The following is a 56813-nucleotide window of genomic DNA, read 5'->3' on the forward strand; positions in this document are numbered from 1 at the left end:
CTCTGGGGGCGTCGCCGCGGGGGGGCGGGCCCCCCCCGCCGCCGGGGGGGGGGGGGGGCGGGGGGCCCCCCCCCCCCGGGCGCCCGCCCCCCGCCCGGGCCACGCCCGCGGAGTCGGCCCGGTCGTCAATGGTCCGCGCGAGCCGGAAGACCATGGCGGTGACCGGCCAGCCGATGAAGCCGGCCGTGAGAAGGGCCAGGGTGATCCAGAGGGCGTTCACCGGTCTCCTTCTGTGCTGTCGTCGGCAAAGGACAGCAGCATTGCGGCCGCCGGCCTCGCCGCCCATTCTTCCTGCCAGCCGGAGCGCAGGACGGCACGGCTCACCGATTGCTCCGTGATTCCGAGTTTCTGCGCTGCGATTTTTTGGGTGCCGTGCGTGCCGGAACTGCGGGACTGTCCGTCCCGCACCGAACGCAGCACATCCACCACCTTCCACTGCGCCACGGTCCGGTCCTGGACCAGGCGTCCGATCAGCCGGAGCACCGCCTCCGCATTGGCGCAGGCACCAGGCCGCCGGCCGCTGCCGGCGACCACGGCGAGCGGCACGTGGGCTGCCGCGGCCTTGGCCCGGTCAACTGCGGCCCGGGCTGCCACGAAGGCAGGGCCGGAGCCTTCCCGCGGACTGGCGGGCAGCGGCTGGTCCACCTCCCCCACCCCGATCCCGACGTACCAGCGACCGCTGCGCAGGGCGTGCAGGGCAATCTCCACCACCTCGTCGGGCTGTTCCACGACGCCCTGGACCTCATCGCCCACCGAGCGCTCAAAGCGCCCCGCGGTGGAGAGCACGCCTAATTCCTTCAGGAGGTCGGGGACCCGGTCGACGTCGCCCGTACTGCCGCGCTGGTCGATTGTCATGACGTACATGGCCCCAGCCTAGAGAGGTGATTCTCAATAATCAATCATTTTCAACTGATTACTAAAAATCAGCCGAAATAAGCTACTGAAGGAAAATCAGCGTAATTGGGCTCGACTGGCGAGGCCGGGCGGACAGGCCTGGACTGACCGCGCACCATCCGGGGGCACTTCGACACGAAACGCCGGGCGCCCTCGTCCATTTCGCCGCCGGACCGCGGCAAAGTGCCCCCGGACCGCAGGGCTCAGCACGCGGACAAAGCCAGTGAACCTCGCGGGACATCTCCGCAGCCACGAGGGCCGCCGCGTCACCCGAAGAGGTTGACCGGTTTGACGATGTCCGCGTAAATCAGCAGCGCTCCCATGCCCATCAACAGGACGGCCACCACGTAGGTCACCGGGAGCATCTTGGCGATATCGAAGGCGCCGGGGTCCGGACGGCCGAACAGCTTGGCGACCTGGCGGCGGCCTCCCTCGTACAGCGCGCCGGCCACGTGGCCGCCGTCCAGCGGCAGCAGGGGAATGAGGTTGAAGACGGCCAGGGCGAAGTTGAGTCCGGCCAGCAGACCTACCAGGGCGGCGAAGCGGGACTGCAGCGGAACATCCTCCATGGCTGCGACCTCGCCGGCCACGCGGCCCACGCCCACCACGCTGATGGGCCCGTTGGGGTCCCGGGGTTCCTCGCTGAAGGCCGCCTTGGCCACGCCGGCCACGCGGTCCGGCAGGTTCACGATCACCCCGGCAACCTGCTTGATGTTTTCCCCCGCCATCGGCAGCACGGCAGACGCCGGCTGCTGGACGAGTGCGGTCTGGGCGCCGATGCCGAGGAAACCGACGTCCTGGTACTGGAGCTTCCCGCCAGCGTCCTTGGCCTGCCGGCCGTCGGCGCCGATCACCGGACGGGAGGAGAGCACAGGCGTGACTGTGGCAGTGACCGTGGCGCCGCCGCGCTGCACGGTAATGCTGACCTGTTTGCCCGCCGAGGCGCGGATCCAGCCGGTGAGTTCATCCCAACTGGTGACGGCCTTGCCGTCGAAGGAGGTAATGGTGTCGTTCGGCTTGAGCCCGGCCGCCGCCGCGGGGGTGAGCTTGCAGGCGGCGGAATTCGGGTCCACGGTCTCGCCCGCCTTGACCTGGCATTTGGAGACGTCGGCGATGGTGGTGGTCTGGCTGGCGACGCCGAATCCCATCAGCAGCACCCCGGTCAGCACGACGCCGATCAGCAGGTTCATTGCAGGGCCGCCGAGCATGATGATGATCTTCTTCCAGACCGGCAGCCGGTAGAAAACCCGGTTTTCGTCGCCCGGGCCGATTTCCTCATGGGCCAGGGAGCGGGCGTCCGAGGCCAGGGACTGGAACATGCCGGTGCTCGACGTGCGGACCGTGCCGTCTTCCTTGTTCGGCGGGTACATCCCGATCATGGACACGTAGCCGCCCAGCGGGATGGCCTTGAGGCCGTACTCGGTTTCGCCGCGCTTCCTGGACCAGACGGTGGGTCCGAAACCGATCATGTACTTGGTCACGCGTACCTTGAACAGCTTGGCCGGCAGCAGGTGCCCGACTTCGTGCAGGGCGATGGACACGGCGATGCCGATCGCCACGAAGACGACACCGAGGATAAAGAGGAGGACGGGGCTCATGTGCGTGATCTGCTGCTTCCTAGACGCTTCTGACGGCTAAACGTTCGTGGGTGCGGGCGCGTGCCCATCTTTCAGCATCCAGTACCGACTCCACCGTCAGCCCGGAGGATCCTGTGTGTTCGCTGAGGACGGCTTCGATGGTATCGACGATGTCGGTGAACCGGATCCGCCCGGCATGGAAGGCCATCACGGCTTCCTCGTTGGAGGCATTGAACACGGCGGGGAAGGTGCTGCCCTGCCGTGCGGCGTCTTTGGCGAGGCCGACGGCGGGGAACGCCACGGCGTCCAGCGGCTCGAAGGTCCAGCTGGTGGCCTGGGTCCAGTCGCAGGCCCGGGCAGAGCCGGGGACGCGGTCCGGCCAGCCGAGACCGAGGGCAATGGGCAGGCGCATGTCCGGCGGCGAGGCCTGGGCGATCGTGGAGCCGTCGACGAACTGGACCATGGAGTGCACCACAGACTGCGGGTGGACCACGACATCGATCCGCTCCAGCGGGATGTCGAAAAGCAGGTGCGCCTCGATCACTTCCAGGCCCTTGTTGACAAGGCTCGCCGAGTTGGTGGTGACCATGAGGCCCATGTCCCACGTGGGGTGGGCCAGGGCGTCCTGCGGCGACACATCGTGGAGCTGGTCCCGGGTCCTGCCGCGGAACGGCCCGCCCGAGGCCGTGAGGATGAGCCGGTCCACTTCCGCTGCGGAGCCTGAGCGCAGGCACTGGGCAATCGCCGAATGCTCCGAATCCACCGGGACGATCTGGCCCTCGCGGGCAGCGGCCTTGACCAGCGAACCGCCGACAATCAGGGACTCCTTGTTGGCCAGGGCCAGAGTGGCACCGGATCTGAGGGCGGCCAGGGTGGGGGCGAGCCCGATGGAGCCGGTGATGCCGTTCAGGACGACGTCAGCGGTGATTTCCGCGATCCGGGTGGAGGCGTCGGGTCCGGTGATGAGTTCGGGGCTGTACCCGAGGAGGCCTGCCGCGCGGGCGGCGTCGTTGATCATGTCCCGGAGCGCGGAGGCGTCCCCGGAGGCAACGCCGATGGCCTGGGCGCGGGTGTGGACGGCCTGCCGGGCCAGGAGTTCGAGGTTGCCGCCGCCGGCGCTGAGGGCGACGACCTCGAAAAGGTGCGGGGCGCCGTCGACGACGTCAATCGCCTGTGTGCCGATGGAACCGGTGGACCCGAGGATGACGATCTTGCGCGGCTGCATGATTCAAGTATCCCGTACCGCGCTCGTGCTCAAGTTGCGCCGCGGCCAGTATCGGGTGGGCATGTCACGGCAGTCCCGGCGCGCAACACTGCCGCGAAGTGCGCAGCCGGCGCCCGCATGGTTCTGCCTGCGACAGGGCGTTGACGCCGGGAACCGCAGGCGTAACGTGGGGATCGTGGAGTGGACGGCCTGGCTGGACGCGCCGGAGTACGAGTTCGCCCGGCAGGTATTGCAGCGCGGCGTCGCCACTCTGTACTTCGTGGCGTTCCTTTCCTCACTCAACCAGTTCCCGGCCCTCCTCGGCGAGCGCGGGCTGTTGCCGGTCCCGGATTTCCTGGCCGGTTCCAGCCGGCTGCGCAGGCCTACCTTGTTTAGCTGGCGTTACTCGGACCGGTTGCTGCGCGCGGTGTGCTGGGGCGGGATGGCGATTGCCGCCACGCTTGTCTTCGGGTTGCCGCAGCTTGGGCCGCCCTGGGTTCCCCTGCTGGCGTTCCTGGCGCTGTGGCTGCTGTACATGTCGATAGTCAACGTGGGGCAAACGTTCTATGGCTTCGGCTGGGAGATGCTGCTGCTCGAGGCCGGGTTTACCGTGGCGTTCCTCGGCTCCGACCAGACTCCCCCGCCCAGGACCATCCTGATCCTGCTGGCCTGGCTGGTGTTCCGTCTTGAGTTCGGTGCCGGCATGATCAAGATCCGGGGCGGGCGGGAGTGGCGGGATCTGACTGCCCTGTACTACCACCACGAGACCCAGCCGATGCCCGGCCCGCTCAGCCGGCAGGCGCACCTGCTGCCCAAGGCGTGGCACCGGATGGAAGTCCTGGGCAACCATTTCGCCCAGCTGGTGGTGCCGTTCTTCCTCTTTGCCCCGCAGCCGCTGGCCAGCGTGGCCGCGGGCATCATTGTCTTCACCCAGCTCTGGCTGGTGGCGAGCGGGAACTTCGCCTGGCTCAACTGGATGGCGATCCTGCTCGCCTTCGCCGCGGTCAGTGATCCGGTGGCGCATGCCGTGATCCCGGCGATTCCGCTCGACTGGCACTCGGAGGCCTGGGGAGCCGGCGCTCCCGCCGGCGTCGGCAGCCAGGCGCCGGTCGCGTGGCTGGTGGTGGTGCTCTTTGGCACCGTCCTGCTGCTCGTGCTCAGCTACCGCCCGATCGAGAACCTGCTCTCCCATTACCAGCTGATGAACGCCGCCTTCAACCGCTGGCAGCTCGTGAACGCCTACGGCGCCTTCGGCACGGTCACGAAGCAGCGGATTGAAATCGCGGTGGAAGGAACCCTCGCCGCGGAGCCCGACGACACGGCGGAGTGGCGGGAGTACGGCTTCCGCGGCAAGCCCGGGGATGTCCGACGGGTCCCGCGCCAGTGGGCGCCCTATCACCTTCGCCTCGACTGGCTGATGTGGTTCCTGCCGCTGCGAACCGTGCACGAGAGGTGGTTCTACGCGTTCCTGGCCAAGCTGCTGGAGGCCGACCGCCCCACCCTGCGCCTGCTGCGGATGGATCCGTTCGACGGCGAGCGGCCCCGCTGGGTGCGGGTCCGCAGCTACCTGTACCGTTTCTCCACCCGGGCCGAGTTCCGGGAGACGGGCCAGCGCTGGATCCGGATCCCGTTGCACGAATCGATTCCGCCGCTGTCCCTGCCGCCGGAACGCTGAAAGTCCGGCCAGTCGTGGCGGTTCGAAGGACCCTCTTGCCTAAACCGTGTGCCCCGCCCGGCGGAGGGTGGACTCGGCGTGCTTGAGGATGGGGCCGTCGATCATCCTGCCCTTGAACTGGAACACTCCCGTGCCTGCGGCGGCGGCAGCGTCGAGCAGCTCGGCGGCAGCCGCGACCTCGGCCTCGGTTGGGGCGTAGGCTTCACGGACGACGGCCACCTGGTCAGGGTGGATGCAGGCCTTGGAGGAGAATCCCGAGGCCACGGCGTCGCGGGCCTCGAGCGCGAGCCCGGCGAGGTCCGGGATGTTGACGTAGACGGCGTCGATCGCGTCCTTGCCGAAAGCGCCGGCGGCCAGGAGCACGGTGGAGCGGGCGTGCAGCGCGACGGCCCGGTAATCACCGTTCTCCGTCCTGCTGGAGGTCCCGCCGAGCGACGCCAGCAGGTCCTCCGCACCCCACATGAGCGCCACCACGTTGGGTTCGGCGGCGATGGCGGCGGCGTTGAGGACGCCGACGGCCGTCTCGCAGAGGGCGATGACGCTGTAGCCCTCCAGTTCCTTCAGCTGTGCGGCGTTCTCGGCCTTGGCCAGCATGATGTGCCGGTAGGGCGTGTGCTTGAGGCAGTGCATGTCTTTTTCGAACTCGTCCGTGCCGGCCGGGTTGACCCGGATGATCGTGCGGCTCGGATCCAGTTCCGGAACGTCGCCGGCGGCGCCGAGCTGGGCGAGGATGGCGCCGCGGGCCCGCTGTTTGTCGGCGGGGGCGACGGCGTCTTCGAGGTCCACGATCACGGTGTCGGCGCGCTCGGCGGCTTTTTGGTACCGCTCGGGGCGGTCGGCGGGGCAGAACAGCAGGGCGGGACCCATCAGGAAACTCATGTCTCTATTGTCCCCTTTCGCGCCGCTTCCAGCTCGGCAGCGGCGTGGGCCTCGCGTGTCCACATCAGGCAGCTGCGGGCGGCGAGGGCCACCACGTCGCCGTGCTGGTTGCGCCCGGTGTGCTGCATGGTCACGATGCCCTGGCCGGGGCGGGACGCGGACAGCCTTTTCGCGGTGACCACCGTCTCCGTGTACAGGGTGTCCCCGTGGTAGAGAGGGCGGGGAAAGGACACGTCCGTCAGGCCGAGCTGGGCGATGATGGTGCCCTGGGTCAGCTGGGGCACGGACTGGCCCACGACGGTGGCCAGGGTGAACATCGAATTCATGAGCCGCTGGCCGAACGGCTGCCCGGCGCTCCAGGCCGCGTCGAGGTGCAGGGCCTGGGTGTTCATCGTCATGGTGGTGAAGAGGACGTTATCCGTCTCGGTGACGGTCCGGCCGGGCCGGTGTGCGTAGACCACGCCCTCTTCCAGCTCGTCGAAATAGAGGCCGCGCTGTTCAATCACCCGGGGGCTGCCGGTGCCCGTGCTTGTGCCAGTGCCTGGCGATGTCGTGCCGGTGTCACTCATACGGTCAGTTCCTGGTCTTCCTCGAAGAGTTCGGCTCCGGTGGCCGCCACGACGTCCTCCACGGACACGTTCGGCGCCAGTTCGCGCAGCACCAGCCGGGACTGCCCGCCATCGGTCACGACGTCGATCACGGCGAGGTCGGTGATGATCCGGTCCACGCAGCCTTTGCCGGTCAGCGGCAGCGTGCAGGCCTCCACAATTTTCGGCTTGCCGTTGCGGTCCACGTGATCCATCATCACGATCACCTTTTTGGCACCGAAGACGAGGTCCATGGCGCCGCCCATGCCTTTGACCATTTTCCCGGGGATCATCCAGTTGGCGAGGTCGCCGTTCGCGGCGACTTCCATGGCACCGAGCACGGCGACGTCGACGTGGCCACCCCGGATCATGCCGAAGGAAGCGGCGGAATCGAAGAACGCGGCGCCCTTGTTGACCGTGACGGTTTCCTTGCCGGCGTTGATCAGGTCCGGATCGACCTGCTCGTCCGCCGGGTACGGCCCGACACCGAGGATGCCGTTCTCGGAGTGCAGCACCACCTCGACCCCGGCCGGGATGTAGTTCGGGATCAGGGTCGGCATCCCGATGCCGAGGTTGACGTACTGTCCGTTGTGCAGTTCCTGCGCCACCCGGGCGGCCAGTTCATTGCGGGTCCAGCCCTTGCTCTCAACACCGGCAGGATGTTCGACGGCTGCGGGACGGTATTCGTGGCGGACGGCTTCGGGACGGGGCGGGGCGCCCTGGGCGTTGTTCGTTTCCACGACTATGCTCCTGCCTGCTCTGGTAACTGTTTTGTTGCGCCGGAGGCGCCGGCGGCCACTGCCACCGTCCGCTTTTCAATGCGCTTTTCGCCGTGCGGGGCCAGCACCACGCGCTGGACGAAGATTCCCGGGACGTGGACGTGCTCCGGGTCCAGCTCCCCTGGTTCCACGAGTTCCTCGACCTCGGCGATCGTTATCCTCCCGGCCATCGCGCACAGCGGGTTGAAGTTCATGGCGGTCGCGTGGAAGACGAGGTTGCCGTGCCGATCACCCTTCCAGGCGTGCACGAGTCCGAAGTCGGGGGTCAGTGATTCCTCCAGCACGTAGTCCGTGCCGTTGAAGCTGCGGACTTCCTTCGGAGCTGAGGCGATCGCGACGTTGCCCCCGGCGTCGTACTTCTGCGGCAGCCCGCCGTCGGACACCTGCGTTCCGACGCCGGCCGGTGTGTAGAAGGCGGGAATGCCGGCGCCGCCGGCGCGCAGTTTTTCGGCCAGGGTTCCCTGCGGGGTGAGGACCACCTCCAGTTCGCCGGCGAGGTATTGCCGGGCGAACTCCTTGTTCTCCCCCACGTAGGAACTGATCGTGCGCCGGATCCGGCCGTCTTTGAGCAGGATCCCAAGGCCCCAGTCGTCCACCCCGCAGTTGTTGCTGACGGTCTCCAGGTTCGTGGCGCCGCCCCGGTGCAGGGCCTCGATCAGGGCGACCGGAATGCCGCACAGCCCGAAACCGCCGACGGCGAGCGAGGCGCCGTCGTGGATGTCCGCGACGGCCTCGGCAGCGCTGGCAACAACTTTGTTGATCATCAGTGATCCTTCCCTCGACGGTTGCGGCCAGCGGGCGGGTCAGAGACCCAGTTCGCGGGCGATCAGCATCAGCTGGACCTCCGTAGTGCCTTCGCCGACTTCGAGGATCTTGGAGTCGCGGTAGTGGCGTGCCACGGTGAATTCGTTGATGAAGCCATAGCCGCCGAACACCTGGGTGGCGTCCCGCGCGTTGTCCATGGCTGCCTCGCCTGCGACCATCTTAGCGATGGCCGCCTGCGTCTTGAACGGCTTGCCGGCGAGCATTCTGGCGGCCGCGTCGTAGTAGGCCAGGCGGGCGGTGTGGGCCCGTGCTTCCATCCGGGCGATCTTGAACGCGATGGCCTGGTACTTGCCGATGTTCTGCCCGAATGCGCTGCGTTCCTTGGCGTATTTCACGGACTGGTCCACGCAGCCCTGGGCCGCGCCGACGGCCAGTGCCGCGATCGCGATCCGGCCCTCGTCGAGGATGGACAGGAAGTTCGCGTAGCCGCGGCCCCGGGTGCCGAGCAGGTTTTCCTCAGGGACGTGGACGTTGTCGAGCGTCAGCGGGTGGGTGTCTGAGGCGTTCCAGCCGACCTTGTTGTAGGCCTTCTCCGCCTTGAAACCCGGTGTGTTGGTGGGCACCAGGATGGTGGAGATTTCCTTCTTGATGCTGCCGTCCGGGCGCTCATCCTGGCCGGTCACCGCCGTGACGGTGACGAGCCTGGTGATGTCGGTGCCGGAGTTGGTGATGAATTCCTTGTTGCCGTTGATGACCCACTCCCCTCCGCCCAGCTTCGCGGTGGTCTTCGTGCCGCCGGCGTCGGAGCCGGCTTCGGGCTCGGTCAGGCCGAAGCCGGCGAGGGCCTTTCCGGAGGCCAGCAGCGGCAGCCACTCCTCCTTTTGGGCGGCGTTGCCGAAGCGGTGGATCGGCATGGCGCCGAGGGACACCCCGGCCTCGAGGGTGATGGCGACGGACTGGTCCACCCGTCCGAGCTGTTCCAGGGCCAGGGCCAGGGCGAAGTAGTCCCCGCCCATGCCGCCGAACTCCTCGGGGAACGGCAGGCCGAACAGGCCCATGTCGGCCATCTGGGAGACGATTTCGTAGGGGAAGCTGTGTTCTTCGTCGTGCTTGGCGGAGACCGGGGCTACCACTTCGTCGGCGAATTCGCGGACGGTGTCGCTGAGGACCTGGTAGTCCTCGCTGAGCTCAAAATCTGGCATGGGGTGACTCCTTTGTCTGTGTTGCTGTCGAAAAACTGTGGCCTGGTGTTGAAGGTGTGGCGGCTATTCCGCCGCGCCCATCGCGATGACGGCTTCCTCGATGGTGTCCTCGGCCCGGGAGGATTCTGGCGGGTGGATGGTGGCGAGCACCTGGTCTGCCTTCACGAGGTCGCCGGACCCGACGCTGATGTGGACGGTGCCGTCCAAGGGTGCCACGAGCTGGTGTTCCATCTTCATGGCCTCCACAGCGAGCAGCACCTGGCCTGCCTCCACGGTGTCGCCGTTACTGACGGACACCGACACCACGGTCCCGGGCATCGGTGAGCGCACTGCGGGGTCCGCGGCGCCTTCCTCGCGCTCGATCGCGGCCAGCACGCGGGCCAGCCGCGCTTCGCGGGTGAGTACTTCGAGGCGGCAGGACCAGCCCTCGTTGCCGAGGAAGATCTCCGCGGGCGTCGCATTGTCCCGAACGTGTCCGGTAGACACCGGCACAAGCGAGTAGACCAGGGCTTCGCCGCCGAGAACCAACTCTGCGTGGTCCCGGGCGGGAAAACGGAGTGATGCCGTGCGCTGCGCCCCGCCGTCGATGCTCACCCTCGCCGTGCCCTGCCCCACCACGCCAAACACCTCTACCGTGGCGACACCGCCGTCGGGTGTTCCCAGGCTGATCCGCCGTGGGGCGCGAGCGCCAAGCCTCCACCCGTCGCGGAGGTCCCACGGGCCTTTCCCCTCGGTTTGGGCATCATGCTCCTGCAGAGAAGCGACGTAAATGGCAGCGGCGGCCACCTCGAAGTCGCCCGCATGGCGGAAGCTGAACTCCGGTATCCTGCGTTCGATCAGGCCGGTGTCCAGACGGCCGGCGCGGACGTCGGCGTCGTTGATCAGCAGGCGCAGGTATTCGACGTTGGTGTCGATCCCCAGCGCGGTGTACCCGGAGAGCGCGCTGTCGAGGGTGTCGAGGGCAGCGGCCCGGTTCTCTCCCCACGCGATGACTTTGGAGATCATGGGGTCGTAGCTGGAGGAGATTTCCAGGCCTTCGATCAGCGCCGAATCCACCCGGACGCGGCCTGCTGAACCTGCTGAGTCAGCGGGCAGTTCGTCCAGGAACACGACCCGCCCGCCGGAGGGCAGGAAGTTCTTTTCCGGGATTTCCGCATAGACGCGTGCTTCGACCGAGTGGCCGGTGAGGACGACCTGGTCCTGGGTCACGGTGAGTTCCTCGCCGGCGGCGATGCGGACCTGCCATTCGACGAGGTCGATGTCGGTGACCATCTCGGTGACGGGGTGTTCGACCTGCAGCCGCGTGTTCATTTCCATGAAGAAGAACTCGTCAGGGGCGTTGTCCGAGACCAGGAATTCGACAGTGCCGGCGCCGGAGTAGTTGACGCTGCGCGCGGCATTGCAAGCGGCTTCGCCGAGACGGGCACGGATGGCCGCGCCGTCGGGCAGGGATTCCAACAGCGGGGACGGGGCTTCCTCGATGACCTTCTGGTGGCGGCGCTGCAGCGAGCACTCGCGCTCCCCGAGGTGGATGACGTTGCCGTGGTTGTCGGCGAGGACCTGGACCTCGATGTGCCGCGGGGTGATCACGAGCCGTTCCAGGAACAGGGTGTCATCGCCAAAGGCACTGGCCGCGACGCGCCGGGCGGTGGCCAGGGTGGCTTCGAGGTCCTCGGGCCGTTCCACGATGTGCATGCCCTTGCCGCCGCCGCCGGCGGAGGGCTTGATCAGCAGCGGGAAGCCGACGCCGGCCGCGGCCTCGATGAGCTGCGCGTCGCTCATGCCCGGTTCGGCGATGCCCGGGACCACCGGGACGCCGTAGCCGGTGACGTGGTTCTTGGAGCGGATCTTGTCGCCCATGACGTTCAGGGACTCGACGCCGGGGCCGATGAACGTGATCCCGGCCGCTTCCAGGGCGCGGGCGAAGTCAACGTTCTCACTGAGGAACCCGTAGCCCGGGTGCACGGCCTCGGCCCCGGTGTCCCGGCAGGCCTGGATGATGGCGCCGATCTTCAGGTAACTCTCGGTCGCCGCGGCCGGTCCGATCCTGACCGCGACGTCGGCCTCCCGCACGTGCCGGGCACCGGCATCGGCATCGGAATAGACCGCCACCGAACGGATGCCCAGGGCGCGCAGGGTCCGGATGACGCGGCAGGCGATCTCGCCGCGGTTGGCGACGAGCACGGTGCCGAACAGGGGGTTGAGGGCCCGGGGCTTGGGCGATGTTGAAGTACTGGTCATTGCTGGCTCACATCCGGAACAGGCCGAAGGAGGTCTCCGGCAGCGGGGTGCGGGAGACGACGTCGAGCGCCAGTCCCAGGACGGTGCGGGTGTCCGCGGGGTCGATCACGCCGTCGTCCCAGAGGCGGGCGGTGGAGTAATACGGGCTGCCCTGGTCCTCGTACTGCTGTTTGATCGGGGCCTTGAACGCTTCCTCGTCCGCGGCGGACCATTCCTCGCCGCGGGCCTCGTACTGGTCCCGCTTGACCGTGGCGAGCACGCTGGAGGCCTGGTTGCCGCCCATCACGGAGATCCGCGACGCCGGCCACATCCACAGGAACCGCGGCGAGTACGCCCGGCCGCACATCGAATAGTTCCCGGCGCCGAAGGACCCGCCGATCACCACGGTCAGCTTCGGGACCCGGGCGGTCGCGACGGCGGTGACCATCTTCGCGCCGTTCTTCGCGATGCCGCCCTGCTCGTAGTCCTTGCCGACCATGAAGCCGGAGAGGTTCTGCAGGAAGAGCAGCGGGATGCCGCGCTGGTCACAGAGCTCGATGAAGTGGGCGCCCTTGAGCGAGGACTCGCTGAACAGCACGCCGTTGTTCGCCACGATCCCCACCGGGTGGCCGTGCAGCTTCGCGAAGCCCGTGACCAAGGTGGTGCCGTAATTCTTCTTGAACTCGTGGAAGCGGCTGCCATCCACTAGCCGGGCGATGACCTCGCGGACGTCGTACTGTGCGTTGACGTCCGTGGGGACGGCGCCGTAGAGCTCCCCCGGGTCCGCCAGGGGTTCGACGACGGTGTCGACGTCCCAGACCGGGCCGGCCGGCCGGGGCAGGGTGGAGACAATGTCGCGGACGATCTGGAGGGCATGCTCATCGTTCTCGGCCAGGTGGTCCGTCACCCCGGAAATCTTCGAGTGCACGTCGCCGCCGCCGAGCTCCTCCGCGGTGACGATCTCGCCGATGGCGGCCTTCACCAGCGGCGGGCCGCCCAGGAAGATGGTGCCCTGGTTGCGGACGATCACCGTCTCGTCACTCATCGCGGGCACATAGGCGCCGCCGGCGGTGCAGGAGCCCATAACGGAGGCGATCTGCGGGATCTTCGCCGCGGACATCCTCGCCTGGTTGAAGAAGATCCGGCCGAAGTGTTCCTTGTCCGGGAAGACCTCGTCCTGTTTGGGCAGGAACGCGCCCCCGGAATCCACGAGGTAGATGCACGGCAGGCGGTTCTCGAGCGCGATTTCCTGCGCCCGGAGGTGCTTTTTCACCGTCATCGGGTAATAGGTGCCGCCCTTGACCGTGGCGTCGTTCGAAATGACCAGGACCTGCAGGCCGTGGACCAGGCCGATCCCGGCAATCACGCCGGCGCCCGGGGAGTCGTCGTTGTACATGCCGTTGGCCGCGAGCGGGGCGATTTCCAGGAACGGGCTGCCGTCGTCGAGCAGCCGGTCGATGCGCTCCCGCGGCAGGAGCTTGCCGCGGGCCACGTGGCGTTCCCGGGACTTCACCGGACCGCCCAGCGCGGCCGTGGCGAGGCGTTCCTTAAGCTCGCGGGCCAGCCCCAGCTGGGCCTCGCGGTTCGCGGCGAAGGCGGCGCTCGTGGCATCCACCTGGCTGGCGATTGTCTCCATTGACTGCTTCCGTTCCCTGACCTGCGTGCCGGACCGGCTTCAGAAGCCGTCCGACTATTTCGGTTAGTGCCGCATAACTGAAATTTAGGTTAGTCTCTATTAACTGTGATGTCCAACACAGGAACCATCTGCAACGAGGGGATGCGCCGGTGACCGAGCCCAGCCAGACTACCCAAACGCCGCCGGCTCACGCCCCCTCCGCCCCAACCCCTTCAACGCCTGCCCCTTCAACACAGCGGAGCCAGGCCAAGGCGAACCGACGCCAGGCCCTCTTGTCCGCCGCCGCCACGCTGTTCGCCATTGAAGGCTTTAACCGCGTCTCCCTGGAGGACCTGGGCGCCGCGGCCGGGGTCAGCGGTCCTGCGGTCTACCGTCATTTCGCCGGCAAGCAGGCGGTCCTCGGCGCGCTGCTGCTCAGCGTCAGCCAGGACCTGCTCGACGGCGGCCGCCGCGTGGTTACCGACTCCGACGGCGCCCTGGCGGCGCTGGGCGGCCTCGTGGCGTTCCATGTGGACTTTGCCCTGAGTAATCCCGACGTCATCCGGGTCCAGGACCAGGACTTTAGCAACCTTGCCGGCGAGGACCAGGACGAGGTCCGCACGCTCCAGCGCAACTACGTCGAACTCTGGGTGGACGTTCTGGCCGGGCTGCACGAGGGCACGGAGGCCGCCGAGCTGCGGATGCGGGCGCATGCCACCTTCGGCCTGATCAACTCCACCCCGCACTCGGTGCGGAGTTCGGGACGGCGGATGGGGGTCCGGCGCGCCAGGCCGCTACTGGAAAGCATGGCGCTGGCGGCGCTTCTGGCACCGGCCGCGCCGCCCGAACCGTTAGACTGACCGCTCGCCTGCCCGGCACTCCGGGGGCACTTTGGCGCGGACACGCCGTGAATCAGGGACCCGCCGTCGAAAACTGTCCTCAATGTGCCCCCGGACGGCGGTAACCCAGCACCCAATAGAGCTGCCGGCGCCCCTCCTTGGCGGGAAGGGCAGCCGGCAGCTGTGATCGGGGTGCTTAGACCATCGCGAGGACCATGCCCGGATCGGCCAGCATGGTGCCGAGGTCCTGGAGGAAGCGCGAGCCCTGTTCGCCGTCGACCAGGCGGTGGTCGAAGGAGAGGCTGAGCGTCATGACCTGGCGCAGGGCGACCTCGTCCTGGTACTCCCACGGCATCTTCCGGACCGCGCCCAGGGCCAGGATGGCGGCCTCGCCCGGGTTGAGGATCGGCGTGCCGGCGTCGATGCCGAAGACGCCGATGTTCGTGATGGAGATCGTCCCGCCGGAGAGGGCCTCGGGGCTGGTCTTGCCGGCCCGGGCCGTGTCGGTCAGCTCGGTCAGTGCCGTGGAAAGCTCCAGGAGGGACATCCGGTCCGCGTCCTTGATGTTCGGGACGGTCAGCCCCCGCGGGGTCGCGGCCGCGATGCCGAGGTTCACGTAGTTGAACTGGACGATTTCCTGGTTGGCCTCGTCCCACCGGGCGTTGAGCGTCGGGTGGTTGCGCAGCGCGATCAGCACGGCCTTGGACACCAGTGTCAGCGGGGTGAGCTTGTACCCGGCGAAGGCGCGGCTGGCCTTCAAGCGTGCCAGCAGCTCCATCGTGGGGGTGACGTCAACGGTCAGGAACTCCGTGACGTGCGGTGCGGTGAAGGCGCTGGCCACCATGGCGGCGGCCGTGAACTTCCGCACGCCCTTGATCGGCGTGCGGGTTTCCCGCTCGCCCGGGGCCTGGGCGAGCCCGGCGGCCTGAACCTGCGCGCCGGCCAGTTCCTGAGCGGCTGCGGGCAGGTCCCCGCCGCCGACGAAGGTCCGGACATCCTCGCGGGTGATGAGCCCGTGCTCTCCCGTGCCGGTGACGGCTTCGAGGTCGACGCCGAGATCCTTGGCCAGCTTGCGCACCGGCGGCGTGGACCGCGGACGCTCGGCCGGCCTGGTTTCGACAGGCTTGGATTCAACCGGCTCAGCAACCCGGACAGGCGCGACTGGCTCGGCTGCCCGGACGGGCGCGACTGGCTCGGCTGCCCGGACGGGCGTCACCGTCTCGGCGGAGGCAACCTCGACTACCGGGACAGCCGCCGGGGCGGCGAAGGTGCGGGCGCGGCGGGCGGGCCGGCCGGAAGCTTCGAGCACGGCGCCGTAGCCCACGAGATTCGGCTCGCGCTTGGCGGCCCCCGTGTCGGAACCGGAGCCACCGTCGTCGCCCTCTATTTCGAAGGAGACGATCGGTTTGCCGACCTCGACGACGCTGCCGGGCTGTTCGTGCAGGGCCGCGACCACCCCGGCGAACGGGGAGGGCAGTTCGACGACGGCCTTGGCCGTCTCCACTTCGGCGATGATCTGGTTGAGCGTGACCGTGTCCCCCACCGCAACCTTCCAGGCGACGATTTCGGATTCCGTCAGTCCTTCGCCGAGGTCCGGGAGCCTGAATTCCTTAATCATGGTGGCGCTCATCCTTCCAGCCCGCTGAGGGAGTTGGGGCGGCCCAGGGCACGGTCGACGCCGTCGAGAATCCTGTCCAGGCCCGGCAGATGGTGCATTTCCAGCTTCGAGTACGGGTAGGGGACGTCGAAGCCGGTGACCCGGACGGGGGCGGCCTCAAGGTGGTAGAAGCAGCGTTCGGTGATGCTCGCGGCAACTTCGGCGCCAAGCCCGCCGGACTGGGCGGCCTCGTGCGTGATGACAAGCCGGCCGGTCTTGCGGACCGAGGCCTCCAGGGTCGCGAAGTCCAGCGGGGCAAGCGAGCGGAGGTCGATGACCTCGACCGAGATGCCTTCGTCGGCGGCCGCCAGGGCGGCATCGCGGGCGGTCTTGACCAGCGGACCGTACGCCACGAGGGTCACATCCTTGCCCTCCGTGACCACGCGGGCCTTTTCCATGGACAGCGCAGTGTTCAGGTCGATCGACTCGTCCACCTCGCCCTTGTCGTGGTAGCGCCGCTTGGGCTCGAAGTACAGCACCGGGTCATCCGAGGCGATGGCCTGCTGGATCATCGTGTAGGCGTCCTGGGGGTTGGAGACGCTGATGACGCGCAGCCCCGAGGTGTGGGTGAAGTAGGCCTCGGGCGATTCGGAGTGGTGCTCCGGGGAGCCGATGCCGCCGCCGAACGGGACACGGATGGTGATGGGCATCTTGACCGCACCCTGGGTGCGGTAGTGCATCTTGGCGACCTGGCTGACGATCTGGTCGAACGCCGGGTAGATGAACCCGTCGAACTGGATCTCCACCACCGGCCGGTAGCCGCGGTAGGCCAGGCCGACGGCGGTGCCCATAATGCCGGACTCCGCGAGCGGCGTGTCCACGACGCGGTGCTTGCCGAAGTCTTTCTGCAGGCCGTCGGTGACGCGGAAGACACCGCCGAGTGCACCGATGTCCTCCCCCATCAGGATCACTTTGGGGTCGTTTTCGAGGGACTTGCGCAGGCCCGAATTGATGGCTCGGGCAAAGGTCATCTGCGGCATCAGCGTGCACCTTCTTCAGAAGCGGCTTCTGCGGGATCGCCGAAGGAAGCCAGGTAGCGGGAGTAGTGTTCCTGCTGGCGGTCCAGCCAGGAGTTGGGCGTGCTGTAGACGTGCTTGAAGATATCCAGCGGCGCCGGCTCGGGCATGTTGATGGTGCCGTAACGGAGTTCCGCGGCCACGGCGTCGGCCTTGGCGGCGACGGCGGCCTCGAGGTCCGCGGTCAGCAGTCCCTTGCGGTCCAGCAGGGATTTCAGCCGGCTGATCGGGTCCTTCGCGGCCCAGTCCTCGAGCTCGTTGGCGTCCCGGTAGCGGGTGGGATCATCCGCCGTCGTGTGCGGGCCCATTCGGTAGGTGACGGCCTCAATGAAGGTGGGGCCGCCGCCGTGCCGCGCACGGTCCAGGGCAATGCGGGTGGCCGCCATGACGGCGAGGACATCGTTTCCGTCCACCCGCATGCTGGGGATGCCGAAGCCGGAAGCCCTGTCCGCAAGCTGGATGTGGGACTGTACCCGGACCGGTTCCGAGATGGCCCAGTGGTTGTTCTGGCAGAAGAAGACGACCGGCGCCTGGAAGCTCGCGGCGAAGACCATCGCCTCATTGACGTCGCCCTCGCTCGTGGCGCCGTCGCCGAAGTAGGCCACCGCGACGCAGTCGGCGCCGTCGTTCTGGATGCCCATGGCATAGCCGGTGGCGTGCAGGCTCTGCGCGCCGATGATGATCTGCTGCGTGGCCACGTTGACCGTGAACGGGTCCCAGCCGGCGGAGGCGTTGCCCCGCCAGGCACGGACGAGGTCTTCGACTTTCACTCCGCGGCAGTAGGCCACCCCGTTGTCGCGGTAGCTGGGGAAGACAAAGTCGTCCTCGCGCAGTGCGCGTGCCGAGCCGATCTGGGATGCTTCCTGGCCGAGCAGCGGCGGCCACAGGGCGAGCTCGCCCTGCCGCTGGAGCGCGGTGGCCTCGGCATCGATCCGGCGGATGACCACCATGTCCTCATAGAGGGAGCCAAGTTGCTCGTCGCTGACATCCTGGAGCCAGGAATCAAACTCGGGATGGCTGATGCGCTCACCCTCGGGAGTGATGAGCTGGACGAGATCGCCGCCCGTCCGCCTCGTTGTATCTTCACTGTTTCCGGGGCCCCCGGCGGAAATGCCGCCCTTGCCCGCGTCGTCGGTAAACACAGTTGTCCGCACCTTCTGACGTCGTCTGACCGGAGCTCGCAGGACTCGTGATCCCGCGGCGCGCCAGCCGCCCGGGCGCCGTTGCCCCGGATAACTGTGACCCTACTCACAATGCTCATCGGGTACAACCACCCGTAAAAATACTGAGCATTATGCACTGTTTGGTACCAGCAGACCGTGCTAATCTTGCGCATTATGCAACCCTTGGATGGCACGGACACCCGCCTGCTTTCGGCCATGGCCCGGGACCCGCGGCGGACCGTGGTGGCCCTGGCCCAGAAGCTCGGACTATCGCGCAACACGGTGCAGGCCAGGATGGCCCAGCTGGAGAAGAAGCATGTTTTCCTCTCCTTCGAGCGGCGCATCAATCCGGTGTCCCTGGGGTACCCGCTCATGGCTTTCATCTCCGTCCATGTCCAGCAGCAGAAACTGGGCAGCCTCGCAGTGGAGCTCGCCGGCATTCCGGAAATCCTGGAGGGCTACGGCCTGACCGGCTCGGCCGATCTGCTCCTGCGCGTGGTGGCCCTCGACGCCGAGGACCTGTTCCGGATCAACGGCAAGATCCTGGCCTGCGACGGCGTGGACCGGACCGATACAGCCCTGGCAATGGGCGAACTGATCCCATTCCGGATCCAGCCACTGCTGGAACGCGGATCCGCCGACACCTGATCTTCTGGATCTCCCGGCTCCCGGCGAGCCTGCCCTCCGCGATGCCGTTCCGGGCGCCTGACCCGGGCGCCTGATCCGGGCACCTGATCCGGGCACCTGATCTGGGCTAATGGTCCGCGCTGACGTTCTGCGCCCCTGCTCTGTGCCGTCGGCGGCCGCGGCGCTAGGCTGTGTCCATTGGGTCCCCCTTGAGCCCTTGGGGCCGCGCACGCGGCCCTGCACAACAGGCGGTGGATGTCTGGACTGCCGGAAAGGCTTGAACAGTGAGCAGTCCCGAGGAATCGCACCGCCCGGTACCGCCACAGCCCGGGCATGATCCCGCGGTCGGCCACCCGGCACCACCCGCACCGCAGCAACAAACACCCGCCCCACCAGGGCAGCCGACTGTTCAGTACTATGCGGCTCCGCCTGCCGGAACTCCGCCCTACGGTGCTCCCGCCAATGGGGTTCCGCCGGACGAGCAGCCGTACGGCGCCCCGCCGGACGAGCAGCCGTACGGCCCTCCGGCCAGCGGCGCCCCACCGTACGGCCCTCCGTACGGTCCTCCCGCGAACAGCGCCGCGCCGCCCGGCTACGCCCCGCCCTACGGTCCGCCATACTACGGGGGCCCGGCCCAGCCTCCCCCGAAAAAGAGCCACAAGGCATTGTGGATCGTCTTGGGGATCGTGGGCGGTGTCCTGCTCCTGGCGGCTGCCGGCGTCGTCATCCTGCTCAATGTGGTGGGCGGAACCACGAACCAGGCGCGGGGCCTCGCGGACGACTTCAACAAGCTCATCATCGCCGGCGACGTCGACACTGCCTACGACAAGTACCTGGACCCCGCCCTCATGCAGAAGCTTTCACGGGAAGAGTTCGCCGCCGGGGTGCACAGCCTGGGGTTGGACGACAGCTGCAAGGCAAATTACACAAGCCTCAAAGTCAGTTCCAGCAACGGCACCAACGCGGCCGATGTCGCCGGCTCCATCGACTGCGACACCAAGAGCGTGGAGCTGGTCTACCGTTTCGAGGGCAGCGACGAGCTGAAGATGGTCAATATCCGGCTGCGACCGCAGCGCTGACCCGGGACATCGCTCCCTGCTTCAGCCCGCCGCCCCACAACAAAGGAGCTCCCGTGCTGCTGCACGTGAGCTCCTTCGTTGTGGAACCGGCCGGGCGCGTCGGGCGCGGGTCCTAGTGGTTGGTGGCCTTTTCGGCCCCCACGCCGGTCAGGGAACGGACCTCCATTTCGGCCTGCTTCGTAGGGTCTTCCTTCCGCTTGTCCAGGACGGTGCCGAGCCAGCCAAGGAAGAACGCGAGCGGGATGGAAACGATGCCCGGGTTACTCAGCGGGAAGATGGCGAAGTTGGCGCCGGGGATCATCGAGGTCTTGGACCCCGATACCACCGGGGAGAGCACGATCAGGATGATCGCCGCGGACAGTCCGCCGTACATGCTCCACAAGGCTCCCTGGGTGGTGAACCGGCGCCAGAACAGCGAGTAGAGGATGGTCGGAAGATTGGCGGAGGCAGCAACGGCGAAGGCGAGCGCCACGAGGAACGCGACATTCTGCCCATTGGCGAAGATGCCGCCGGCGATCGCCAGCAGGCCGATCACCACCACGGTGCGGCGGGCAACCTTGACCTCGGTGTCGGCGTCGGCCTTCCCCTTGGCGATGACGCTGGCGTAGATGTCATGGGCGAAGGATGCCGCCGCGGTGATGGTGAGGCCCGCGACGACGGCCAGGATGGTCGCGAAGGCCACAGCCGAGATGAAGCCCAGGAGTAGCGGGCCGCCGAGGTGGAAGGCGAGCAGCGGCGCGGCCGAGTTGACGCCGCCAGGAGCCGCCTTGATGGTGTCGGCACCCACCAGAGCAGCAGCGCCGTAACCGAGCACCAGGGTGAAGAGGTAGAAGATGCCGATCAGCCAGATGGACCACACCACGGACTTGCGGGCTTCCTTTGCGGTCGGAACCGTGTAGAAGCGCATGAGCACGTGCGGCAGGGCTGCCGTGCCGAGCACGAGGGCCAGGCCGAGGGACATGAAGTCAAGCTTGGAGGTCTCGGTCTTGCCGTATTGCAGTCCCGGGTTGAGCATGTTCGGGTTGCCAGAGGTTTCCACCGCGCCGCCCAGCAGGTCGGAGAGGTTGAAGCCGTAGATCGCGAGGACCCAGAAGGTCATGACGGCGGCGCCGGCGATCAGGAGCATGGCCTTGATGATCTGGACCCACGTGGTCCCCTTCATCCCGCCGATCAGGACGTACATGATCATCAGGGCGCCGACGACGACGATCACCAGGGCCTGTCCGCCCCAGTCGCTGATACCCAGGAGCAGGGAGATCAGGCTGCCGGCACCGGCCATCTGGGCCAGCAGATAAAAGAAGCAGACCGCCAGCGTTGAGATGGCCGCCGCGATGCGCACGGGGCGCTGCTTGAGCCGGAAGGAGAGCACATCGGCCATGGTGAACTTGCCGGTATTGCGGAGCAGTTCGGCGACGAGCAGCAAGGCGACGAGCCAAGCGACCAGGAAGCCGATCGAGTACATGAAGCCGTCGTAGCCGTTGATGGCAATGGCACCGGTGATGCCCAGGAAGGACGCCGCGGAGAGGTAATCGCCGGCGATCGCCGTACCGTTCTGCGGGCCGGTGAAGGAACGGCCGGCCGCGTAGTAGTCGGCAGCCGTCTTGTTGTTGCGGCTGGCCCTGATCACTATGACCATGGTGATGGCGACGAACACGGCAAAGATGCCCATGTTTAGCAGGGTGGTGTCTTTGAGGTCGGTGACATTGACCGCGGGGACCATGAGTGTCATTTTGCTGTTCCCCCTACCGGGTTGCCGTGCTTGTCGAATTCATGCCCTTCGATTTCGTGGCGGATCTCGGAGGCGATGGGGTCCAGTTTGCGGTTGGAATAGCTGACGTACCAGCCGGTGATGGCGAAGGTGGAGACGAACTGCAGCAGGCCCAGGATCAGGCCGATGTTGATGTTGCCCCAGACCTTGGTCGACATGAATCCCACCGCATAGTCGGCCAGCAGGACGTAGGCGAAGTACCAGAGCAGGAATGCAATGGACATCGGGAAGACAAAGCTGCGGTGACGTTTGCGCAGTTCCTTGAACTGCGTCGTCGACTGGACTTCCTTGAAGTCCACGGCCGCCGCTGCGTCCGTTTCTTGGGCGTCGTGACCCATCGGTTCCTCCTCATTGAGACTGGTGAGTCCACACCGGCTGCCGTGGTCTACTCGGAACAACCTGCGGGCCAATGTGACTGCAATCACTGTGTACCGTGACGTGCATTACCTTCCAGTGCCGACGGGGTCCGCGTAGCCAAACGGTCGCCATGCTGCGCCAAGCGGCAGCCAAACGGTCCAGGACGTCGTCTCCCCTGGCCTCCATGCAGGCCAGCGCCGGCGGGCCCGGGACCGACGGTAGGCTGAGCACCATGCCGGACTCTCCCCTGTTCACCGCCGCCGCCGTAGCGGTGATCGCCATGGCGATCGCGGTGGTCGTCGCCGTCGGACTCAAGGTGCTGCGTTCCTTCCGCGACCTCGGCACCGATGCAGAGCGCGCCACCTACAAGACGCTGCATGCCGCATCCCGTGCCGGCCAGTACCTGCGGACCGGGCTGAACCCCGCCGGCGCGGCCAAAGCCAGCCGGCAGCTGCGCGGCCTCCTGGGCTGCGACGCCCTCGCCATCACCGACACAACCGGTGTGCTCGCGTGGGACGGTGCCGGCGAGGAACTCAGGCCGGCCCTGATGGGGCTCGCGTCAAAGGTGCTCGACGGCGGCCACCTCGCTGTCATTCCGGCGGGTGAACTCCAGTTGCTGGCCGCCGGCGGCGGGACGCTGGCTCCGGAGGTGGAGCGCGCCGTCGTGATCGCACCGATCAAGACCGGCGCCCGGGTGGTGGGTGTCGTGGCCGCCTTCGCGCCGGCCGCCGGCGCCGGACTCGTCCGTGCCACCGGCGAGGTGGCCGACTGGGTGGCCACCCAGGTGGAACTGGCCGAACTCGACGCTTCCCGGACCCTCCTGATGGAGGCCGAGGTCCGGGCCCTGCGCGCCCAGATCAGCCCGCACTTCATCTACAACTCGCTCAACGCGATCGCGTCCTTCATCAACACGGACCCCGAACGTGCGCGGGAGCTCGTAGTGGAATTCGCCGATTTCACCCGCTACTCCTTCCGACGCCACGGCGACTTCACCACCCTGGCCGAGGAGCTGCGCTGCATCGACCGGTATCTGCTCCTGGAGCGGGCGCGCTTCGGGGACCGCGTCCAGGTAAGCCTGCGGATCGCTCCGGAGGTCCTCAGCACCGTGATCCCCTTCCTAAGCCTGCAGCCGCTCGTCGAAAACGCGGTCCGGCACGGCCTTGAAGCCAAAGAGGGCCCGGGCCATATTTCCATCACGGCGAACGACTCCGGCGCGTTCGCCGAAGTGACGATCGAGGACGACGGCGTGGGCATGGACCCGGAACAACTGCGGTCTGTTCTTGCCGGACACAGCGACGGCGAGCACGTGGGCCTGCGCAACGTCGACGCCCGCTTGCGGCAGGTGTACGGGGACGACAACGGCCTGGTGATCGAGACGGCGCCCGGCGAAGGGACGCTGATCACGATGCGCGTCCCCAAGTCCCAGCCCCGCCACGACGCCTGATGCCGGCCCCAGGCTCTCGGAAATGCCTGCGGCAGTAGGCTATTGCCATGATTAACGTCCTCGTCGCCGACGACGAGCTCCCCGCCGTTGAGGAACTGGCCTTCCTGCTCGGCAAGGATGACCGGATCGGCGCCATCCACCGGGCCTCCTCGGGCGCCGAAGCTTTGCGTGCCCTGGCGGCCGAAGACGTCGACGCCGTCTTCCTCGACATCCACATGCCGGCGCTGTCCGGGCTGGACATTGCCCGGGCCATTTCCCGCAGCGCACGTCCGCCCGCCGTCGTCTTCGTGACCGCAGACGAGGACTGCGCGCTGGAGGCGTTCGAGCTCGCGGCCGTGGACTATCTGCTCAAGCCCGTACGCGCCGAGCGGCTGGCGAAGTCGATCGGCCGCATCAGCGAACTGCTCAAAGACGGCGCCCCGGCGCCGGAGATGATCACGGTGGACCTGGGCGGAACCACCAAGATGATCCGGCGGGAGGACGTCACGTACGTCCAGGCGCAGGGCGACTACGCCCGGCTGCACACCGCGGACGCGAGCTACCTCATCAGGGTTCCGCTGGCCGACCTCGAACAGCAGTGGGCCGACGCCGGATTCCTGCGCATCCACCGCTCCTACCTGATCGCACTGAGCCATGTCGGCCACATGAAGCTCGCCGCCGCGCGGCCCAGCGTCACTGTGGCCGGCGCCGAGCTTCCCATCAGCCGCCGGCATCTGCCGTCCGTCCGGGAAAAGCTCCAGGCAACCCGCATCCGGCCGCAGGCATGACCCGGGTCCGCGTCACGGCGCCCCGCAGCCTCAGGCCGACCGCCGTCCTGACCGGCGGGCGCTCCGCCGCGGCGTTGCGCGAAGCGGCGGAAGAGTCCGACGCCGGGCAGCTGTTTGTCCGTTCGCTCATCCGGTCCCAGCTGCGTCTGGCGCTCGTGGTGGCCCTGGGCTTCCTGCTGATCCTGCTGGCCTTTCCGCTCATGCTGGGTCTGGTCCCGGGCCTGGCAGACTCCACCATTGCCGGCCTTCCCTTTGACTGGGTCCTGCTGGGCGCCGGGATCTATCCTGTGATTGGTCTGAGCGCCTGGTTGTACGTGCGGACCGCTGCCAGGAACGAGGCCCGCTACCGGGACCTCGCCGGCGACAAGTGAGGGCACGCATGTCCGGACGCATGAGGGGGCCGGCGACGGGGCAGGTGACCGGCCGGGCGGCTAGGCACCTGCCGGGACGGGCCGCCGCAACGTGAACCCCGTCGTCGGAGTGGCCGCCTTCGCCGCTGTCACGCTCGCCACCGCCGTTGTCGGTTTCTACGGATTGAAGGTCTCGCGCACCACCGGGGACTTCTACGTCGCGTCCCGGACGGTCAAGCCGTGGTGGAATGCCTCGGCGATCGGCGGGGAGTACCTCTCGGCCGCGAGCTTCCTGGGTGTCGCCGGGCTCATCCTGCTTTCCGGCACCGATGCCCTCTGGTATCCGGTGGGCTACACGGCCGGGTACCTGATGCTGCTCCTGTTCGTCGCTGCTCCCCTGCGCCGCTCGGGCGCCTACACGATTCCGGATTTCACCGAGGCGCGTCTTGATTCGAGTGCCGTCCGCCGGGTCACAAGCCTAGTGGTGGTGGTGGTCGGCTGGCTCTACATCGTCCCGCAGCTGCACGGCGCGGCCCTGGCCATCCGGATCACCACGGGCCTGCCGGCGTGGGTGGGACCCGTGGCCGTGGTCGCCGTCGTCTGCATCACCGTGGTGGCGGGTGGGATGCGTTCCGTCACGTTTGTCCAGGCCTTCCAGTACTGGCTCAAGCTGACCGCGCTGGCGGTGCCCATCGTGTTCATCCTGTTGGTGCTGGGGGGCGCCACCGGCACAACCGCCCCCGCGGCGCCCCCCGCCGTGAATCCGTCGGCACTGGCCCCCGCGGGCCCGTATCAAATCATTTCGCTGCTCGTGGCCCTGCTCTTTGGAACCCTCGGGCTGCCGCACGTACTGGTCCGGTTCTACACGAATCCGGACGGGCAGTCGGCGCGCCGGACCACCCTGATTGTCCTGGGCCTGCTCTCTGTGTTCTATCTGCTCCCGACGGCCTACGGCATGATCGGCCGCGTCGTGGCTCCCGACCTCGCCGAAAGCGGCCAGGCCGATGCCCTGGTGCTCCTGTTGCCTGGCCGGGTGGTTGGCGGGATGGCCGGCGACCTGTTGTCGGCGCTGGTGGTGGCCGGGGCGTTTGCCGCGTTCCTGTCGACGACGTCGGGCCTGGTGGTCTCGCTGGCTGGCGTAATCAGTCAGGACGTGTTTGGCGGCAGTGTGCGGGGCTTTCGGCTGGCCGCACTCATCTCTGCGCTGGTCCCGCTCGGGATCGCGTCGATGACAGAATCGATGGCACTGGCCGGCAGCGTGGGTCTGGTGTTTGCCTTTACCGCCTCCACAATCTGCCCGGTCCTGCTGCTGGGCATCTGGTGGCGGGGGCTGACGGATGCCGGGGCGATCGCGGGCATGGTGACGGGCGGGGTGTTCTGCGGCAGCGCGATGGTGGCCGGTTCGGTGCTGGGTGCGGCGGCGACGCCGTCGTGGCTGGCGCAGCCCGCCGCCTGGACGGTCCCTGTCGCGTTCGCCGTCATGGTGCTGGTATCGCGGGCAACGCAGGGCCGGGTGCCGCGGACCATGACACGCGTCATGACGCGGCTGCACACCCCGGAACGGCCACTCGCGACGGAACGCTGATCCGACGTCGGGCCAGCGGGACGGATTAGTCGATGGCGGCCATGAGCTCGACGGCGCGCTCCAGGAACGCGTCCACCTGGCTTTCCTCATAGCCGTCCCGGCCCACGGCGGGGCGGAACACCGCACGCCGAACGTTGTCCACGCTCAGCGGCTGGTCCTCCTCGAGGTAGCCGATCAGCTCGTGGCAGAGGTCATCGACGTCGGTGGTGTTGTAGCTGCGGGCTTTGGGCTTGGACGGACGCCGGAACCGCTGGCCGTCCGGGCGGTGCAGGCGCCCGCGCAGAACCCCCGCGAGCCGGCCGATTTCGCGCAGCCAGGCTTCCTCGCCGCGTTCGGCCACCAGCTCATCGCGCTCCAGCCGGGCGAGGGCGTCCTCGAGCCGGTCCAGCGCGGCATCCACACCGGAGGCGGCGTAGCCGCCCTTCACAGGGTCGAAGGAGACAGCGCGGACGTCGGCGCTCTTGATGGCGCGTGCGGCCGACGTCGGAGCTTCGAACGACACCCGTGCGCGCTGCAGGAAATCGTCGACCTGCTTGGCGTTGTAGCCGTACTGGTTCCGCTGCACGCGGTCAAAAGACGCAGGAATCTGCCGTTGAATGTCCACTGTTACTTTGTTCCTTCGATGCCGTTCGGCTGGTTTGCTCGGCACCATTCTAGGGGCCGGAAGGGCTGGTCCGGGATGCGCCTATGCGCCAGCGACGGCGGAGAAGAGAATGAACGCTGCCGGGGAGGCGAAAACGATCGAGTCCAGGCGGTCCATGACGCCTCCGTGGCCGGGAAGAATGCTGCTCATGTCCTTGATGCCGAGCTCGCGCTTGACCATGGATTCGGCGAGGTCGCCGGCGGTGGCGGCGGCCACCATGCCCACGGCAAGCACGACGCCGACCCACCACGGCTTGCCCAGTACGAACACCGTGGCGAGCACGCCAATGATCACCGCTCCCGCGATCGAACCCGCGAAGCCTTCCCAGGTCTTCTTGGGGCTGATCTTGGGAGCCATCGGATGCTTGCCGAGGGAGGCGCCCACGAGGTAGCCGAAGGTGTCGTTGGCAACCACGAGGAGCAGCAGCGTCGCAATCTGCCAGGCGCCCGGCGGGATCACGCCGCCGGGCCAGAGCCCGACCGGTGTCTCGCCCTCGGGAGTGTGCAGCAGCAGAGCGGCGAAGCTGATCATGAACGGCACCCAGGACAGGGTGAAGACCCCGGCGAAGATGCTGCGCGCCGATCCGGCCGCGCCTTCAAGGGTCCGCCACAACAGCACCGCCACACTGCTGGCCAGCATGGCAAAAAGCAGGCTCTCAAGGCCGCCAAAGTAGGCGGCGATGGGCATGGCCACCGTGCCGACCATCACCGGGACGATCGGCACGCGGGTGCCGGCGGCCTCCAGGGCGCGGAAGACTTCCCAGACGCCGAAGATCGCGAAGGTCATGGTGATCAGGACAAAGCCCAGCGGGAGGAAAAGCAGTCCGCCGAGGACACACACGAGCATGCCAACGCCCACCACGGTAGCGGCGGGCAGGTTCCGGCCCGCCTTGGGCGTCGGGTTTTCGCGTGGTTTCCCCCGCCTCCGGGCGCGCGGCCCGGAGGCCTCCTGTGCCTGATTCATCAGACCTCGAGCAGCTCAGCTTCCTTGCGCTTGAGCAGCTCGTCAATCCCGTCCACATGCGCCTTGGTCATGGCGTCCAGTTCCTTCTCGCCGCGGGCGCCCTCGTCTTCGCCGGCTTCGCCGTCCTTGACGAGCCGGTCCAGCGTTTCCTTGGCCTTGCGGCGGATGTTGCGGATGGACACCTTCGCGTCCTCGCCCTTGGACTTGACGATCTTGACGTATTCCTTGCGCCGTTCGCTGGTCAGCTCCGGAATGGTGATCCGGATGACATTGCCGTCGTTGGAGGGGTTGGCGCCCACCTCGGAGTCGCTCAGGGCGCGCTCGATGTCACGCAGGGCCGTCTTGTCGTACGGGGTGACGAGGATGGTGCGGGCATCCGGGACCGCGAAGGAGGCCAGCTGCTGCAGCGGCGTCGGGGTGCCGTAGTACTCGACGATGACCTTGTTGTACAGGCCAGGCGTTGCGCGGCCGGTCCGGATCGAGGCGAAGTCTTCCTTGGCTACCTCAACTGCCTTGTCCATCTTGTCCCCGGCTTCGAGCAAGGTTTCTTCGATCACGGTCTCTCCTCAGAAATTGGTGCGTCCCGGCGGCCGGGGCGCGGCACGTTTTCTTGTGCGCCTGTGCATTCCGCCTGGCGCCTGTGTTTTCCGCCTAGCAGCGGAAAGGTCCTGAAAACATCCTAGCCGTTGCTAGGGGGTGACGACGGTGCCCAGGTCTTCGCCGCGGATGGCGCGGGTGACGTTGCCCTCGCCTTCCATGCCGAAGACCACCATCGTGAGCTTGTTGTCCTTGCACATGGTCATCGCAGTCTGGTCCATGACCCGGATATCGCGGCGCAGAGCGTCGTCGTAGCTGAGTCGGTGGAGCTTCTCCGCCGTCGGGTCCTTCTTGGGGTCGGCGGTGTAGACGCCGTCGACGCCGCTCTTGGCCATCAGGACGACGTCGGCGTGGACCTCCATGGCGCGCTGGGCGGCCACGGTGTCCGTAGAGAAGTAGGGCAGGCCGGCGCCGGCACCGAAAATGACAACCCGGCCCTTCTCCATGTGACGGATGGCGCGGCGGGGAATGTAGGCCTCGGCGACCTGGCCCATGGTGATGGCGCTCTGCACGCGCGTTTCCACCCCGGCCTGTTCCAGGAAGTCCTGGAGGGCGAGGCAGTTCATGACGGTTCCGAGCATGCCCATGTAGTCGGCGCGGGAACGGTCCATGCCGCTCTGGGACAGTTCGGCGCCGCGGAAGAAGTTGCCTCCGCCGACGACGATCGCGACCTCGACGTCGGGAACAGCGGCCGCGATCTGCTTGGCCACGCCACGGACGGTGTCCGGGTCAACGCCCAGTTTCCCGCCGCCGAAGACCTCGCCGGAGAGCTTCAAGAGGACGCGGCGCCTGTTCTTCTTTGGCTGGGCTGAAGTGGTGACGGTTTCCATGGTGCCTTCCCGTTGGTGAACTCTGAGTTAGGTTATCGTGCTGGGGGCCCAAGGCGGCATTCCGGCGGTGGCCGAAACGGGTACCTCGTGCATGCATGCAAAAGGGGTGGCCACCGTGGTGACCACCCCCTTAGCATGTCTGGCTATTGTCCGACGTATGTCTGACCAGCGCCTGACTGTTGTCTGACTAGGAGCCGACGCGGAAGCGCGTGAAGGCAGTTCCCTTGACGCCGGCCTCTTCGAGGACCTGGGCGACGGACTTCTTGGCATCCTTGGCGAATGCCTGGTCAACGAGGACCTCGCCCTTGTAGAAGCCGGTAACGCGGCCTTCGACGATCTTGGTCATCGCAGCCTCGGGCTTGCCCTCGGCCTTTGCGGTTTCCTCGGCGATGCGGCGCTCGGACTCGACGAGCTCGGCCGGAACGTCCTCACGGGTGAGGTAGTTCGGAGCCATGGCGGCGATGTGGACGGCAACGTCGTGGGCTGCGGTGGCAGCTGCTTCGCCTTCGCCGTCAACAGCGAACAGGACGCCGACCTGGGCCGGGAGGTCCTTGGAGGTCTTGTGCAGGTAAGCGTCGACCGTAGCGCCCTCGATGCGGGAGAGACGGCGGACAACAACCTTTTCGCCCAGAACCGCACCCTCTTCGATGACGACCTCGGACAGCGGCTTGCCGTCAACCTCGGTGGCCAGCAGGGTCTCGAGGTCAGCAGCGCCGGACTCGACAGCCACGGCCAGGACCTTGTCGGCCAGCTGGATGAACTTGTCAGCCTTGGCGACGAAGTCGGTCTCGCAGTTGACTTCGATCATCACGCCGACGCCGTTGGCGACCTTGGCAGCAACCAGGCCTTCAGCGGTGGAGCGGCCTTCGCGCTTGGTGGCGCCCTTGAGGCCCTTGATGCGGATGATTTCGATGGCCTTTTCGGCGTCACCGTTGGCTTCGTCAAGAGCCTTCTTGACATCCATCATGCCGGCGCCGGTGCGCTCGCGCAGAGCCTTGATATCAGCGGCAGTGTAGTTCGCCATGTGAACCCCTCTGTCTAGAAATTTATGTGGTGTACGGACCGACAGGACGGCTGCTCACCGAGTGAGCGGCCATCCTGTCGGTACCCCCTGCGCCGCAGGCAGCTGCATGCAGCGTGAGGGGAGATCCAGATTTACTTGTCTGCCTACTTGGCTCCGTCAGCTGCCGGTGCTTCTTCGGCGGCCGGAGCAGCCTCTGCAGCCGGAGCTTCTTCAGCAGCGGGTGCTTCTTCAGCGGCGGGCGCTGCAGCAGCTTCAGCCTTGTTGCCCTCGAGGAGTTCGCGCTCCCACTCGGCCAGCGGCTCTTCCGGAGCTTCCGTGGTGCCGGTGGCGCGCTGGTTACGGGCGATGAGGCCCTCAGCAACGGCGTCGGCGACAACGCGGGTCAGCAGGTTGACGGAGCGGATGGCGTCGTCGTTGCCCGGGATCGGGAAGTCGACTTCGTCGGGATCGCAGTTGGTGTCCAGGATGGCCACAACCGGGATGTTCAGCTTCTTGGCTTCGTCGACAGCAAGGTGTTCCTTCTTGGTGTCAACGATCCACAGCGCGGAGGGCGCCTTGGTCAGGTTGCGGATACCACCGAGGTTGGTTTCCAGCTTGGTGAGTTCGCGGCGAAGGAGCAGCAGTTCCTTCTTGGTGTATGCGGAACCGGCGACGTCGTCGAAGTCGATCTCTTCCAGTTCCTTCATGCGCTGGATGCGCTTGGAGACGGTCTGGAAGTTGGTGAGCATACCGCCGAGCCAACGCTGGTTGACGTACGGCTGGCCAACGCGGGTGGCCTGCTCGGCGATGGATTCCTGCGCCTGCTTCTTGGTGCCGACGAAGAGAACGGTGCCGCCGTGTGCAACGGTGGCCTTCACGAACTCGTAGGCACGGTCGATGTAGGACAGCGACTGCTGCAGGTCAATGATGTAGATACCGTTGCGCTCCGTGAAGATGAAGCGCTTCATCTTCGGGTTCCAACGGCGGGTCTGGTGTCCAAAGTGGACGCCGCTGTCAAGCAGCTGGCGCATAGTTACGACGGGCATGCCGACGCTCCTTCCGGCAGGTCATTCATGAGAGAGCCCATGGCTCTCTTACCCTGCCCATAGTTGACGGTTATTTAGCAATCACCCGGGATGGGCGTTGCTCCTGGCATCCACTGCGCTTCCCATCCGTGCCGGAGGGAACGGACCGCAGGAGGCGCAGTCCTCCGCTGCGGAAGTTTGAGGCTTCTTTTGAGGAGGGCTGGATACGCGTAGTCAGCTGCTGCTCCCCCGCACCCCTGAATGAGGCGTGCCGGCTTGAACAATCACGACGGCCGCGACGACCATCACAATGCCTAACACGGTGACTGTCGCAGTGACTATCGCGGTGATCATCACAAGCGTGAGGGCACAGCAAACTGCTCCACCAAGTGTACTACAGCAGCCCCGCCCCGAAGGACCGCTTTCGCCGGGCAACGGGGCCGGGATCCGGGGGTTGGAGCGGGGGCCCGCCCGGGACTCGGAACGAGGACAGGTGGGCGCCGGGTCGGGACGTGGACCGGGGGCGCGCAGTCGCCGGGTCGGGACGTGGACCGGGGGCGCGCAGTCGCCGGGTCGGGACGTGGACCGGCTCGGGGCGGGGCCGGGCCGGGCCGACGGGCACCGGCTCGGGGCCGACGGGCACCGGCGGCCTAAGCCCCGCCCGGCGCCCGCCAAACTGCCGCCCGGGCGACGCTCGCGCTTTTCCACATAGCAGCCGAGGACGATTCCGCCCGGCGAGCTGCCGCGGCAGGCTGGAGGCATGAAGATCCCCATCGGCCTGGCGGCTTTGCTCCTGGCACTGCCCACGGTGCTCACAGTTCCGGTCCCCCAGCGTCCTGCACCCGAGGCTTTCGTCACCGCCGGGTCGGGCCCCGCCGGTCCCGAGATTTCGATGTCCAGTGTCCGGGGTTCCCCGGGGGCACCGGCTGTCCCGGCACCCACCTGGGCCTGGCCGCTCAGTCCGCGGCCGGCTGTTCTACGCGGCTTCGATCCCCCGGCAAAGCCGTGGCTCAGCGGTCACCGCGGGGTCGACATTGAGGCGGCATACGACGGCGCCCCGATGTTCTCACCGGAGGCCGGGACGGTGAGCTTTGTCGGAGTCGTGGTGGACCGGCCGGTCATCACCATCGATCACGGCAACGGGCTGCGCAGCAGTTTCGAACCGGTGGCGAGCGCCCTGACGGCGGGGACCGCGGTGGCCAAGGGCGACATCCTGGGCCGCGTGCAGATCGGCCACTGCGGTCCTGCGCCGCCCTGCCTCCATTGGGGCGTCCGCCGAGGCGAAGACTACGTGAACCCGCTGGCGTTCGTAATGGATCTGAGGCCCTCAGTCCTGCTCCCGCCCCTGGTGACCGGCCCCGGGTGAGGGGCCGGCGGGCGGGCGCCGGTTGTACGCTGCAGGGTGCCCGGTACCGGTTGCCCGGTGCAGGTTGTCCGGTGCCGACACGGAGCCGGGGTGCCTTAGACGATCGCGGAAATTCCGGTAATCGCGCGGCCGGTCACGAGGGTATTGATTTCGTGCGTACCTTCATAGGAGTAAATCGCCTCGGCGTCGGCAAACACTTTCGCCATCTCGAAGTCCGTCACGATTCCGTTGCCGCCGAGGATGCTCCGGCCCAGGGCCACACTTTCACGCATGCGCGCGGTGGTGAACGCCTTGGCCAGTGCGGACTGCTCGTCTTTGGCCTCGCCGGCGTCCTCCAGCTGGGAAAGCCGGACCATCATGCCCATGGAGCTGACGGCATTGCCAAGGATCTGCACGAGCTGGTTCTGAATCAGCTGGAACGAGGCAATCGGGCGGCCGAACTGGGTGCGCTCAACGGCGTAGCGCCGGGCGACGTCGAAGGCCGCAAGCTGCTGGCCCACCGCCTGCCAGGCCACGGCGAGGCGGGTGACCTTGAGGACTTTGTTGGTGTCGCGGAAGCTGTTGGCGTTGGCGAGTTTGAAGAAGTCCGGCACCACCACGTTGTCGAGGGTGATGTCGGCGTTCTGTACCGTGCGCAGCGAGATCTTGTTCTCGATCTTCGTGGCGCGATACCCCTCGGTCTTGGTGTCAACGAGGAATCCTTTGACCTGGTTGTCGTCGACGTCCCGGGCGTAGATGACCACCCAATCGGAGAAAGTGGCGTTGCCGATCCAGCGCTTGGCGCCGTTGAGGATCCAGCTGTCACCCTCTCGCCGGGCTGTGGAGCGGGTGCCGCCGGCGACGTCGGAGCCGCCGAGCGGTTCGGTCAGGCCGAAGGCGCCGATCTTCTTGAGGGAGTAGATGTCCGGAAGCCATGCATCTTGCTGTTCCTGCGAGGCAAGGGCTTCGATGGAGCCGGTGAACAACCCGTCATGGACGCCCATGAACGTCGCGATCGACGTGTCCGCGCGGGTGGCCTCGGCATGCAGGATTCCTGCGAAGAGGTTCGAGTAGCCCTGCCGCTTAACCGGACTGACGAGGTCGATTTCGGCGAGCTTCGGGATCAGGTCCATGGGGAACTCGGCGCGGTTCCAGCAATCGACGGCGATCGGCTTGACCTCGCGGGCGAGGAACTCGCGCACTTCGGCCAGCCTGTCCTGCTCCTTGGCGCTGAGAAGCTGCTCGAACGCGAAGAAGTCACCATCGGCGTAGGGCAGGTTGTGGATGTCGATTTCAGCTTTGGACATGATGTTCCTTCACTCGTGATCAGCAGCGACCAAAAGGACACGGGCTTCGCGCCTGCGCTATGTTACTCACCAGTAACTTACCGCAGTTCGGGGACCGCTGCAAGCAGCGGCGCCACGCAAAGGGAGCCGCGGCCGACGTCGGACGTCAGCCACGGCTCCCCTGGGTGCGGATCCGGAGAGGAGGTATCCGCACAAATGTAGGGCTACTCGGACTTGAACCGAGGACCTTAGGATTATGAGTCCCGCGCTCTAACCAGCTGAGCTATAGCCCCTTGCGCCCGGAGCCAGGCCAGACCCGTGGGGGCCGGACTGCTTCCGGGCAAAAACACTCTAGCAATAGTAGACGCAACCCACGTGCAAGCCACCACTGCGGCTGGCGGCCTGCTGATGCCCGACGTCTCCGCCGGCCATGGCCCGCCTACGCCGGGACTTGACTCAGCTGGAGCAGGACGAGGCCGGAAGACACTGCCAGGCCGGAGGACACTGCGAGACGGGGCACCGGCAGAGCAGCTGCAGCCTGCCTAGACGACCAGGTCGTCGTAGCTGGCGCCCCGGTAGATGTCTTCGAACGTTTGCAGCGTCCGCTCGATGCCGTGGCTCTCTACCATTTCGCGGCTGATCTTCCCCATCGCCTCAAGCTGGTCCTCGGGCAGCGAGAGCACGCGAGCCAGCTTGGCGGCGAGATCATCGCTGTCGTTGGGGGTAAAGAGGTAGCCGTTCTCGCCTTCGCGCACCAAGTGCGGCAGCGCCATGGCGTCGGCCAGCAGGACGGGGGTCGACGCCGACATCGCCTCCAGGGTCACGAGGGACTGAAGTTCCGCCGTGCCGGGCATGCAGAACACATCCGCCGCGATGTACGCCTCGCGGAGTTCGGCGTCGCTGGCCAGGCCGAGGAACTTGACCCGGTCTGTCAGGCCGAGCCGGGCGACCTGGGCTTCGAGGGCCGGGCGCACTTCGCCGCCGCCGACGATTTCCAGATGGATGTCCAGGTCTTTGGGCGTCTTGGCGACGGCGTCGATCAGCACGTCCACGTGCTTTTCCTCGGCCAGCCGGCCGACGAAAAGCGCGGTGGGGCTGGCGTGGCGTTCAATCGCTTCGTCGGGACGCAGCTCGTAGGCGGCGGCGTCGATGCCGTTGGAGAGGGGCAGGACCTTGCGGAGGAAGGCGTGCTGGTGCATGGCCCTGGCAGCGAGCGGTGTGGGCGTGGTCACGACGTCGGCCTGGCTCATGACCTTGCCCATGTCCCGCCAGGAGATCCGGCCGATGATGTCTTTGAACCACTGCGGGAACGGCAGGAACGGGTTCAGGTTTTCCGGCATGAAATGATTCGTCGCCACCACGCGGATGCCGCGCTTCACGGCCTCGTACAGGACGTGCTCGCCGATCATGTAGTGGCTCTGTATGTGCACCACGTCCGGTTGGATGCGGTCGAACAAGAGCGCGATTTCCTTCTTGATCTCCCAGGGGAAGGTGATCCGGAAGTACTCGTGCGTCGGCACGGAGTGGGAGCGCAGGCGGTGCACGGTGGCCTCTTCGCTGAACTCGGTGAAGCTCGGGCCCTTGCCCGGGCGGCATGCCAGTACGTGCACATTGTGTCCGCGGGCTGTCATCCCCTTAGCGAGACGGTAGCCAAACTGGGCGGCCCCGTTGACGTGGGGCGGGTACGTGTCAGCGGCAATCAGGATGGTCAGCGGAGGCTGGTTGTCGGACATGGTCACGTGAAGAGCTCCTGGTGGTCGCTGGCGGGCAGCTGGATCAAAGGTGGCCGGCTGGCGGTCGGTGCAGGCGCACCGGGCCTGTAGCCGAAGTCTGGACGGACGCCCTAGGACCTGCCCGCAGCCTTCCGCGCGTCCTTCTTGCGCTTGGTGACTTCCGGGTGGTGCCTGGAAAGGGCTATTACTCCCACGATAGCAAGGGATGCCGCCGTCCCCATGGCAATGGCCATAACGGGTTGGACGTCGGGACGCAGTTCTCCCAGAATGACGATGCCGATTGCGATGCCCACAATGGGGTCGATGACGGTCAACCCGGCGATCACGAGGTCCGGCGGTCCGCCGGAATAGGCGTTCTGTACAAACCAGGATCCCAGAACGCCGGCAGCAACGATCGCCACAAGGCTGTACCACGGCACATTCAGCAGGAACAGTCCGTTCGGGTCCAGCAGATGCCTGCCGATGATGCGGGTCAGGACCGCCACGAAGCCGAAGAGAACCCCTGCGCCCAGGATGTAGACGAAGGCGCTCATGCGGTGCTTGAACAGGAGGGCGAGCGTGCCGAAGAGCCCCACCGCCAGGGCCAGGAGCAGGACGATGGTCAACTCGTCCTCGCTACTGACATTGTGGTTTTCCTGGGTCACGTTGACGGCCAGCACCACGAACATTGCTGAGCCGGTCACGCAGGCCGAGATGGCGACGATGGTGGCCCGGTTCATGCTCAGGCCCTGGTCCTTGGTATTGACCACGGTGGTGATGACCAGGGCGATCGCGCCAATCGGCTGCACCACCGTCAAGGGCGCCATGACGAGGGCGACGGCGTTCATCGCCATCCCGACGCAGAGCAGCAGGAACCCAAAGACCCAGCGCGGATTGCGCACAAGCCGCAGCAACCCATGGGTGCTCAGCGCCAGGCCGCCGGTGTCGGCCTTGACCGCGCTCCCCTGGCGCTGGGCGCCGAAGGCCAGGCAGAAGGCGCCAAGTACCGCAAGCAAAACCGCAAGCCAGACCATCAGTCGGAGCCGCCGTCGTGCGTCCGCAGTTCCCTGCCCTTGCCGATGATGGCCCAGACGTAGTTGTAGGCCGCGATCCAGTGTCCCACCAGGCCGAGGCCCAGGAAGATCCAGGCGACCGTGGCGTAAACCTCGGCGGCCGGCACCGGGAGTTTGGACAGCACCAGCAGCGGCGTGCCCACCAGCAGCAGACCTGTGCGGATCTTTCCGATGCGGCTCACGGGCAGGTCCGGGTGGCCATGGAAGTAGAACAGTGACAGGGCCAGCAGGATCGCATCCGGGACCAGCAACGCGGCGAGATACCACCACTGGACGACGCCGGCGATCACGAGGGTCACGGCGACGGCGATCAGCGACAGCCTGTCGGCAATGGGGTCCATGACCCGGCCAAGGTTGGACATCTGATTGAAGCGGCGGGCAATGTAGCCGTCCACCCAGTCGGTGCTGGCCATAACAGCGAGGACGAGGGCAGCGTAGCCGTACTCCTGCTCCGCGAGGACGAGCCAAATGAAGAGGGGAACACCCAGGAAGCGCACCACGGTCAGGATGTTGGGAACCGTGAAGACCGCGTCGCGGTGGACGAGGGGCTGCCCGGGGCGGGCACCAGCGCCGATGAATTTCATCGATTCCCCCTTTCCGTGGACGGCAACGGTTTGGCGTGTGGGTTCAGGGATCTGCCTAGCCCTTGAGCAGCTTGCGCAGGAGGACCGCTAGTGCGGCCCCCGACGCTGCTAGCACCGCAAGGGGCTTCCAGCGCTGTTTGATCTGGCCGGCCAGGCTCTGCCCGTCGGCGGTTGGGGTCGGCGCTCCCGCCGAGGAACGGGCTGAGGCACGGGCCGCGCGGAAGCCCGCGATTTTGTCCTCGAGCTGCTCTTTGCTTTCCTGCAGCCGCGCCTGGGTGGCGGCCACCAGCCCCTGGGCCTGGGTCTTGACGTCGAGTTCCCGGCCGAGTTCGTCCCGCACGCCGGTGAGATGCGTACGGCGCTGATCCAGCCGGCGTCGGAGTTCGGCCTCGGTGGGGGCAGGGCCGAAGTCCGGCTTGGCGGCAGCCTTGGCTTCCTTCTCGGCCTTCGCCTTGGCGGCAGCGGCTTCCTTGGCGGCCTTTGCGGCCTTGTACTGCTCCGAGTTCGGGTCAAGGACGGCCGCGTCGAAGGCTGAACCTTCCTTGGCGATGCCGAGATCGTATTTGAGTCCCCGGAGTGTGTCCTCGGGGACCAGCGGCATAGCAGCCTTGAACTTGTTGACGCCAATGAGCGCCCCGATCGCGGCGATGATCAGGAAGAAGGCGCAGACCAGCAGTGCGGCAAGCCAAGCCGGCATGATGGTGGCCAGACCCATAATGGCGGCAACGACCAGTCCGATCACCAGCAGCGCGACAAAGATCAGGGCAACGGCCAAGAAGGCGCCGGCAACGCCGAGCTGGATCCCCTTGCGCTTGATTTCGGCTTTGGCCAGAGCAATCTCGTCATTGAGCTGCCGGGGCGCGAGCTTGAAGATCATCTTCAGGGTTTTCGGCAACGCGGAAATGCGCAGCCCGCCGCCTGTCCCGCCGCTGTGACGTCCGCTCATCGGTCCTGCCTAACTGGTGCCATCCGTCGTTCCGCTCCCGCGGGCTTGCCGGGTCTGGACAGCTTCGCACAGACCCCGGGGTCAAAACTATCATTTCGGCTCTTGGGGGGCCTTTTCGGGCAAGGCGTGGCGCGCCCGCGCAACCACCCGCCGGCCGTCTCGGCGGGCCCTAGGATGGACCTCTGTGAGCACACCCCCCAATCCCGGTGATTCCCTGAGTCGCCGTCGTAAATTTCTCTACATCCTGACGCTGGGCGCTTTGACTGCCCTTGGGCCGTTCACGGTGGACCTCTACCTGCCCGCGTTTCCGGCGTTGGAGGAGAACCTTGGTGTTTCCGCGGCGGCCGTGCAGCTGACGCTGACCGGCACCACCCTAGGGTTCGCGCTGGGACAGCTCGTGGTGGGGCCGCTCAGCGATAAGTTTGGCCGGCGGATGCCACTGATTCTGGCGACGGCGGTGCACATCACAGCTTCTCTGGGCGCCGCCCAGTCCACGGATATCGCCACGCTGGGCCTCTTCCGGGTGCTCATGGGCGTCGGGGCCGCAGGCGGCGGTGTTGTTGCCATGGCCATGGTTCGTGACCTGTTCAGCGGCTACGCGATGGTGCGGATGTTTTCGCGCATGGCCCTCGTCAACGGCCTGGCCCCGATCCTCGCCCCGGTCATCGGCTCACAGCTGCTGTTGCTGATGCCGTGGCCGGGCATCTTCTTGTTCCTGGCGGCCTATGGAACGTGTGTCATCATCGCGGCCTTGTTCGTGATCCGCGAAACTCTGCCGCCGGAGCTGCGCGGAAAGACCGGGCTGACCGCGCGCCAGCGCTACAAAGTGCTGTTCTCCGACCGGATCTTCGTGGGCCTGCTGCTGGTCGGCGGCATGAACTTCGCGGGCCTCTTCACCTATCTGTCCGCGTCGCCGTTCCTGTTCCAGAATGTCTACGGCTTCACGCCCCAGCAGTACGGGCTGCTCTTCGGCATCAACTCCCTCGGCATCGTGGCCGGCGTCCAGACCAGCGCAAGGATCGTCAGGCGCGTGCCGCCGCAGTGGATCCTGGCCTGCTCCACGGCCTGGATGTTCCTTATGGCCGTGCTGATTGTCATCTTCGACCAGCTGGGCTTCGGCCTGTGGGGCGTCCTGGTGCCCCTGTGGTTCTACATACTCGGTGCCGGTTTCACCTTCCCCACCGTGCAGGTGCTGGCACTGGCCAAACATGGGGCCCAGGCCGGAACAGCCGCCTCCTTGCTTGGCGCGGCGACGTTCATGATGGCGGGCCTGATCTCCCCGGTGGTCGGCTGGCTCGGCGTCAACTCCGCAACCCCCATGGGCGCCGTCCAGGCCGCCTGCATCCTGATGGCCGCCGCAGCCCTGTGGCTGATCGTCCGCCCCAGCACGGTGCCGCCGATCCAGTAGGCCCGCGCCTGCTCCGAGGGAACATGCCCATCCTTCGAGCCCTACCCGCGCGGGACATGCCCATCATTCGTGCCCGCCCCGCGGTACATGCTCATCCTTCGTGCCCGGGAGTGGGCATAGGGGCACTATGTCCACGCGCCAGGGCCGGCGCTGGGCATGTCCCCCGACTGCTCTGGGCCACAGACGCCTCCGAGGACATGCTCATTCTTCGAGCCCTACCCGCGCGGGACATGCCCCTTCGTGCCCGGGAGTGGGCATAGGGGTACTATGTCTACGCGCCAGGGCCGGCGCTGGGCATGTCCCCCGACTGCTCTGGGCCACGGACGCCCCCGAGGACATGCCCACTCTTCGCGCCCTCCCCTGAGGGACATACCCATTCTTCGCGCCCGGGAGTGGGCATAGGGGCACTATGTCCACGCGCCAGGGCCAGCACTGAGCATGACCCCCGGCCACCCCGCGCTACAGACGCCCCCGATGGGACATGCCCATTATTAGTGCCCGCCCGGCGGGACATGCCCATCCTTCAAGCCCCACCCGCGGGACATGCTCATTCTTCGCGCCGGAGGGTGGGCATAGGGGCACTATGTCCACCCGTTAGGGCCAGCGCTGGGCATGTCCCACGGCGCGCCCAGGGTGCAGCTGCACCCACGGGACATGCTCATTCTTCCGCCCAAGACTGGGCACAGTGGCACTCTGTTCGGCGCCCGTGGCGGGAGATAAAGTTGTTTCATGCCCGATTGGCAGGAACCTCAGCCCCTCCCCGCCACGTGGCAGCGGTGCGACACCGGAATCCTGCCCCTGTGGTGGGATCGCCTGTGCAGCCAGACCAGCCCGCAGTCGGCGGCCATGTACGCGGCAGGCCTGTTCACCGAAGACCGGCGCCGCCCGATTGCCCAGTGGTACAACCCGGCCTCCGACTCCGCCCTACTGGTGGCGCCCGAGACCTCCCCGGAGTGGCCCGTGCAACGGTTCGGCATTTTCTATGCCCCGCCGGGGGGCGGATTCACCCAGGTGCACTCTGCGCCGCATGAATGGCATCCTCGTGAGCCCAGGAAGTCCCCCACGGAGCAAGAAGCGTTCGAGGCCGCGGTCGCCGAGGCCCAGCGCTTCCTCCAGGTGGAAATGTACTTCGTCTGAGCGTCCAAGCGTCCAAGCGTCCAAGCGTCCAAGCGTCCAAGCGTCCAAGCGTCCAAGCGTCCAAGCGTCCAAGCGTCCAAGCGTCCAAGCGTCCAAGCGTCCAAGGTCATGGTCACTGAGGCCGTGGAGACTTCACGCCCGGCGTCGCTGAACGCCCGTGGCGTCACTGAATACTCGGAACACCTGAACGCTCGGCCCCTGAACAGTGCGGCCACGCAAGACTCGGGCCACTGTGGGCGCCGGGTCACCCGGGTCCCCGAAGGGATCAGAGACAGGACCCGAAAAGAATGCAATAAAAAAGGTCCCGCGGCTGGTTTTCACCGGCCGCGGGACCTGTCCGCTCCTCCTGCTGGACTTGAACCAGCAACCCTTCGATTAACAGTCGAATGCTCTGCCAATTGAGCTAAGGAGGAATGAAGCAGGTATGACATTAGCAAAGGTTTTGCCGGTAGGGAAATCGACCGGAGAACCCGTGGAAGCAGCCCGCGAAATACCCCCTCCGGGTATAAAAAAGTCCCCGTCCCGGAAACCCGGAACGGGGACTGCGCGCTCCTCCTGCTGGACTTGAACCAGCAACCCTTCGATTAACAGTCGAATGCTCTGCCAATTGAGCTAAGGAGGAATGAAGCGGGTATAAGCCTAGCAAACACCAGCCCGGGAAACGAAATCGGCGCCTCAGGCGTCCGAGCGCAACGATCTCCGCTGCATCTCCAACTGCATGAGTTCGCGATTCAACCGCTGGAATTCCTCGGGATCCGCCGAGGCATCCAGGCGCTGCAACTGCCCCATCTTCTCCGCCTTCACGCGGGTGATCTGGAGCTCAAACAGGCGGGCCAGGATGTCCCTGCAGTAGCGCAGGACGCCCTCGGGCGTGTTTGCCGGCAACGGCACCACCGCAAGTTCGGACACGAGCGGCCGCAGCGGCTCGGGAACCTCCTGCAGCAACTGCTCCACCCAGCGCACCGGGTCCCCCGCGGACCCGAGTCCGGTGGCGCGGATGGCCTCGTGGATGGCGAGATAGGCGGGCGTGGAGAACCGTGCCTCGGAGAAACGCTGCCACGTCTCGCCCTCCAGCATGCCGGGTTCCTGGAGCGCGACCTCGAGGGCCTGACGCTCCATCGCCGCGACCGGGTCCCGCGGATCGGGCCGGTTGAAGGACAGAAGAACGGCCGACGCCGGCAAGGGCGCCACGCCGGGTCCCGGCCCCGCGTAGCCGCGGCCGGACCCGGCATGGCCCGGGGCTCCCGCCTGCCCCGGACCATGCCCGGTGCCGGGTCCGCCGGCCTGAGCGCCGCCCTGGCTGCGGCCCGGGCCGCCGCCCGGAGTGGCTGGGGCACCTTGTGCGGCGCGTTTGGTCGCCACACCGACGGCCCTGCTGACCTCCTCGACGGGCATCCCCAGCCAGCCAGCCAGTTCGCGGGCATAGGCCGGCCGGATACCGGCGTCGCGGATCTGCGCCACCACGGGCGCTGATTCACGCAGGGCCGCGATCCGGCCCTCGACGGTGTCCAGATTGTGCCGTTTGAGGGTGGCGCGGATGGCGAACTCGAACAGCGGACGGCGACTTCCGATCAGGTCCCGGACCGCGGAGTCGCCCTTGGACTGACGGAGCTCGCACGGGTCCGCGCCGCTGGGCTCCACAGCCACGAACGTCTGCGCGACAAAACGCTGGTCCTCTTCGAAAGCGCGTAGCGCCGCCTTCTGCCCGGCGGCGTCGCCGTCGAAGGTGAAGATGACCTCTCCCCCGCTACCGTCGTCGGACAGCAGCCGGCGGGCGATCTTGATGTGGTCCGTGCCGAACGCGGTGCCGCACGTGGCCACCGCCGTCGGAATGCCGGCCAGATGGCAGGCCATGACGTCGGTGTAGCCCTCCACCACGACGAGCTGGCGGTCCTTGGCGATGTTGCGCTTGGCGAGGTCGATGCCGTAGAGGACCTGGGACTTCTTGTAGAGTGCGGTTTCGGGGGTGTTCAGATACTTCGGACCTTGGTCGTCCTCGTAGAGCTTGCGGGCGCCGAAGCCGATGGTGTCACCGGCGATGTCCCGGATGGGCCAAATCAGCCGTCCGCGGAAGCGGTCGTAGATGCCCCGGTTGCCTTCGGAAAACATGCCGGTCAGCTTGAGTTCGGCGTCGGTGTAGCCGCGGCCGCGCAGGTGCTTGAGCAGCGCGTCCCAGCCCTGCGGTGCATACCCCACCCCGAACTGTTCCGCTGCCGCACGGTCGAAGCCCCGGCCGTAGAGGAAATTTCGGCCCTCTGCGGCGCCCGGGGTCAGCAGCTGGGACCGGAAGAACTCGTCGGCCACCTTGTGGGCATCCAGCAGCCGCTGGCGCCGGCCGATGTCCTCCCGGTTGGGTCCGGAGCCGCCGTCCTCGTAGTGGAGCTCGAAGCCGATCCGATGGGCCAGCTTTTCCACGGCCTCGTGGAAGGAGATGTGGTCCAGTTTCTGCACGAAGGAGATGACGTCGCCGTCCTCGCCGCAGCCGAAGCAGTGGTACCGGCCCACCTGGGGTCGCACGGTGAAGGAGGGTGAGCGCTCGTCGTGGAAGGGGCACAGGCCTTTGTAGGACCCCAGCCCGGCTCCCTTGAGCGTCACGTAGCCATCGATAACTTCTTTGATGTCGGTGCGCTGGCGTACTTCGTCGATATCTTCACGTTTGATCAGGCCGGCCACAGTGCCATCCTAGTACGCCGGGCCGACACGGATCGGCCCGGCCGGGGACTAGCGCCGGCGCTGCGGGCCTCCGGAAGCAGGGTCCCGGAGGCTGAGGGCGAGTTTCGGGCAGAGCGAGACGGCGTCGCGCGCGGCGTCCGCGTCGCTGGGCCTGGTGGGGACGTCGGTGCGCTCAGCACCCTGCCTTCCACGGGCCACCGGGTACCCCCAGTCGTCCCGCACGAGCACCCCGGCGAGCAGCTCCGTGCACAGGCCGCGGCCGTCGCACCTGGTCCAGTCGATGTGAAGGGTGGCGGTCATGGCGTCCAGCTTCCGGATCCGGAGCAGCGCCCGGTGAGATGGGACCGCACGTCGTCGGCGAAGACCTCCAGCGCACTGCTGATCAGCTGCGCTGTTCCGTCCGGGTGATGGCAGGCCCCGCGTCCTGAGACAAGCGTGCCGAGCCGGCCCAGTTCCTCCGGCAGCCGCGGGTCCTGTTCTCCTGCTGCGATCCGGTTGAAGATTCCCGCCATGGCGGGCAGCCCGAACATGCAGGGGCCGCATTGCCGGGCGGACTGCCCGGCCAGGTACGCCACGATCCCCGCAGTGGCTCCAAGCCCGCACTGCTCCGCCCCCAAGGCGTGGATGACGCCTGCTCCGGGCCGGACCACGTGGCCGGCGGGACCGCGGGGCGAGAGGACGTAGGCCGCCGGCCGCACCCAGCGGCCGTGGTAGCCGCCGACGAGAACGGCCGACAGGGAGGCCGGGTCCATGCCGGCGGATTGGACGACGTCGGTGAGCCTTGCGCCGCCGGGCACCTCCAGGACGACGTCCGGGCAGGGCCCTGGGCCGGACACGGACAGCAGCCGCGTGCCAGGGTCCGTGGGCGTCCCGACTTCGCGGAACCAGTCCGCGCCGAACCGTGCGATGAGGGCCACATGGGCCAGGGTTTCGACGTTGAGGACCAGGGTGGGGCGCCCCTTGAGCCCGGTGTCGCTGAGCCGGCGGCCTTTGTCGAGCGGGATCGCGGAGCCGGTGGCGATGCTGTTGACGACGGCGCTCGCCTCGCCGGAGATGAACGTTTCCGGTGACTCCACGAGCTGGATCCGGCGGCCCCCGGGGTGTCCGGAGACGGCCTCCTGCACCCCGGGAAGGCTGGCAGCAGGCGCATAGAGGTACATCTGCGTGCCCGAGACCGCCCGCGTCACGGCCAGCAGACCGTCAATCACCAGATGGGGGGCGTGCGCCAGGAGCGTACGGTCCTTGAAGCTCAGCGGCTCCCCTTCGGCGCCGTTGGCGATCACGACGGGCCGCGCGGGAACAAGGCGCTTCCGCCCGGATTGTGATGTTGCCAGCGCCTTGCGCCAGGTCGCGAAGGCGGCGCCGCCGCGTCCGGTCAGCCCCGACGCGTCCAGCAGGTTCAGCAGCCCGGGTGCGACGGCGTCGGGATCAAGAGGCCCGAAGGTGTCCACGTGCCGGGCGTACCCGGCCTCCGCGCCGGCGGCCAAAAGACGCGCCAGCGGCTGCGCATTGGGCAGCGGCGGTTGAGGGAGCACGCCGGGCATCGGGCTCATTGGAGGTTACCTCCACGGGCTCTGGCGGTTTCGAGGAACGTTGAAGAGAGCCGCCACAGCAGGGCACCGGCGATCGCTGCGCCGGACGCGGCCGCCAGCAGCAGAAACCACTGGCCGGCGGCGTCCGTGCCGTTGCCGAGTGCATGGGCCATCGCCACCGGCCAGACCGCGTAGGTGAGCCAGTGCACGGCCTTAAACGCCCGGTGCCCGATCCGTTGCCGTAGTAGGGCTGTCACGATGACGGCCGCGACGAGGTCCAGTGCCACGGTCCCCAGGCCCTGCCAGAACGGCCGGAACGAGCCAAGGAACGGCACGACGACGTCGACAGGCCGCAGCTTCGCGAAGGAGTCCAACAGCAGGGACCCGACGTGCAGCCCCAGGAAGACCGTGGCCAACAAGGCGATGTTCCGGTGCAGGATGCTGACGGAAAACCTCGGAAGCACCAGCAAGGGCCGGCCGGAGCGGGTGAGGATGCCCAACAGGACCGACACCGTGAACAGGGCAAGGGACATGAAGCCGCTCACCCGGCCGAACGCCCACATTGCCTCATCCACGGGACGCACGCACTTCCACGCTGTTGCTCTCCGCCGGCCAGCCGCCGGTGGTGACAATGCGTCCGCGTTGATCCACCAGCCGGGCCGTGACACCCGCGGAACGGAACCATGCGACGGCGGCGAAGCCGCGAACAATGCCGGCGGTGCTGAAGGCATTGGCTTCCAGGCACGTCGGAGCCGCAACCGTCACCGTCTTCCACACGGCCTCTGCGGGCAGCCCGAAACGGGGATCCAGAATGTGGTGGACGTCCGCTCCCGCGTGCTTCCACCGGCGTTTTTGCGTGCTGGACGTGGCCATGGCGGATCCTGGGTCCAGGGCGATGTGCTGACTCCGGTCCGTGGGAAGGTCCTGGACCAGAACCTGCCACGGCTCTGCCGCTCCGGGGCCCGCGCCTGATGCCGCAGCGCCGGGGCTTCCTGGCCCCGGGCCGGCGGTCGCCAGGTCGCCGCCCAAAGAGACCGAGCTGGCGGTCGCAGGAGAAGTCTTTGAAGCGCTGGACGGCGTGGCGGAATACACGACGGCGGCGGCGACGCCCGCAGCCGCGAGGCTGCCGATGCCGACTGCCGCGGTGATGCCGCTGGCCAGTCGCCTGCCCTTGTCCCGGGTATCCACGGGTGTCCCCTTCCTCTGCGGTTAGGCCTGTGTTCCCATGATCCCCGGAGTTCCTTTGTAAACCCTTAGACATTCCTGTCTATTGGGTGGTGGTCCTGCCTCCAGGCGGCTGGCTTGGTCACCAGAGCGACGGCAGGCTGCCCACGAGACGCTCGTACATGGCCAGCGCCGAGCCGTCCGTCAACGACGCGACCTGGTCGATCACGACGCGCAGCCTCCCGGCGTCGTCCCCCGCGTCGAGCCAGTCGGCGGCGAACATCGGCTCCAGGTGGCGGTCCTCCGTGGCGCTGAGAGCGGTGACGAGGGCGTGCAGGACCTCCCGCTGGCGCTCGTAGATGGGCTGGCGGTGCTCGGTGGTCATCACAAACGTGGTGGCCAAGCCCTTCATCACCGCGATTTCCATGACGGTCTCGTCCGGGACGATCAGTTCCGCGTGGTAGCGGGTGAGGTTCTCCGGGCCGTAAACGGCGCGGGTGGCTTCCAGCGCACTCTGGCAGAACCGGCCAATCAACTGGCTGGTCATGTCTTTGAGCGCCGCCATGGCCTTGCGGCTGCCGTCGGCCTCGCGCACCCAGACGCTCGTGGCCTCCAGCCGGGCCAGCGCGGCGTCGATCGCGGCGGGGTCGTTGTGCGGCAGGTACCACTGCTTGGCGTACCCGACGACGCGGGCGCGGTGGTCCGGGTTGTCCATCCAGCGCAGCTGGAAGTGCCCTGCGACGATCGCGTCCTCGACGTCGTGCACCGAGTAGGAGATGTCGTCCGCCAGGTCCATGACCTGCGCTTCGAGGCAGGACCGGCGTTCCGGGGCGCCTTCGCGAATCCAGTCGAAGATGGGGAGGTCGTCCTCGTAGGCGCCGAACTTGCTGGTCCGCTCCCCGTGGATGACGGGCGCGTTGACGGCGGACCACGGGTACTTGGCGGCGGCATCGAGACTCGCCCGGGTCAGGTTCAGGCCTGCCGGACGGCCATCGGGGGCCAGGACCTTCGGCTCAAGCCGGGTCAGCAGCCGCAGCGTCTGGGCGTTGCCTTCAAAACCGCCGATCGCGTGGGCCACCTCGTTGAGCGCCGCTTCCCCGTTGTGGCCGAAGGGCGGGTGGCCGAGGTCATGGCTGAGGCAGGCGGTGTCCACGACGTCGGGATCGCAGCCGAGGGCGCGGCCGAGTTCGCGGCCCACCTGGGCCACTTCGAGGCTGTGCGTGAGCCGGGTTCTGACGAAGTCGTCGGTATCCGGGGCGACCACCTGGGTCTTCGCGCCGAGCCGGCGCAGGGCCGAGGAGTGCAGGACTCTCGCACGGTCACGCTCGAAGTCCGACCGGTAGGTGGTCTTGGGCGGCTCTTCGACCCACCGGGCGGAGTCGCGGGAGGTGTAGCCGTCCAGGACGGGGGCGGTGGTCCGGGTCTCAGCCACCGGAGACATCCAGTTCGGCGAAGGAGATGTCGCGGCTCTGCTCGTCATCCAGGGTCCGGTTCAGCAGCCAGTCCTTGGGCAGGGCGGGCTTCTTGGGCGAGCCGGCGCGGCCGCGCGGGCCCTCGGCATCGACCCCGGGGTACGGAGAGTCGAGGTCCAGCTGATCCAGGGTTGCGCGGAGCACCTCGAGGCTGGTGACGAGCGCGAGTTTGGTCCGCAGCTCGCTCCCGACCACGTGGCCCTTGAAGTACCAGGCGATGTGCTTGCGGATTTCGCGCAGGGCCTTGCCCTCGTCCCCGAACGTCTCGACCATGAGCTCGGCGTGCCGGTAGACGCTTTCGGCCACCTGGCCCAGATCCGGCCGGTGCCGCTGGTCGCTGCCTTCGAACGCGGCCATGAGATCGCCGAAGAGCCACGGCCGGCCCTGGCATCCCCGGCCGACGACAACGCCGTCCACTCCCGTTTCGCGGACCATCCGGACCGCGTCTTCGGCGGACCAGATGTCGCCGTTGCCGAGGACCGGGATGTCCGGCAGCGCCTCGCGGAGCCGGGCGATGGCAGACCAGTCGGCCTGGCCGGAATAGAACTGCGCGGCCGTGCGGCCGTGAAGAGCGACGGCGGCAACGCCGGAATCGCGGGCGATCCGGCCGGCGTCGAGGTATGTCAGGTGGTCCTCGTCGATGCCCTTGCGCATCTTGATGGTCAGCGGGATGTTGCCCTGGGAGGCTTCCTTGACAGCGGTCTGGACGATCGAGGTGAAGAGGTCGATCTTCCAGGGCAGGGCCGAGCCGCCGCCGCGCCGGGTGACTTTGGGGACGGGGCAGCCGAAGTTGAGGTCGATGTGGTCCGCCCAGTCTTCCTCGACCAGCATCCGGACGGCCTGGCCGACGGTCACGGGGTCCACGCCGTAGAGCTGGACGGAGCGGACTTTCTCGTCGTCGTCGTGCGAAATGATGCGCAGCGACTCCGGCGTGCGTTCCACTAGGGCGCGCGAGGTGACCATCTCCGCGACGTACAGGCCGCCGCCGTATTCACGGCACAGCCTGCGGAAGGCGGAGTTGGTGATACCCGCCATGGGAGCCAGGATCACGGGGGTGTCCACGGTGATCGGGCCCAGCTTCAGGGGCGGGAGTTCCAGCTTGGGGGCGGGAGGCGTTGCTACAACAGTCACCAGACCATTGTCTCAAAGACGGGCAAATCGGTCGGATCCGGCGTCGGTTATGTGGAAAGGCCGGGCTGTGAGGAAAATCCGGGCGCCGCCAAACACCGTATCAATCGCGCAGGGCGGCACGCCGCCCCCGGCGCGTGGCAGGCCCGGCGTCGTCCGGTTCGGTCCCTCCCGGTGCACCGGGCGCGCTGTCCGCCGACCGGCGCCCGGCGGACCCGCCAGGGTACCGGCCGACGTCGGCCCCAACGGAGAGCCCGGCCCGGCCGCCGTCCCCAACGCCGGCGAGCGCGGGCACTCCGACGTCGGGTGCACCGGCGAGCGCGGCCGCGGGGTCTGCGGTGCTGCCTTTGATCCCGGTGGCCTTGACGACGAGCACGGCAATGAGGGTGGTGACCGGCACGGCCAGGACAAGTCCCACCGAACCGACGAGGGTGCGGATGACTTCCTCGGAGAGCTCTGCACTGGTCAGGGCGTCCCCGAGCGGGCGCTCGTAGAGCATGACCAGGATCAGGACGGGCAGGGCCGCGCCGGCATAGGCAAACGCGATCGTGTAGACCGTGGAGGCGATGTGGTCCCGGCCGATCCGCATCGCGGAGGCAAAGAGCTGCCGGGCGCTGGTGTCGGGGGCGAGTTCCCACAGTTCCCAGACCGCCGACGACTGCGTGATCGTGACGTCGTTCAGCACGCCCAGGCCGGAAATGATCAGCCCGCACAGGATGATGCCGGAGATCGAGATGTTGTCGGAAATGTTGGTGAGCGTGGCGGCGTCGTGGCTGCCCACGCCGGCGAGGTTCGCGGCGTCGGTGGCCCAGGCGGCCAGCAGCGACGTAATGGCGAGGCCGAACATGGTCCCCAGCAGCGCCGTCGAGGTCCGGGCGGAGAAACCGTGGGCGAAGTACAACACCCCGATCATGATCACCGTGGACCCCACCAGTGCCAGGAGCAGCGGCGGCTTTCCTTCGACCAGTCCGGGCAGCATGAAGGAGACGAGCACGACGTAGGCCCCGACGAGTCCGATCAGGGCCCGCAGGCCGCGCCAGCGCGCCACCGCAATCACCACGACGGCGTAGAGCACGGCCAGGAAGATGATCGGTAGAGTCCGGACGAAGTCGACGAAAACGTAGGCGGGCGCGCCCTGGGCTTCTGAGGCGCCCTGGGCCTTGGAGAGGTTGAGGTAGCGGATGTTGTCTCCGGGTTTCACGCCGTGGGATTTCGCGATGTCAGGGTTGATGACCACTTTCACCGGGTTGCCGCCCTTGTCCGGCTCGGTGTAGGCAAACGTGCATTGTGAGCCCGCCTGCGGCGGCTGGACGGCGGCGTCGGCCCCGGATGCGCCCTGCTGGGCCGCGGGATCGCCGCTTGTCTGCGCATCCGAACAGCTGCCGACGACCACCCGCTGGATCTTGCCGGTATCGAACGTCACGCCCGGGGCCGCCGCATAGGGGCTGGCCAGCGTGATGCCCTCTTTGCTCCCCGACGGCCACAGGAAGGCCATGGCCGCCAGGGTCAGCAAAGTCAGCGGGATCAGGATGGCGGCCAGGATCCAGTTGGCCTTCTTCCGTGCCGCCAGCATGCGGGGCGTCGGCTCCGCGTGACCGGCGCTGGGGTGCCCGGCGTGGGAGTGCGAATGTCCGGCGCCCATCAGCAGTTCAACCTCATGCCGAAAACTCTACGGCGCTGTCGGCGCCGCTCCGGACAGATGACGCCGCATGCTCCCGCCGCCCTGAGCCCGGTGCCCGGAGCTCCGGCGCCGCGGAGGCGGGCTGGTCAGGCCGGGGTGATGTTCTGGTTTACGTGGAAGAGGTTCTGCGGATCGTACTTGGCCTTGATCTCCCGCAGGCGGCTGTAATTGGGTCCGTAGTTCTCCGCGACCTTGGACATATCATCGCCGTCCATGAAATTGATGTAGCCCGCGGTCTCGGAGTACGGCTGCAGCGCCGCCGCGTAATCCCGTACCCAGGCGATGTTCGCCTCGCTGTCCGCCGGGTCCTCCCAGTGGCAGGCTATGACCGGGGAGAACTTGGCGTTCCGGTTGGGGAAGGCCGTATCTGTCACTCCCACACGGTGCACAGCGCCGTCGATTGGATAGATGTGAACGGCTGTCTGCAGACTGGGCACACGTCGGCCAAACTCAAGGTGTGCGTCGATGGCGCCGTCGTTGAGTTCGGTCAGGAAGGCCGCCTTCCAGTAGGCCAACAGCCCCTTGGGATACATCGGGTCGAACGCCGAGTTCAAGGCCGGATACGGCATCGGCCCCACCATGGATCCGGCCACCGGGGCGACGTCGAGGAATGGTTGCCAGCGGGCCGGCCCTTCGGCGAGGTCGCCCGTCCACATGCCGACCACGATGCAGACCGGCTTCCCGTGCCACTGTTCCGGAAGGAACGGAACCGGCGGTCCCTGATGGAAGGCGAGGAACGCGCCGAACTCTTCAGGGGCTGCCGCCAGGTGCTCGCGGTAGAACTTCGCCACGGTTTCGGCGTGCTCGGCCGGGTAGATGATGATCCCCGCGTGGACCATGTCCACAGGATGCAGGCGGTATTCCAACGAGGTCACGACGCCGAAGTTGCCGCCCCCGCCTCGCAGCGCCCAGAAAAGGTCGTCATTCTCGCTTTCGCTCGCAGTGAGGAATTTCCCGTCCGCGGTGACGACGTCGGCCGAGAGGAGGTTATCGCAGCTGAGCCCGTGTTTCCGGGAGAGATAGCCAATGCCCCCGCCGAGCGTGAGTCCGGAGACACCGGTTGAGCCGATGATGCCACCGGTGGTCGCCAGTCCGAAGGCGTGCGTGGCGTGATTGAAATCGGCCCAGGTTGCGCCGGCCTCGGTCCTCGCCGTCTTGTTCGACGGATCTACCCGGACGCCGGTCGTGTTGGAGAAGTCGATGACAACAGCGTCATCCCAGGTGCCAAAGCCCGGACCACTGTGGCCGCCGCCGCGGACGGCCAGATCCAGGGAGTTGTCGCGGGCGAAGTTGACGGCCGCCATAACGTCCGCCACCTGGGACACACGGACCACAGCGGCCGGGTGCTTGTCGATCATGCCGTTGTGCACTGCCCGGGCCGCGTCGTAGTCCGCGTCGCCGGGCGTGACGACCGGCCCGCGGACTTGCTCGCGCAGGGTATCGAACTTTATTCCGTTCATTTTCAGTACCGTCGATTTCGTCGTGAGATTCGACCCGGACGGTTCTCTGCGCTCCCAGCCGGCGTGGCGCCCGGAGGTTTACGTGCACAGGCATACTCCTCGCGCATTCCCCCGTCAAGGGTCCGGCATCACCCGTACCCATCGCCGGGGGCCCCGGCTCCGAATTCACACTAGGCAGCGTTTCCCTTGACGGGCGGAGGCTGCAACCTATGGTTGGTAATTGACGGACGAAGAACGGGAAGGACACGCGTGGCCAAGCGCAAACTAGACGACCGCGAACCGGAGGCGGGCCGCTCCGGACCTGCCGCCAAGGCCGTGCTGTCCATCGCCGATGCGGCCGGGGAGACCCGCGGAGTCGCCCTGGTCCTGCACGGCGGACGCGCGGACAGCTACGATCCCGTCCGCGGCCGGCACCTGAGCCCGGCCCGGATGCTGCCCTTCGCCCGGGCGCTGAACCGGCAAGGCGGACCGCACGGTCTCGCCGTCTGGACCCTGCGCAACCGGTACAGGGGCTGGAACGGGGAGGACATGTCCCCCGTTCAGGACGCCCGCTGGGCGCTTTCCCGGATCGGTCAGGAACATCCCGGCGTTCCGGTGTATCTGCTGGGCCACTCCATGGGAGGCCTCACGGCACTCTGCGTGGCCGACGATCCGCAGGTGGAGGTCGTCGTCGCGCTCGCCCCGTGGCTCAATCACAAAACGCCGGTCCAACCCGTCGCCGACCGCCGGGTCCTGATCGTGCACGGCACGGAGGATCGCTGGACCAGTCCGTCGAATTCGCTGGACTACGCACGCCGGGCCGACGGCGTGGCCGCCTCTGTTGTGTACGTCTCTCTCACGGGGGCCGGGCATTTCATGTTCCGCCGGGTAGCGCTGTGGAACTCACTCGCCGATGACTTCATCCTGGACGCCTTCGGGGAAAGCACGGGGGCTGACGTCTCCGGCGCCACGGACGCACTGCGCAGCATTCTGCCGGCCACCGGAACTCGCATGCCGGTGGTGCTGTGATGCAGCCGTTCCCGCTGGATGCCTTCCTCGCCAGCCTGCCGTGGGTCATCGCGGGACTGGCGGTGCTGCTGGCGCTGACCTTCGCCGTTGCCGTGCGGCAGAACCGCCATTCCGTCATCGACACCGTCTGGGGCCTCGGGTTCGTGGTGGTCGCGGCCATCTCCTGGGTACTCTCCGCCGGCCACGGCGACGCCGGCCGCCGGCTGCTGCTTCTGGCGCTGGTTGCGGTGTGGGGCATTCGCCTCGCCGTCCATATCGGTGTGCGTGCACGCGGCGGCCACGAGGACCCGCGCTACGTGGACATGCTCTCCGCCGCACCCGGATCACGCAACGTCTACGCGCTCCGGCGGGTCTACCTGCCTCAGGGCATGGTGATGTTCTTCGTCTCGCTCACTATCCAGGTCGGCATGTTCGCCACCGGCAGCTTGGGCTGGCTGGCGTTCCTCGGCGTCCTGCTCTGGGTTCTTGGTTTTGTGTTCGAGACGGTCGGGGACTGGCAGTTGACGCAGTTCAAGGCCGATCCCGCCAAGCGCGGCACGGTCCTCAACACCGGTCTGTGGCGCTACACCCGCCACCCGAACTACTTCGGCGACGCCGCGGTCTGGGCGGGCCTCTTCCTCGTGACCGCCGATTCGTGGCCCGGTGTCCTGACCATCCTCTCCCCCGCCCTGATGATCTGGGCACTGGCGGGCCGCACCGGGAAGCCGCTGACCGAAAAAGCGATGTCTGCACGGCCCGGCTATAAGGAATACATCGAATCCACGTCCGGGTTCCTGCCCTTGCCGCCCCGGCGGCGCGCAGGCGGGCACTGATATGGCGGGCGCTGATGTGGCCGGCACTTGCGCTGCGGGACTGGCGTGGCGGCCGCCGGCATGGCAGGTGCCGGCATGGGCCGGCGGCCGATGAAGTGGAGACCAGGGCCCAGCGACCGCTTTTACCGGTTCATCGTCCGCACCGGTCTCGCCCTGCGCTGGCTGTTCCGGATCCGCGTCCTCGTCACGGGGCGGGAGCACCTGCCCCAGCCCGGACCGCTCAATGATTCCCCCCAGGCCTCCCGACGCGGCCCGTCCCGCCGGGTGGTGCCCGGCCAGGGCGCGGTCGTCGCGATCACGCACTTCGGCTACCTCGACTTTGCCTTCGCCGAGATGATCTTGTGGCGGCACAACCGTGCCCAGATGCGCTACCTCGTGACGCAGGGAGCCGCCGACCACTGGTTTGCCGGGCCCGCGGTCAGCGCGGCCGGCCACGTGGTGGTCGGTTACGGATCCGGAGTCCACGCCTACGACGCCGCGGTCGCCCGGCTATTGGCGGGCGAGTACATTGCCATCCTTCCGGAGGCCGGGGTAAGCCGCAGCTTCACCGTGCGCGAATGCAAGACCGGCGCCGTACGGATGGCCGCCGAAGCCGGTGTGCCGATCATCCCGGTCTCCGTCTGGGGCGCGCACCGGCTGATGACCCGCCACCACGGATTCTCGCCGCGGCGCGCCTGGCGCGCCCCGGTGCGTATCCACGTGGGCGAGCCGATCCTGCCGGACTCGCTCCCGGACCCGGCACAGGACGCGCAGCCGGCCACCGCGCAGCTGGCCAGGACCCTCCAGCACGGGATCGACGTCGGTATGGCGGACTTCCCGCTGAAACCGGACCCCGGGGCCTGGTGGATGCCCGCCGCGCTCGGCGGCGGCGCCCCGACCGAGGAGGAACGGCGCCGCCTCGACGCGGCCGACGGCCCGCGGCGCCCCGGTGCCAGGCGCCGATAGATCAGGCCCTCAACGCAAACTGACTCGCAGCTGGGGCCGTTATCACGCTTCAAAACGGCCGCAACTGCGAGTCAGTCGGGTTAAGGGCTAGGCCGGGTCCGCAACCACGAGCGTTTCGGAGCCCTGGACGTGAGCTTTGCCGGCCTCGAGCAGCGGTTCGACGACGGCGCGCAGGGCGGTCATCGCATCGTCCAGTTCCAGCATTACCGGGTGCTGGTAGGCGATCAGGGCCAGGAGATCGCGCACGGCGACGCGGGCCTCGTCCTCGCCGAGCTTGGGCTCGTGCCCGAGGAACACCTCGGTAGGCGCAGCGGGTCCGGCAGAACCGGCACCATCGGCGTCGGCTCCGGCGCCTGGAGTGCCCTGCGCGTAGCTGATGGCGAACCCCTCCAGCCGGCCCTTGCGGCTCGCCGCTATGCCGTGCCCGAAGGCACTGGCTTTGGGTGCCCGCAGCACAATCGCGCCGTGGGCGCCGCTGAGGTCATCCAGGAACAACCGCTGCACCATGGCAACGCTCAACTCACCCGGGCTGTCCCAAGTGTGCACCGCCGTGTAGTACCGGCCAACGACGTCGCTGAGCTCCACCGAGCCCGTGGCCAGGTCTTCGACCTGGTCGCTGGCCGCCGACTCGGAACCGTCGCCGAACACCGGCAGTTTCAGCGGCGCCGGGTCCACGACGATCAGGCGGGAGCGCTGGATCGGGGCCATGCCCGCGGCCTCGGCAAACGCCGCCCCGGGCGTGCCCGGCTCCACCTTGCAGCGGAGCTTGGACACTCCCGACGGCGACTTGGCAGCCTCGTGCCGAAGCATGGTCAGCAGGGTGGACCCAATGCCGGCGCGGCGGTGGTCCCGGGCAACCTCGATATACGCCCAGAGCCGTTCCGGGTGCAGCGAGGCCTCGTGGACCACGGCCGCCGCCACGGGAATGGCGACGCCGTCGACGACGTCCTCGGCCACAATGCAGCGGCGCCACGGCGCATTGCCCGAGGGCGCCAGGGTGCCGCGGAACTGCCCGGCCTGCACGGTCTCCGGGCCGCCCCAGACTTCCAGCAGCGCGAGGTCGTCGCCCTCCCGCCATTCCCGGTATTCGATGGCCATGATCAGGCGCCGATCAGCCGCGCGGCCAGGTAGCCCTCCACCTTGTCCAGGGAGACGCGTTCCTGGCTCATGGTGTCGCGTTCGCGAATGGTGACGGCCTGGTCCTCGAGGGTCTCGAAGTCCACGGTGATGCAGAACGGGGTGCCGATCTCGTCCTGGCGGCGGTAGCGGCGGCCGATGGCGCCGGCGTCGTCGAACTCGATGTTCCAGCTCTTGCGCAGCTGAGCGGCGAGGTCCTTGGCTTTCGGGGACAGGTCCTCGTTGCGGCTCAGCGGCAGGACGGCTGCCTTCACCGGAGCCAGGCGCGGATCCAGCTTGAGCACCGTGCGGATGTCCACCCCGCCCTTGGCGTTCGGGGCCTCGTCCTCGGTGTAAGCATCGATCATGAAGGCCATGAACGAGCGGGTGAGGCCGGCCGCGGGCTCGATCACGTACGGGGTGTAGCGTTCGTTCGTGGCCTGGTTGAAGTAGCTCAGGTCCGCGCCGGAAGCCTTGGCATGGGTGGAGAGGTCAAAGTCGGTGCGGTTGGCAATGCCTTCGAGCTCGCCCCACTCCGAGCCCTGGAAACCGAAGCGGTATTCGATGTCCGTGGTGCCCTTGGAGTAGTGGCTGAGCTTCTCCAGCGGGTGCTCGAAGAAGCGCAGGTTCTCTTCGCGGATGCCCAGGCCCGTGTACCAGGACATGCGTTCCTTCATCCAGTACTGGTGCCACTGCTCGTCGGTGCCGGGCTCGACGAAGAATTCCATTTCCATCTGCTCGAACTCGCGGGTGCGGAAGATGAAGTTGCCCGGCGTGATCTCGTTGCGGAACGACTTGCCGATCTGGCCGATGCCGAACGGCGGCTTCTTCCGCGAGGTGGTCAGGACGTTGCTGAAGTTCACGAAGATGCCCTGGGCGGTTTCGGGCCGCAGGTAGTGCAGGCCTTCCTCGCTGGCGACGGGGCCGAGGTAGGTCTTGAGCAGGCCGGAGAATTCGTGGGGCTCCGTCCACTGGCCGCGGGTGCCGCAGTTGGCGCAGGCGATGTCCTTGAGACCGTTCTCGGCCGGACGGCCCTTCTTCTCCTCGTACTCTTCCTCAAGGTGGTCCGCGCGGTAGCGCTTGTGGCAGGACAGGCACTCCACCAGCGGGTCCGAGAAGACCTCGACGTGGCCGGAGGCCTCCCAGACCTGGCGGGGCAGGATGACGGAGGAGTCGAGCCCTACAACGTCTTCGCGGCCGCGGACCACGGACTGCCACCAC

Annotated in this window: 51 protein-coding genes and 3 tRNA genes (1 of these 54 running past the window's edge); 14 read left to right on the forward strand and 40 right to left on the reverse strand. The window is 67.4% G+C overall.

Annotated features, from left to right (window positions below; translation table 11 throughout):
• Positions 1–216: 216 nt before the first annotated feature.
• From C9424_RS17845 to dxr, 3 genes are all read right to left on the reverse strand, one after another.
• On the reverse strand, positions 217–864 hold the full coding sequence (locus tag C9424_RS17845; RefSeq protein WP_116768218.1) for a MarR family transcriptional regulator: 648 nt from the start codon (positions 862–864) through the stop codon (positions 217–219).
• Positions 865–1160: 296 nt separating this feature from the next.
• Positions 1161–2492, reverse strand: coding sequence for a M50 family metallopeptidase (locus C9424_RS17850; RefSeq protein WP_116768219.1), 1332 nt, complete (start codon positions 2490–2492; stop codon positions 1161–1163).
• Between the two features lie 19 nt (positions 2493–2511).
• The gene (gene dxr, locus C9424_RS17855) at positions 2512–3696 is read right to left on the reverse strand and encodes a 1-deoxy-D-xylulose-5-phosphate reductoisomerase (protein ID WP_116768220.1); all 1185 of its coding nucleotides are present in this window, start codon (positions 3694–3696) and stop codon (positions 2512–2514) included.
• 175 nt (positions 3697–3871) lie between these two features.
• On the opposite strand from dxr, the gene C9424_RS17860 reads away from it, so the two are divergent.
• On the forward strand, positions 3872–5350 hold the full coding sequence (locus C9424_RS17860) for a lipase maturation factor family protein (protein ID WP_116768277.1): 1479 nt from the start codon (positions 3872–3874) through the stop codon (positions 5348–5350).
• A 39-nt stretch (positions 5351–5389) separates the two neighbouring features.
• Here C9424_RS17860 and C9424_RS17865 read toward each other — a convergent pair whose 3' ends face one another.
• The 7 genes from C9424_RS17865 to C9424_RS17895 all read right to left on the reverse strand — a co-directional run bounded on the left by C9424_RS17865 (position 5390) and on the right by C9424_RS17895 (position 13418).
• On the reverse strand, positions 5390–6229 hold the full coding sequence (locus C9424_RS17865; RefSeq protein ID WP_116768221.1) for an HpcH/HpaI aldolase/citrate lyase family protein: 840 nt from the start codon (positions 6227–6229) through the stop codon (positions 5390–5392).
• Complete coding sequence (locus tag C9424_RS17870) at positions 6226–6798, reverse strand: MaoC family dehydratase (RefSeq protein WP_116768222.1); 573 nt, start codon at positions 6796–6798, stop codon at positions 6226–6228. Before C9424_RS17870 ends, C9424_RS17865 begins: the two co-directional genes overlap by 4 nt.
• Complete coding sequence (locus C9424_RS17875) at positions 6795–7556, reverse strand: CoA transferase subunit B (protein WP_116768223.1); 762 nt, start codon at positions 7554–7556, stop codon at positions 6795–6797. Before C9424_RS17875 ends, C9424_RS17870 begins: the two co-directional genes overlap by 4 nt.
• Positions 7557–7558: 2 nt before the next feature.
• The gene (locus C9424_RS17880; RefSeq protein ID WP_116768224.1) at positions 7559–8359 is read right to left on the reverse strand and encodes a CoA transferase subunit A; all 801 of its coding nucleotides are present in this window, start codon (positions 8357–8359) and stop codon (positions 7559–7561) included.
• Positions 8360–8398: 39 nt separating this feature from the next.
• Entirely contained in the window at positions 8399–9562 is a 1164-nt protein-coding gene (locus C9424_RS17885) for an acyl-CoA dehydrogenase family protein (RefSeq protein ID WP_116768225.1), read from the reverse strand.
• A 63-nt stretch (positions 9563–9625) separates the two neighbouring features.
• Positions 9626–11803 (reverse strand): acetyl/propionyl/methylcrotonyl-CoA carboxylase subunit alpha, encoded by a 2178-nt coding sequence (locus tag C9424_RS17890; protein ID WP_116768226.1) that lies wholly within the window; start codon positions 11801–11803, stop codon positions 9626–9628.
• Between the two features lie 7 nt (positions 11804–11810).
• Complete coding sequence (locus C9424_RS17895) at positions 11811–13418, reverse strand: carboxyl transferase domain-containing protein (protein ID WP_116768227.1); 1608 nt, start codon at positions 13416–13418, stop codon at positions 11811–11813.
• Between the two features lie 149 nt (positions 13419–13567).
• Between C9424_RS17895 and C9424_RS17900 the strand changes: the two genes are divergently transcribed.
• The gene (locus tag C9424_RS17900) at positions 13568–14257 is read left to right on the forward strand and encodes an SACE_7040 family transcriptional regulator (protein ID WP_116768228.1); all 690 of its coding nucleotides are present in this window, start codon (positions 13568–13570) and stop codon (positions 14255–14257) included.
• Between the two features lie 175 nt (positions 14258–14432).
• On the opposite strand, the gene C9424_RS17905 is transcribed toward C9424_RS17900, so the two are convergent.
• Genes C9424_RS17905 through pdhA form a run of 3 tightly spaced genes read right to left on the reverse strand, consistent with a single transcriptional unit; the run spans position 14433 to position 18051 of the window.
• Positions 14433–15866 (reverse strand): dihydrolipoamide acetyltransferase family protein, encoded by a 1434-nt coding sequence (locus C9424_RS17905; protein WP_116768229.1) that lies wholly within the window; start codon positions 15864–15866, stop codon positions 14433–14435.
• Positions 15863–16873: an alpha-ketoacid dehydrogenase subunit beta gene (locus C9424_RS17910; RefSeq protein ID WP_116768230.1), complete on the reverse strand. Its 1011-nt coding sequence runs from the start codon at positions 16871–16873 to the stop codon at positions 15863–15865. Before C9424_RS17910 ends, C9424_RS17905 begins: the two co-directional genes overlap by 4 nt.
• On the reverse strand, positions 16873–18051 hold the full coding sequence (gene pdhA / locus C9424_RS17915; protein WP_116768231.1) for a pyruvate dehydrogenase (acetyl-transferring) E1 component subunit alpha: 1179 nt from the start codon (positions 18049–18051) through the stop codon (positions 16873–16875). Before pdhA ends, C9424_RS17910 begins: the two co-directional genes overlap by 1 nt.
• A gap of 195 nt (positions 18052–18246) precedes the next feature.
• Between pdhA and C9424_RS17920 the strand changes: the two genes are divergently transcribed.
• Together C9424_RS17920 and C9424_RS17925 are read left to right on the forward strand one after the other, a co-directional pair.
• On the forward strand, positions 18247–18720 hold the full coding sequence (locus tag C9424_RS17920; RefSeq protein WP_091249664.1) for an Lrp/AsnC family transcriptional regulator: 474 nt from the start codon (positions 18247–18249) through the stop codon (positions 18718–18720).
• A gap of 644 nt (positions 18721–19364) precedes the next feature.
• On the forward strand, positions 19365–19778 hold the full coding sequence (locus C9424_RS17925; RefSeq protein WP_237563540.1) for a hypothetical protein: 414 nt from the start codon (positions 19365–19367) through the stop codon (positions 19776–19778).
• Between the two features lie 112 nt (positions 19779–19890).
• Here the strand turns inward: C9424_RS17925 and C9424_RS17930 are convergent, their stop codons facing one another.
• A complete protein-coding gene (locus C9424_RS17930) occupies positions 19891–21507 on the reverse strand; it encodes a solute symporter family protein (protein ID WP_116768232.1) in 1617 nt (538 codons plus the stop codon).
• Entirely contained in the window at positions 21504–21884 is a 381-nt protein-coding gene (locus C9424_RS17935) for a DUF485 domain-containing protein (protein WP_116768233.1), read from the reverse strand. Before C9424_RS17935 ends, C9424_RS17930 begins: the two co-directional genes overlap by 4 nt.
• 251 nt (positions 21885–22135) lie before the next feature.
• On the opposite strand from C9424_RS17935, the gene C9424_RS17940 reads away from it, so the two are divergent.
• From C9424_RS17940 to C9424_RS17955, 4 genes are all read left to right on the forward strand, one after another.
• Positions 22136–23347, forward strand: a complete 1212-nt coding sequence (locus C9424_RS17940) for a sensor histidine kinase (RefSeq protein ID WP_091250010.1) — start codon at positions 22136–22138, stop codon at positions 23345–23347.
• Between the two features lie 47 nt (positions 23348–23394).
• Complete coding sequence (locus tag C9424_RS17945) at positions 23395–24114, forward strand: LytR/AlgR family response regulator transcription factor (RefSeq protein ID WP_116768234.1); 720 nt, start codon at positions 23395–23397, stop codon at positions 24112–24114.
• Positions 24111–24485: a hypothetical protein gene (locus C9424_RS17950; RefSeq protein ID WP_116768235.1), complete on the forward strand. Its 375-nt coding sequence runs from the start codon at positions 24111–24113 to the stop codon at positions 24483–24485. The genes C9424_RS17945 and C9424_RS17950 overlap by 4 nt, the downstream gene beginning before the upstream one ends.
• Positions 24486–24576: 91 nt before the next feature.
• Positions 24577–26049, forward strand: coding sequence for a sodium/solute symporter (locus C9424_RS17955; protein WP_116768236.1), 1473 nt, complete (start codon positions 24577–24579; stop codon positions 26047–26049).
• 25 nt (positions 26050–26074) lie between these two features.
• Here the strand turns inward: C9424_RS17955 and C9424_RS17960 are convergent, their stop codons facing one another.
• The 6 genes from C9424_RS17960 to rpsB form a co-directional block, all read right to left on the reverse strand.
• On the reverse strand, positions 26075–26701 hold the full coding sequence (locus C9424_RS17960; RefSeq protein ID WP_116768237.1) for a DivIVA domain-containing protein: 627 nt from the start codon (positions 26699–26701) through the stop codon (positions 26075–26077).
• Between the two features lie 33 nt (positions 26702–26734).
• Entirely contained in the window at positions 26735–27655 is a 921-nt protein-coding gene (locus tag C9424_RS17965) for a phosphatidate cytidylyltransferase (protein ID WP_116768238.1), read from the reverse strand.
• On the reverse strand, positions 27655–28212 hold the full coding sequence (gene frr, locus C9424_RS17970) for a ribosome recycling factor (RefSeq protein ID WP_091249643.1): 558 nt from the start codon (positions 28210–28212) through the stop codon (positions 27655–27657). The genes C9424_RS17965 and frr overlap by 1 nt, the downstream gene beginning before the upstream one ends.
• A 132-nt stretch (positions 28213–28344) precedes the next feature.
• Positions 28345–29082 (reverse strand): UMP kinase, encoded by a 738-nt coding sequence (pyrH, locus tag C9424_RS17975; protein WP_116768239.1) that lies wholly within the window; start codon positions 29080–29082, stop codon positions 28345–28347.
• A gap of 187 nt (positions 29083–29269) precedes the next feature.
• Positions 29270–30106, reverse strand: a complete 837-nt coding sequence (gene tsf, locus C9424_RS17980) for a translation elongation factor Ts (RefSeq protein ID WP_116768240.1) — start codon at positions 30104–30106, stop codon at positions 29270–29272.
• A 143-nt stretch (positions 30107–30249) separates the two neighbouring features.
• Complete coding sequence (rpsB, locus tag C9424_RS17985) at positions 30250–31131, reverse strand: 30S ribosomal protein S2 (RefSeq protein ID WP_116768241.1); 882 nt, start codon at positions 31129–31131, stop codon at positions 30250–30252.
• A gap of 739 nt (positions 31132–31870) precedes the next feature.
• Here rpsB and C9424_RS17990 point away from each other — a divergent pair.
• Entirely contained in the window at positions 31871–32476 is a 606-nt protein-coding gene (locus C9424_RS17990; RefSeq protein WP_116768242.1) for a M23 family metallopeptidase, read from the forward strand.
• 95 nt (positions 32477–32571) lie between these two features.
• On the opposite strand, the gene C9424_RS17995 is transcribed toward C9424_RS17990, so the two are convergent.
• The 6 genes from C9424_RS17995 to C9424_RS18020 form a co-directional block, all read right to left on the reverse strand.
• A complete protein-coding gene (locus tag C9424_RS17995; protein ID WP_116768243.1) occupies positions 32572–33762 on the reverse strand; it encodes an acyl-CoA dehydrogenase family protein in 1191 nt (396 codons plus the stop codon).
• A gap of 198 nt (positions 33763–33960) precedes the next feature.
• A tRNA-Ile gene (locus C9424_RS18000) sits at positions 33961–34034 on the reverse strand.
• Positions 34035–34283: 249 nt separating this feature from the next.
• The gene (locus C9424_RS18005) at positions 34284–35474 is read right to left on the reverse strand and encodes a glycosyltransferase (protein WP_442862051.1); all 1191 of its coding nucleotides are present in this window, start codon (positions 35472–35474) and stop codon (positions 34284–34286) included.
• Between the two features lie 110 nt (positions 35475–35584).
• Positions 35585–36487, reverse strand: coding sequence for a DMT family transporter (locus C9424_RS18010; protein ID WP_091249627.1), 903 nt, complete (start codon positions 36485–36487; stop codon positions 35585–35587).
• A complete protein-coding gene (locus tag C9424_RS18015) occupies positions 36487–37110 on the reverse strand; it encodes a CDP-alcohol phosphatidyltransferase family protein (protein WP_116768245.1) in 624 nt (207 codons plus the stop codon). The genes C9424_RS18010 and C9424_RS18015 overlap by 1 nt, the downstream gene beginning before the upstream one ends.
• A 55-nt stretch (positions 37111–37165) precedes the next feature.
• Positions 37166–38056, reverse strand: coding sequence for a phage holin family protein (locus C9424_RS18020; protein ID WP_116768246.1), 891 nt, complete (start codon positions 38054–38056; stop codon positions 37166–37168).
• A gap of 184 nt (positions 38057–38240) precedes the next feature.
• Here C9424_RS18020 and C9424_RS18025 point away from each other — a divergent pair, with 184 nt between their 5' ends.
• Both C9424_RS18025 and C9424_RS18030 read left to right on the forward strand, forming a co-directional pair.
• A complete protein-coding gene (locus C9424_RS18025; RefSeq protein ID WP_116768247.1) occupies positions 38241–39464 on the forward strand; it encodes a multidrug effflux MFS transporter in 1224 nt (407 codons plus the stop codon).
• Positions 39465–40193: 729 nt separating this feature from the next.
• Positions 40194–40601 carry a hypothetical protein gene (locus C9424_RS18030; RefSeq protein ID WP_116768248.1) on the forward strand — a complete coding sequence of 136 codons (408 nt, stop codon included), beginning with the start codon at positions 40194–40196 and terminating at the stop codon, positions 40599–40601.
• A 340-nt stretch (positions 40602–40941) separates the two neighbouring features.
• On the opposite strand, the gene C9424_RS18035 is transcribed toward C9424_RS18030, so the two are convergent.
• From C9424_RS18035 to C9424_RS18085, 11 genes are all read right to left on the reverse strand, one after another.
• A tRNA-Asn gene (locus C9424_RS18035) sits at positions 40942–41014 on the reverse strand.
• A gap of 136 nt (positions 41015–41150) precedes the next feature.
• Positions 41151–41223 (reverse strand) — tRNA-Asn (locus C9424_RS18040).
• 53 nt (positions 41224–41276) lie between these two features.
• Positions 41277–43274: a DNA primase gene (dnaG, locus tag C9424_RS18045; RefSeq protein ID WP_116768249.1), complete on the reverse strand. Its 1998-nt coding sequence runs from the start codon at positions 43272–43274 to the stop codon at positions 41277–41279.
• A 48-nt stretch (positions 43275–43322) separates the two neighbouring features.
• Positions 43323–43574, reverse strand: coding sequence for a ferredoxin (locus tag C9424_RS18050; protein ID WP_116768250.1), 252 nt, complete (start codon positions 43572–43574; stop codon positions 43323–43325).
• Positions 43571–44827, reverse strand: a complete 1257-nt coding sequence (locus tag C9424_RS18055; protein WP_237563541.1) for an NADH-ubiquinone oxidoreductase-F iron-sulfur binding region domain-containing protein — start codon at positions 44825–44827, stop codon at positions 43571–43573. Before C9424_RS18055 ends, C9424_RS18050 begins: the two co-directional genes overlap by 4 nt.
• On the reverse strand, positions 44824–45381 hold the full coding sequence (locus C9424_RS18060) for a ferric reductase-like transmembrane domain-containing protein (protein WP_237563542.1): 558 nt from the start codon (positions 45379–45381) through the stop codon (positions 44824–44826). The genes C9424_RS18055 and C9424_RS18060 overlap by 4 nt, the downstream gene beginning before the upstream one ends.
• Entirely contained in the window at positions 45374–45994 is a 621-nt protein-coding gene (locus tag C9424_RS18065; protein ID WP_116768253.1) for an FAD:protein FMN transferase, read from the reverse strand. The genes C9424_RS18060 and C9424_RS18065 overlap by 8 nt, the downstream gene beginning before the upstream one ends.
• A 118-nt stretch (positions 45995–46112) precedes the next feature.
• Complete coding sequence (locus tag C9424_RS18070) at positions 46113–47411, reverse strand: deoxyguanosinetriphosphate triphosphohydrolase (protein ID WP_175460403.1); 1299 nt, start codon at positions 47409–47411, stop codon at positions 46113–46115.
• Positions 47395–48573 carry a tRNA dihydrouridine synthase DusB gene (gene dusB, locus C9424_RS18075; protein WP_116768254.1) on the reverse strand — a complete coding sequence of 393 codons (1179 nt, stop codon included), beginning with the start codon at positions 48571–48573 and terminating at the stop codon, positions 47395–47397. The genes C9424_RS18070 and dusB overlap by 17 nt, the downstream gene beginning before the upstream one ends.
• 100 nt (positions 48574–48673) lie before the next feature.
• The gene (locus C9424_RS18080) at positions 48674–50212 is read right to left on the reverse strand and encodes a YibE/F family protein (protein WP_116768255.1); all 1539 of its coding nucleotides are present in this window, start codon (positions 50210–50212) and stop codon (positions 48674–48676) included.
• Between the two features lie 125 nt (positions 50213–50337).
• A complete protein-coding gene (locus C9424_RS18085) occupies positions 50338–51711 on the reverse strand; it encodes an FAD-binding oxidoreductase (protein WP_116768256.1) in 1374 nt (457 codons plus the stop codon).
• A 249-nt stretch (positions 51712–51960) separates the two neighbouring features.
• Between C9424_RS18085 and C9424_RS18090 the strand changes: the two genes are divergently transcribed.
• The 3 genes from C9424_RS18090 (at position 51961) to C9424_RS18100 (ending at position 54476) form a co-directional block, all read left to right on the forward strand.
• A complete protein-coding gene (locus C9424_RS18090; protein ID WP_237563543.1) occupies positions 51961–52719 on the forward strand; it encodes an alpha/beta hydrolase in 759 nt (252 codons plus the stop codon).
• Positions 52719–53531 carry a DUF1295 domain-containing protein gene (locus C9424_RS18095; protein WP_116768257.1) on the forward strand — a complete coding sequence of 271 codons (813 nt, stop codon included), beginning with the start codon at positions 52719–52721 and terminating at the stop codon, positions 53529–53531. The genes C9424_RS18090 and C9424_RS18095 overlap by 1 nt, the downstream gene beginning before the upstream one ends.
• Before the next feature lie 90 nt (positions 53532–53621).
• Complete coding sequence (locus C9424_RS18100; RefSeq protein ID WP_116768280.1) at positions 53622–54476, forward strand: lysophospholipid acyltransferase family protein; 855 nt, start codon at positions 53622–53624, stop codon at positions 54474–54476.
• Between the two features lie 87 nt (positions 54477–54563).
• Here the strand turns inward: C9424_RS18100 and C9424_RS18105 are convergent, their stop codons facing one another.
• Together C9424_RS18105 and C9424_RS18110 are read right to left on the reverse strand one after the other, a co-directional pair.
• Complete coding sequence (locus C9424_RS18105; protein ID WP_116768258.1) at positions 54564–55574, reverse strand: GNAT family N-acetyltransferase; 1011 nt, start codon at positions 55572–55574, stop codon at positions 54564–54566.
• A 2-nt stretch (positions 55575–55576) separates the two neighbouring features.
• A protein-coding gene (locus C9424_RS18110) for a glycine--tRNA ligase (protein ID WP_116768259.1) crosses the window boundary here: on the reverse strand, positions 55577–56813 show its 3' portion. 149 nt of this gene lie beyond the right edge of the window; 1237 of the gene's 1386 nt are visible here — the last part of the coding sequence; its start codon lies beyond the right edge, outside the window — the gene reads right to left on this strand; the stop codon is at positions 55577–55579.

This window comes from Arthrobacter sp. H-02-3, from assembly GCF_003097355.1.
Classification (GTDB): domain Bacteria; phylum Actinomycetota; class Actinomycetes; order Actinomycetales; family Micrococcaceae; genus Arthrobacter; species Arthrobacter humicola.

Bases quoted from the DNA above. Each gene is read 5' to 3' on its own strand.
- C9424_RS18095 (WP_116768257.1), top strand. From the start codon at position 52,719: ATGCAGCCGTTCCCGCTGGATGCCTTCCTCGCCAGCCTGCCGTGGGTC.
- C9424_RS17865 (WP_116768221.1), bottom strand. From the start codon at position 6,229: ATGAGTTTCCTGATGGGTCCCGCCCTGCTGTTCTGCCCCGCCGACCGC.
- tsf (WP_116768240.1), bottom strand. From the start codon at position 30,106: ATGGCGAACTACACTGCCGCTGATATCAAGGCTCTGCGCGAGCGCACC.
- C9424_RS18015 (WP_116768245.1), bottom strand. From the start codon at position 37,110: ATGAAATTCATCGGCGCTGGTGCCCGCCCCGGGCAGCCCCTCGTCCAC.
- C9424_RS18050 (WP_116768250.1), bottom strand. From the start codon at position 43,574: ATGACCGCCACCCTTCACATCGACTGGACCAGGTGCGACGGCCGCGGC.
- C9424_RS18005 (WP_442862051.1), bottom strand. From the start codon at position 35,474: ATGTCCGACAACCAGCCTCCGCTGACCATCCTGATTGCCGCTGACACG.
- C9424_RS17995 (WP_116768243.1), bottom strand. From the start codon at position 33,762: ATGTCCAAAGCTGAAATCGACATCCACAACCTGCCCTACGCCGATGGT.
- pyrH (WP_116768239.1), bottom strand. From the start codon at position 29,082: ATGGAAACCGTCACCACTTCAGCCCAGCCAAAGAAGAACAGGCGCCGC.
- C9424_RS18020 (WP_116768246.1), bottom strand. From the start codon at position 38,056: ATGAGCGGACGTCACAGCGGCGGGACAGGCGGCGGGCTGCGCATTTCC.
- C9424_RS17950 (WP_116768235.1), top strand. From the start codon at position 24,111: ATGACCCGGGTCCGCGTCACGGCGCCCCGCAGCCTCAGGCCGACCGCC.
- C9424_RS18105 (WP_116768258.1), bottom strand. From the start codon at position 55,574: ATGGCCATCGAATACCGGGAATGGCGGGAGGGCGACGACCTCGCGCTG.
- C9424_RS18080 (WP_116768255.1), bottom strand. From the start codon at position 50,212: ATGGGCGCCGGACATTCGCACTCCCACGCCGGGCACCCCAGCGCCGGT.
- C9424_RS17885 (WP_116768225.1), bottom strand. From the start codon at position 9,562: ATGCCAGATTTTGAGCTCAGCGAGGACTACCAGGTCCTCAGCGACACC.
- C9424_RS17905 (WP_116768229.1), bottom strand. From the start codon at position 15,866: ATGAGCGCCACCATGATTAAGGAATTCAGGCTCCCGGACCTCGGCGAA.
- C9424_RS17930 (WP_116768232.1), bottom strand. From the start codon at position 21,507: ATGACACTCATGGTCCCCGCGGTCAATGTCACCGACCTCAAAGACACC.
- C9424_RS17920 (WP_091249664.1), top strand. From the start codon at position 18,247: ATGCAACCCTTGGATGGCACGGACACCCGCCTGCTTTCGGCCATGGCC.
- C9424_RS18070 (WP_175460403.1), bottom strand. From the start codon at position 47,411: ATGTCTCCGGTGGCTGAGACCCGGACCACCGCCCCCGTCCTGGACGGC.
- C9424_RS18030 (WP_116768248.1), top strand. From the start codon at position 40,194: ATGCCCGATTGGCAGGAACCTCAGCCCCTCCCCGCCACGTGGCAGCGG.
- C9424_RS17910 (WP_116768230.1), bottom strand. From the start codon at position 16,873: ATGCCGCAGATGACCTTTGCCCGAGCCATCAATTCGGGCCTGCGCAAG.
- C9424_RS17845 (WP_116768218.1), bottom strand. From the start codon at position 864: ATGTACGTCATGACAATCGACCAGCGCGGCAGTACGGGCGACGTCGAC.
- C9424_RS18055 (WP_237563541.1), bottom strand. From the start codon at position 44,827: ATGAGCCCGATGCCCGGCGTGCTCCCTCAACCGCCGCTGCCCAATGCG.
- C9424_RS18085 (WP_116768256.1), bottom strand. From the start codon at position 51,711: ATGAACGGAATAAAGTTCGATACCCTGCGCGAGCAAGTCCGCGGGCCG.
- C9424_RS17940 (WP_091250010.1), top strand. From the start codon at position 22,136: ATGCCGGACTCTCCCCTGTTCACCGCCGCCGCCGTAGCGGTGATCGCC.
- C9424_RS18010 (WP_091249627.1), bottom strand. From the start codon at position 36,487: ATGGTCTGGCTTGCGGTTTTGCTTGCGGTACTTGGCGCCTTCTGCCTG.
- C9424_RS17965 (WP_116768238.1), bottom strand. From the start codon at position 27,655: ATGAATCAGGCACAGGAGGCCTCCGGGCCGCGCGCCCGGAGGCGGGGG.
- C9424_RS17935 (WP_116768233.1), bottom strand. From the start codon at position 21,884: ATGGGTCACGACGCCCAAGAAACGGACGCAGCGGCGGCCGTGGACTTC.
- dxr (WP_116768220.1), bottom strand. From the start codon at position 3,696: ATGCAGCCGCGCAAGATCGTCATCCTCGGGTCCACCGGTTCCATCGGC.
- rpsB (WP_116768241.1), bottom strand. From the start codon at position 31,131: ATGCCCGTCGTAACTATGCGCCAGCTGCTTGACAGCGGCGTCCACTTT.
- C9424_RS17960 (WP_116768237.1), bottom strand. From the start codon at position 26,701: ATGGTGCCGAGCAAACCAGCCGAACGGCATCGAAGGAACAAAGTAACA.
- C9424_RS17850 (WP_116768219.1), bottom strand. From the start codon at position 2,492: ATGAGCCCCGTCCTCCTCTTTATCCTCGGTGTCGTCTTCGTGGCGATC.
- C9424_RS17895 (WP_116768227.1), bottom strand. From the start codon at position 13,418: ATGGAGACAATCGCCAGCCAGGTGGATGCCACGAGCGCCGCCTTCGCC.
- C9424_RS17890 (WP_116768226.1), bottom strand. From the start codon at position 11,803: ATGACCAGTACTTCAACATCGCCCAAGCCCCGGGCCCTCAACCCCCTG.
- C9424_RS17870 (WP_116768222.1), bottom strand. From the start codon at position 6,798: ATGAGTGACACCGGCACGACATCGCCAGGCACTGGCACAAGCACGGGC.
- C9424_RS18100 (WP_116768280.1), top strand. From the start codon at position 53,622: ATGAAGTGGAGACCAGGGCCCAGCGACCGCTTTTACCGGTTCATCGTC.
- C9424_RS17880 (WP_116768224.1), bottom strand. From the start codon at position 8,359: ATGATCAACAAAGTTGTTGCCAGCGCTGCCGAGGCCGTCGCGGACATC.
- C9424_RS17945 (WP_116768234.1), top strand. From the start codon at position 23,395: ATGATTAACGTCCTCGTCGCCGACGACGAGCTCCCCGCCGTTGAGGAA.
- C9424_RS17990 (WP_116768242.1), top strand. From the start codon at position 31,871: ATGAAGATCCCCATCGGCCTGGCGGCTTTGCTCCTGGCACTGCCCACG.